This window comes from Marinobacterium mangrovicola (assembly GCF_004339595.1).
Lineage (GTDB): Bacteria > Pseudomonadota > Gammaproteobacteria > Pseudomonadales > Balneatricaceae > Marinobacterium_D > Marinobacterium_D mangrovicola.
In genome coordinates, this window is the sequence record NZ_SMFU01000007.1 from 1429471 (window position 1) to 1485965 (window position 56495).

Annotated in this window: 59 protein-coding genes and 4 tRNA genes (1 of these 63 running past the window's edge); 23 read left to right on the forward strand and 40 right to left on the reverse strand. The window is 55.6% G+C overall.

Annotated features, from left to right (window positions below; all coding sequences use genetic code 11):
* From aat to infA, 3 genes are all read left to right on the forward strand, one after another.
* Positions 1-58, forward strand: the 3' portion of a protein-coding gene (gene aat, locus CLV83_RS07355) for a leucyl/phenylalanyl-tRNA--protein transferase (RefSeq protein ID WP_132289588.1). 659 nt of this gene lie to the left of the window's left edge; the window shows 58 of its 717 coding nt (coding positions 660-717); the start codon falls outside the window, past its left edge; the stop codon is at positions 56-58.
* On the forward strand, positions 51-758 hold the full coding sequence (locus CLV83_RS07360; RefSeq protein WP_132289591.1) for an arginyltransferase: 708 nt from the start codon (positions 51-53) through the stop codon (positions 756-758). The genes aat and CLV83_RS07360 overlap by 8 nt, the downstream gene beginning before the upstream one ends.
* Before the next feature lie 129 nt (positions 759-887).
* Positions 888-1106, forward strand: a complete 219-nt coding sequence (gene infA / locus CLV83_RS07365; RefSeq protein ID WP_007019821.1) for a translation initiation factor IF-1 — start codon at positions 888-890, stop codon at positions 1104-1106.
* Between the two features lie 37 nt (positions 1107-1143).
* Here infA and clpA read toward each other — a convergent pair whose 3' ends face one another.
* The gene (gene clpA / locus CLV83_RS07370) at positions 1144-3402 is read right to left on the reverse strand and encodes an ATP-dependent Clp protease ATP-binding subunit ClpA (protein WP_132289594.1); all 2259 of its coding nucleotides are present in this window, start codon (positions 3400-3402) and stop codon (positions 1144-1146) included.
* A 15-nt stretch (positions 3403-3417) separates the two neighbouring features.
* Positions 3418-3750, reverse strand: coding sequence for an ATP-dependent Clp protease adapter ClpS (clpS, locus tag CLV83_RS07375; protein ID WP_243642340.1), 333 nt, complete (start codon positions 3748-3750; stop codon positions 3418-3420).
* A gap of 273 nt (positions 3751-4023) precedes the next feature.
* Between clpS and CLV83_RS07380 the strand changes: the two genes are divergently transcribed.
* Positions 4024-4230 (forward strand): cold shock domain-containing protein, encoded by a 207-nt coding sequence (locus CLV83_RS07380; protein ID WP_104001504.1) that lies wholly within the window; start codon positions 4024-4026, stop codon positions 4228-4230.
* Between the two features lie 263 nt (positions 4231-4493).
* A complete protein-coding gene (locus tag CLV83_RS07385) occupies positions 4494-5138 on the forward strand; it encodes a pseudouridine synthase (RefSeq protein ID WP_132289600.1) in 645 nt (214 codons plus the stop codon).
* On the opposite strand, the gene moaE is transcribed toward CLV83_RS07385, so the two are convergent.
* Positions 5089-5568: a molybdopterin synthase catalytic subunit MoaE gene (gene moaE, locus CLV83_RS07390; protein WP_132289603.1), complete on the reverse strand. Its 480-nt coding sequence runs from the start codon at positions 5566-5568 to the stop codon at positions 5089-5091. The two genes, CLV83_RS07385 and moaE, sit on opposite strands and share 50 nt — an antisense overlap.
* A 237-nt stretch (positions 5569-5805) precedes the next feature.
* Between moaE and CLV83_RS07395 the strand changes: the two genes are divergently transcribed.
* The 8 genes from CLV83_RS07395 to CLV83_RS07430 all read left to right on the forward strand — a co-directional run bounded on the left by CLV83_RS07395 (position 5806) and on the right by CLV83_RS07430 (position 14026).
* Positions 5806-6252 (forward strand): NUDIX hydrolase, encoded by a 447-nt coding sequence (locus CLV83_RS07395; RefSeq protein WP_132289606.1) that lies wholly within the window; start codon positions 5806-5808, stop codon positions 6250-6252.
* 19 nt (positions 6253-6271) lie between these two features.
* Complete coding sequence (gene mnmA, locus CLV83_RS07400) at positions 6272-7387, forward strand: tRNA 2-thiouridine(34) synthase MnmA (RefSeq protein ID WP_132289609.1); 1116 nt, start codon at positions 6272-6274, stop codon at positions 7385-7387.
* On the forward strand, positions 7387-8079 hold the full coding sequence (gene hflD / locus CLV83_RS07405; RefSeq protein WP_132289612.1) for a high frequency lysogenization protein HflD: 693 nt from the start codon (positions 7387-7389) through the stop codon (positions 8077-8079). The genes mnmA and hflD overlap by 1 nt, the downstream gene beginning before the upstream one ends.
* A gap of 97 nt (positions 8080-8176) precedes the next feature.
* A complete protein-coding gene (purB, locus tag CLV83_RS07410) occupies positions 8177-9541 on the forward strand; it encodes an adenylosuccinate lyase (RefSeq protein WP_132289615.1) in 1365 nt (454 codons plus the stop codon).
* Between the two features lie 119 nt (positions 9542-9660).
* Positions 9661-10389 carry an RNA methyltransferase gene (locus tag CLV83_RS07415; protein ID WP_132289618.1) on the forward strand — a complete coding sequence of 243 codons (729 nt, stop codon included), beginning with the start codon at positions 9661-9663 and terminating at the stop codon, positions 10387-10389.
* Positions 10390-10479: 90 nt separating this feature from the next.
* On the forward strand, positions 10480-10731 hold the full coding sequence (locus CLV83_RS07420; RefSeq protein WP_132289621.1) for a hypothetical protein: 252 nt from the start codon (positions 10480-10482) through the stop codon (positions 10729-10731).
* Entirely contained in the window at positions 10728-11897 is a 1170-nt protein-coding gene (locus tag CLV83_RS07425) for a cupin domain-containing protein (protein ID WP_243642307.1), read from the forward strand. Before CLV83_RS07420 ends, CLV83_RS07425 begins: the two co-directional genes overlap by 4 nt.
* A gap of 530 nt (positions 11898-12427) precedes the next feature.
* Positions 12428-14026 (forward strand): isocitrate lyase, encoded by a 1599-nt coding sequence (locus CLV83_RS07430; protein ID WP_132289624.1) that lies wholly within the window; start codon positions 12428-12430, stop codon positions 14024-14026.
* Between the two features lie 433 nt (positions 14027-14459).
* Here the strand turns inward: CLV83_RS07430 and CLV83_RS07435 are convergent, their stop codons facing one another.
* Entirely contained in the window at positions 14460-14660 is a 201-nt protein-coding gene (locus tag CLV83_RS07435) for a hypothetical protein (protein ID WP_132289627.1), read from the reverse strand.
* Between the two features lie 430 nt (positions 14661-15090).
* Between CLV83_RS07435 and CLV83_RS07440 the strand changes: the two genes are divergently transcribed.
* On the forward strand, positions 15091-15657 hold the full coding sequence (locus CLV83_RS07440) for a Crp/Fnr family transcriptional regulator (protein WP_207894767.1): 567 nt from the start codon (positions 15091-15093) through the stop codon (positions 15655-15657).
* 70 nt (positions 15658-15727) lie between these two features.
* Entirely contained in the window at positions 15728-15916 is a 189-nt protein-coding gene (locus CLV83_RS07445) for a YgaP family membrane protein (RefSeq protein ID WP_132289634.1), read from the forward strand.
* Between the two features lie 18 nt (positions 15917-15934).
* On the opposite strand, the gene CLV83_RS07450 is transcribed toward CLV83_RS07445, so the two are convergent.
* The 4 genes from CLV83_RS07450 to ylqF are packed head-to-tail and all read right to left on the reverse strand — an operon-like array spanning position 15935 to position 18269.
* Positions 15935-16741, reverse strand: a complete 807-nt coding sequence (locus tag CLV83_RS07450) for a TIGR01458 family HAD-type hydrolase (RefSeq protein ID WP_132289637.1) — start codon at positions 16739-16741, stop codon at positions 15935-15937.
* Positions 16742-17029 (reverse strand): CDGSH iron-sulfur domain-containing protein, encoded by a 288-nt coding sequence (locus tag CLV83_RS07455; RefSeq protein ID WP_132289640.1) that lies wholly within the window; start codon positions 17027-17029, stop codon positions 16742-16744. It lies immediately after the preceding gene.
* A gap of 56 nt (positions 17030-17085) precedes the next feature.
* Positions 17086-17373, reverse strand: coding sequence for a hypothetical protein (locus CLV83_RS07460; protein ID WP_132289643.1), 288 nt, complete (start codon positions 17371-17373; stop codon positions 17086-17088).
* The gene (gene ylqF, locus CLV83_RS07465) at positions 17370-18269 is read right to left on the reverse strand and encodes a ribosome biogenesis GTPase YlqF (RefSeq protein WP_132289646.1); all 900 of its coding nucleotides are present in this window, start codon (positions 18267-18269) and stop codon (positions 17370-17372) included. The genes CLV83_RS07460 and ylqF overlap by 4 nt, the downstream gene beginning before the upstream one ends.
* 135 nt (positions 18270-18404) lie before the next feature.
* On the opposite strand from ylqF, the gene CLV83_RS07470 reads away from it, so the two are divergent.
* The gene (locus CLV83_RS07470; RefSeq protein ID WP_132289649.1) at positions 18405-19625 is read left to right on the forward strand and encodes an EAL and HDOD domain-containing protein; all 1221 of its coding nucleotides are present in this window, start codon (positions 18405-18407) and stop codon (positions 19623-19625) included.
* 84 nt (positions 19626-19709) lie between these two features.
* On the opposite strand, the gene clpX is transcribed toward CLV83_RS07470, so the two are convergent.
* From clpX to CLV83_RS07520, 10 genes are all read right to left on the reverse strand, one after another.
* Positions 19710-20990: an ATP-dependent Clp protease ATP-binding subunit ClpX gene (gene clpX, locus CLV83_RS07475; RefSeq protein ID WP_132289652.1), complete on the reverse strand. Its 1281-nt coding sequence runs from the start codon at positions 20988-20990 to the stop codon at positions 19710-19712.
* An 85-nt stretch (positions 20991-21075) separates the two neighbouring features.
* Positions 21076-21711 (reverse strand): ATP-dependent Clp endopeptidase proteolytic subunit ClpP, encoded by a 636-nt coding sequence (gene clpP, locus CLV83_RS07480; RefSeq protein ID WP_132289655.1) that lies wholly within the window; start codon positions 21709-21711, stop codon positions 21076-21078.
* A 121-nt stretch (positions 21712-21832) separates the two neighbouring features.
* Positions 21833-23173: a trigger factor gene (gene tig / locus CLV83_RS07485; protein WP_132289658.1), complete on the reverse strand. Its 1341-nt coding sequence runs from the start codon at positions 23171-23173 to the stop codon at positions 21833-21835.
* Between the two features lie 259 nt (positions 23174-23432).
* Positions 23433-23508: transfer RNA gene (locus tag CLV83_RS07490), tRNA-His, on the reverse strand.
* Positions 23509-23524: 16 nt separating this feature from the next.
* Positions 23525-23609: transfer RNA gene (locus tag CLV83_RS07495), tRNA-Leu, on the reverse strand.
* A 35-nt stretch (positions 23610-23644) separates the two neighbouring features.
* Positions 23645-23720 (reverse strand) — tRNA-His (locus tag CLV83_RS07500).
* A gap of 47 nt (positions 23721-23767) precedes the next feature.
* Positions 23768-23844, reverse strand: a tRNA-Arg gene (locus CLV83_RS07505).
* Positions 23845-24077: 233 nt separating this feature from the next.
* A complete protein-coding gene (cysS, locus tag CLV83_RS07510) occupies positions 24078-25466 on the reverse strand; it encodes a cysteine--tRNA ligase (protein ID WP_132289661.1) in 1389 nt (462 codons plus the stop codon).
* Positions 25467-25512: 46 nt separating this feature from the next.
* The gene (locus tag CLV83_RS07515) at positions 25513-26406 is read right to left on the reverse strand and encodes a hypothetical protein (protein WP_132289664.1); all 894 of its coding nucleotides are present in this window, start codon (positions 26404-26406) and stop codon (positions 25513-25515) included.
* A gap of 1 nt (position 26407) precedes the next feature.
* Positions 26408-28087 (reverse strand): glutamine--tRNA ligase/YqeY domain fusion protein, encoded by a 1680-nt coding sequence (locus CLV83_RS07520; protein ID WP_132289667.1) that lies wholly within the window; start codon positions 28085-28087, stop codon positions 26408-26410.
* Positions 28088-28435: 348 nt separating this feature from the next.
* On the opposite strand from CLV83_RS07520, the gene CLV83_RS07525 reads away from it, so the two are divergent.
* Positions 28436-28942: a peptidylprolyl isomerase gene (locus CLV83_RS07525; protein WP_132289670.1), complete on the forward strand. Its 507-nt coding sequence runs from the start codon at positions 28436-28438 to the stop codon at positions 28940-28942.
* Between the two features lie 2 nt (positions 28943-28944).
* Positions 28945-29676, forward strand: coding sequence for a UDP-2,3-diacylglucosamine diphosphatase (locus CLV83_RS07530; RefSeq protein ID WP_132289673.1), 732 nt, complete (start codon positions 28945-28947; stop codon positions 29674-29676).
* A 46-nt stretch (positions 29677-29722) separates the two neighbouring features.
* Here CLV83_RS07530 and CLV83_RS07535 read toward each other — a convergent pair whose 3' ends face one another.
* From CLV83_RS07535 to CLV83_RS07565, 7 genes are all read right to left on the reverse strand, one after another.
* Positions 29723-30349, reverse strand: coding sequence for a MiaE family protein (locus tag CLV83_RS07535; RefSeq protein ID WP_132289676.1), 627 nt, complete (start codon positions 30347-30349; stop codon positions 29723-29725).
* 81 nt (positions 30350-30430) lie between these two features.
* Positions 30431-31177, reverse strand: a complete 747-nt coding sequence (locus tag CLV83_RS07540) for a phosphate/phosphite/phosphonate ABC transporter substrate-binding protein (RefSeq protein WP_132289679.1) — start codon at positions 31175-31177, stop codon at positions 30431-30433.
* A gap of 10 nt (positions 31178-31187) precedes the next feature.
* A complete protein-coding gene (locus tag CLV83_RS07545) occupies positions 31188-31649 on the reverse strand; it encodes a PAS domain-containing protein (RefSeq protein WP_132289682.1) in 462 nt (153 codons plus the stop codon).
* 71 nt (positions 31650-31720) lie between these two features.
* Positions 31721-32083 carry a roadblock/LC7 domain-containing protein gene (locus tag CLV83_RS07550; RefSeq protein ID WP_104001474.1) on the reverse strand — a complete coding sequence of 121 codons (363 nt, stop codon included), beginning with the start codon at positions 32081-32083 and terminating at the stop codon, positions 31721-31723.
* 27 nt (positions 32084-32110) lie between these two features.
* Positions 32111-32761: a hypothetical protein gene (locus CLV83_RS07555; protein WP_243642308.1), complete on the reverse strand. Its 651-nt coding sequence runs from the start codon at positions 32759-32761 to the stop codon at positions 32111-32113.
* A 12-nt stretch (positions 32762-32773) separates the two neighbouring features.
* Positions 32774-33889 (reverse strand): hypothetical protein, encoded by a 1116-nt coding sequence (locus CLV83_RS07560; RefSeq protein ID WP_132289685.1) that lies wholly within the window; start codon positions 33887-33889, stop codon positions 32774-32776.
* On the reverse strand, positions 33886-34341 hold the full coding sequence (locus tag CLV83_RS07565) for a hypothetical protein (protein ID WP_132289688.1): 456 nt from the start codon (positions 34339-34341) through the stop codon (positions 33886-33888). Before CLV83_RS07565 ends, CLV83_RS07560 begins: the two co-directional genes overlap by 4 nt.
* Before the next feature lie 297 nt (positions 34342-34638).
* Here CLV83_RS07565 and acnB point away from each other — a divergent pair, with 297 nt between their 5' ends.
* From acnB to CLV83_RS07580, 3 genes are all read left to right on the forward strand, one after another.
* Positions 34639-37239, forward strand: a complete 2601-nt coding sequence (acnB, locus tag CLV83_RS07570; RefSeq protein ID WP_132289691.1) for a bifunctional aconitate hydratase 2/2-methylisocitrate dehydratase — start codon at positions 34639-34641, stop codon at positions 37237-37239.
* A gap of 150 nt (positions 37240-37389) precedes the next feature.
* Positions 37390-37809, forward strand: coding sequence for an immunity protein Imm33 domain-containing protein (locus CLV83_RS07575; protein ID WP_132289694.1), 420 nt, complete (start codon positions 37390-37392; stop codon positions 37807-37809).
* A gap of 143 nt (positions 37810-37952) precedes the next feature.
* Positions 37953-38375 (forward strand): Hsp20 family protein, encoded by a 423-nt coding sequence (locus CLV83_RS07580; RefSeq protein WP_132289697.1) that lies wholly within the window; start codon positions 37953-37955, stop codon positions 38373-38375.
* A 49-nt stretch (positions 38376-38424) separates the two neighbouring features.
* Here the strand turns inward: CLV83_RS07580 and CLV83_RS07585 are convergent, their stop codons facing one another.
* The 3 genes from CLV83_RS07585 to amrB all read right to left on the reverse strand — a co-directional run bounded on the left by CLV83_RS07585 (position 38425) and on the right by amrB (position 40721).
* Positions 38425-39180, reverse strand: coding sequence for a fatty acid desaturase CarF family protein (locus tag CLV83_RS07585; RefSeq protein ID WP_132289700.1), 756 nt, complete (start codon positions 39178-39180; stop codon positions 38425-38427).
* Between the two features lie 184 nt (positions 39181-39364).
* Complete coding sequence (gene amrA / locus CLV83_RS07590) at positions 39365-39913, reverse strand: AmmeMemoRadiSam system protein A (protein WP_165900254.1); 549 nt, start codon at positions 39911-39913, stop codon at positions 39365-39367.
* 7 nt (positions 39914-39920) lie between these two features.
* On the reverse strand, positions 39921-40721 hold the full coding sequence (gene amrB, locus CLV83_RS07595; RefSeq protein ID WP_132289706.1) for an AmmeMemoRadiSam system protein B: 801 nt from the start codon (positions 40719-40721) through the stop codon (positions 39921-39923).
* Positions 40722-40816: 95 nt separating this feature from the next.
* Between amrB and amrS the strand changes: the two genes are divergently transcribed.
* Complete coding sequence (amrS, locus tag CLV83_RS07600) at positions 40817-41917, forward strand: AmmeMemoRadiSam system radical SAM enzyme (protein WP_132289709.1); 1101 nt, start codon at positions 40817-40819, stop codon at positions 41915-41917.
* On the opposite strand, the gene CLV83_RS07605 is transcribed toward amrS, so the two are convergent.
* The gene (locus tag CLV83_RS07605) at positions 41892-42878 is read right to left on the reverse strand and encodes a tRNA dihydrouridine synthase (protein ID WP_132289712.1); all 987 of its coding nucleotides are present in this window, start codon (positions 42876-42878) and stop codon (positions 41892-41894) included. The two genes, amrS and CLV83_RS07605, sit on opposite strands and share 26 nt — an antisense overlap.
* A 42-nt stretch (positions 42879-42920) precedes the next feature.
* Between CLV83_RS07605 and thpR the strand changes: the two genes are divergently transcribed.
* Positions 42921-43472 carry an RNA 2',3'-cyclic phosphodiesterase gene (thpR, locus tag CLV83_RS07610; RefSeq protein ID WP_132289715.1) on the forward strand — a complete coding sequence of 184 codons (552 nt, stop codon included), beginning with the start codon at positions 42921-42923 and terminating at the stop codon, positions 43470-43472.
* 12 nt (positions 43473-43484) lie between these two features.
* On the opposite strand, the gene CLV83_RS07615 is transcribed toward thpR, so the two are convergent.
* From CLV83_RS07615 to asd, 11 genes are all read right to left on the reverse strand, one after another.
* The gene (locus CLV83_RS07615) at positions 43485-44699 is read right to left on the reverse strand and encodes an O-succinylhomoserine sulfhydrylase (protein ID WP_132289718.1); all 1215 of its coding nucleotides are present in this window, start codon (positions 44697-44699) and stop codon (positions 43485-43487) included.
* A 10-nt stretch (positions 44700-44709) separates the two neighbouring features.
* Positions 44710-46233, reverse strand: a complete 1524-nt coding sequence (purF, locus tag CLV83_RS07620) for an amidophosphoribosyltransferase (protein ID WP_132289721.1) — start codon at positions 46231-46233, stop codon at positions 44710-44712.
* Between the two features lie 52 nt (positions 46234-46285).
* Positions 46286-46780, reverse strand: a complete 495-nt coding sequence (locus CLV83_RS07625; protein ID WP_132289724.1) for a CvpA family protein — start codon at positions 46778-46780, stop codon at positions 46286-46288.
* A 64-nt stretch (positions 46781-46844) separates the two neighbouring features.
* The gene (locus tag CLV83_RS07630) at positions 46845-47396 is read right to left on the reverse strand and encodes an SPOR domain-containing protein (RefSeq protein WP_132289727.1); all 552 of its coding nucleotides are present in this window, start codon (positions 47394-47396) and stop codon (positions 46845-46847) included.
* 4 nt (positions 47397-47400) lie between these two features.
* Positions 47401-48690 carry a bifunctional tetrahydrofolate synthase/dihydrofolate synthase gene (gene folC / locus CLV83_RS07635; protein ID WP_243642309.1) on the reverse strand — a complete coding sequence of 430 codons (1290 nt, stop codon included), beginning with the start codon at positions 48688-48690 and terminating at the stop codon, positions 47401-47403.
* A 33-nt stretch (positions 48691-48723) separates the two neighbouring features.
* Positions 48724-49584 (reverse strand): acetyl-CoA carboxylase, carboxyltransferase subunit beta, encoded by an 861-nt coding sequence (gene accD / locus CLV83_RS07640; RefSeq protein WP_132289733.1) that lies wholly within the window; start codon positions 49582-49584, stop codon positions 48724-48726.
* A gap of 64 nt (positions 49585-49648) precedes the next feature.
* On the reverse strand, positions 49649-50278 hold the full coding sequence (locus CLV83_RS07645; protein ID WP_132289736.1) for a phosphoribosylanthranilate isomerase: 630 nt from the start codon (positions 50276-50278) through the stop codon (positions 49649-49651).
* A 102-nt stretch (positions 50279-50380) separates the two neighbouring features.
* Positions 50381-51214: a tRNA pseudouridine(38-40) synthase TruA gene (gene truA, locus CLV83_RS07650; RefSeq protein WP_132289739.1), complete on the reverse strand. Its 834-nt coding sequence runs from the start codon at positions 51212-51214 to the stop codon at positions 50381-50383.
* Positions 51215-54034: a motility hub landmark protein FimV gene (locus tag CLV83_RS07655; RefSeq protein WP_132289742.1), complete on the reverse strand. Its 2820-nt coding sequence runs from the start codon at positions 54032-54034 to the stop codon at positions 51215-51217.
* Positions 54035-54214: 180 nt separating this feature from the next.
* Positions 54215-55216: an Asd/ArgC dimerization domain-containing protein gene (locus tag CLV83_RS07660; protein ID WP_132289745.1), complete on the reverse strand. Its 1002-nt coding sequence runs from the start codon at positions 55214-55216 to the stop codon at positions 54215-54217.
* A gap of 83 nt (positions 55217-55299) precedes the next feature.
* Positions 55300-56415: an aspartate-semialdehyde dehydrogenase gene (asd, locus tag CLV83_RS07665; protein ID WP_132289748.1), complete on the reverse strand. Its 1116-nt coding sequence runs from the start codon at positions 56413-56415 to the stop codon at positions 55300-55302.
* Between the last annotated feature and the right edge of the window lie 80 nt (positions 56416-56495).

Genomic DNA, 56495 nt, shown 5'->3' on the forward strand with positions numbered 1-56495 from the left:
TCCGCATGAGTGGAACGCCACCCAGATCTATCAGAATAAAGGCGGCGAACATGAGTGACCTGCAAACTTTGCGCTTCTACGCAACACCACCGCACGATTGCAGCTATCTGCCGGGGCGCAAGGCAAAAACTCTTTTTGTAGACCCGCAGGCCGAGGTAAATGGCCCGCTTTACAGCGAACTCAGCGACCTGGGATTTCGCCGCAGCGGCTCACATATCTATCGTCCTCACTGCGACAACTGTAACGCCTGCGTCTCGGTGCGCATTCCGGTGCGTAAATTCAGCCCTACGAAAACTCAACGCCGCATCTGGCGGCGCAATGCAGACCTGAAAGTGGTGTCCGTCGCGCCCCAACTCACCATCGAATATTACCGGCTTTACGATCGCTACATTACCGAGCGCCATGCCGATGGCGACATGTTCCCCCCCTCCCCCAGCCAATTCATGAGTTTTCTTGTCGAGGGAGACCAGCCCAGCAGTTTCTATGAATTCCGCGATCCGGATGATCACTTGGTGGCTATCGCCGTGACCGACGAACTGGAACAGGGACTTTCTGCGCTCTACACCTTCTTCGACCCTGACGAAGAACGTCGCAGCCTCGGCACTTACGGCATACTTTGGCAGATTGAGGCCGCCAAAAACGCGGGCCTCGATTACCTCTACCTGGGCTATTGGGTCAGGGATTGCCGGAAAATGAGCTACAAGACCGCCTACAAACCTCTGGATATGCTGGTCGCGGACCAGTGGATCCGTCTCTAAACGACCTCTTAAGGCAGGCTAAAACTGCAAATCTCTTTGATATAACAGAGGGATTCAGGCAAAATAATGCGCTTTCCGACCGGCGCGTATCCAGCCGGGTACAAAAAACAGCCCAGAGGTACCGATTGAATGGCCAAAGAAGACTCAATTGAAATGGAAGGCACCGTGATCGACACTCTGCCCAACACAATGTTCCGTGTTGAGCTGGAGAACGGTCATGTGGTTACTGCCCACATTTCAGGCAAGATGCGTAAGAACTACATCCGTATTCTTACGGGTGACAAGGTAAAAGTTGAACTGACTCCTTACGATCTGAGCAAAGGCCGCATCGTTTACCGCGCCCGTTAATTCACGAGCGCAATAAACGAAACGGTGAGCAGCGCCTCTACGCTGCCACCGCGGCCACCTCAAGCTCAATCTCCCCACTATCGCCGACGCGGATATCTACTTCACCGCCACCATCGGCCAGATCCCCGAACAGAATCATCTCAGCCAGCGGCTTCTTGATTTTCTCCTGTATCAGGCGTTGCATCGGGCGAGCCCCCATCTGCTCATCGTAGCCATGCTCGGCAAGCCAGGCGCGGGCATCCTCGTCCACATTCAACACAACACGCTTCTCATCCAGCTGCGCCTGCAGCTCGGTGAGGAACTTGTCGACAACACCCTTGACGATATCGGTGCTGAGCGGCTTGAACTGGATAATGGAATCCAGGCGGTTGCGGAACTCCGGCGTGAACAGACGCTTGATCGCTTCCATTCCGTCGGTGCTGTGATCCTGGTGCGTGAAACCAATGGAGGGCCGGCTCATCTGCTCGGCTCCGGCGTTGGTAGTCATCACCAGAATAACGTTGCGGAAGTCCGCCTTGCGACCGTTGTTGTCGGTCAGCGTGCCGTTGTCCATTACCTGCAGCAGCAGGTTAAAGACTTCCGGGTGCGCCTTCTCGATCTCATCAAGCAGCAACACACAGTGCGGCGACTTGGTGATCGCTTCGGTCAGCAAACCACCCTGATCGAAACCGACGTAGCCCGGAGGCGCACCGATCAGACGGGATACGGTATGCCGCTCCATGTACTCGGACATATCGAACCGAACCAGCTCGATACCCAGGACACGCGCCAGCTGAGAAGTCACCTCGGTCTTACCAACACCGGTCGGACCTGCAAACAGGAACGAACCCACTGGCTTATTGGGTGCCTTAAGGCCTGCACGGGACAGTTTGATCGCCGCAGAAAGCGTACCGATCGCCTCGTCCTGACCCAGAACCACCATCTTGAGGTTCGGCTCCAGCTTGGCAAGCTGCTCTTTGTCCGAGACAGTGACACTCTTCGGCGGAATCCGCGCAATCTTGGCGACAACGGTTTCGACTTCGGCCACATCGACAACGCTCTTACGCTTGTCTTCCGGCAACAGACGCTGATAGGCGCCCGCTTCGTCGATCACATCAATCGCCTTGTCCGGCATGTGTTTGTCGTTAATGTAACGATCAGCCAGCTCGGCAGCAGCCTGCAGCGCTTCATCGGTGTACTCAAGCTCGTGGTGCTCCTCGAAGCGGGACTTGAGACCGCGCAGAATCTGGTAGGTATCCTGTACGCTCGGCTCAAGCACATCGACCTTCTGGAAACGCCGTGCCAGAGCACGATCCTTCTCGAAGATGCCACGGAACTCCTGGAAGGTCGTTGAACCTATGCAACGGATTTCACCAGAGCTAAGCAACGGCTTGAGCAGGTTGGACGCATCCATGGAACCACCGGAGGCGGCGCCGGCACCAATAATGGTGTGGATCTCATCGATAAACAGAATGGCGTGCGGCTGCTTCTTGATCTCGGCCAGCAGGCCTTTTAGGCGTTTTTCAAAGTCACCGCGGTACTTGGTACCCGCCAGCAACGCACCGAGATCCAGGGAGTAGACCACGCTTTTAGAGATGATCTCGGGAACCTTGTCCTCGATAATCAGCTTGGCCAGACCTTCCGCGATAGCGGTTTTACCGACGCCTGCCTCACCCACCAGCAGCGGGTTGTTCTTGCGACGACGGGAAAGAATCTGCACCACACGCTCCACTTCGGAGTCGCGCCCCACCAGCGGGTCGATCAGCCCAAGAGCCGCCTGCTGGTTAAGGTTCACGGCAAACTGACTGAGCTGACTTTTACCAGCTTCAGCACCCTCTTCACTTTCGGTAACCGAGTCGTTTTCCTGACTCTCCTGCTCACCGACCTTGGAGATGCCGTGGGAGATAAAGTTAACCACGTCGATCCGTTCTATGCCCTGCTGCTGCAGCACGTAGGCCGCGTGGCTCTCCTGCTCGCTGTAGATAGCGACCAGCACGTTAGCGCCACTGACCTCCGATTTGCCGGAAGACTGGACATGGAAGACCGCCCGCTGAAGTACACGCTGAAAGCCCAGTGTTGGCTGGGTTTCCAGGTTGGGCACATTCTGGGGTAACAGTGGAGTGGTCTCATCAATGAATACGGACAACTGCTGACGCAGTCTTTCGAAGTCCGCGCCGCAGGCGAGCAGAACTTCCGCCGCCTGGCGGTTATCCAGCAGCGCGAGCAACAGATGTTCGACTGTCATAAATTCATGATGCTTGTCCCTGGCGGATTTAAATGCCGCACTGAGGGTTTCTTCAAGCTCGCGATTCAACATGGCTGCAGCCTCCTGTCAGACCGACTCTACTTCACAAAGCAGCGGATGCTTGTTCTCACGTGAATATTGATTCACCTGAGCCGCTTTGGTTTCAGCAACATCCTTGGTAAAAACGCCACACACCCCCTTCCCTTGAGTATGGACCGACAACATTACCTGTGTCGCCTTTTCCTGATTCATATTGAAAAAAATCATCAGAACTTCAACCACAAAATCCATGGGGGTGTAGTCATCGTTCATCAACACCACGCGGTACATCGGTGGTTTTTTCAGTTCCGGCTTGGCCTTTTCCGTGGCGATCGAGCCGCCGTGACCGTCATAATGCTCGCCATCGGAGTCCTCCGCCATCCCCTTGATACTGTTCCTATAAAACGACATAAGCAACTGATTTCTTTAACCTTATGTAGGTAGATCTATTTCCTGAACATTGGGTCTAGTGTCGCACTGACCAGATGTTATACTGCCGCGAAATGCAGGAGTGTTTCTCCAGTATCTGCAGTCCCTGCAATGATGTAAAGGAGTACCTTCTACGCCGCGCAGGACGTAGGGGTTCGCAAAGAGTACTGTCCATTGTTTTACATGGATGGGGCTTAAGTAGAGCGAAATCAACGGGAGTAGATTATGCAAACAGGGAAAGTGAAGTGGTTTAACAATGCCAAAGGTTATGGCTTTATCCTCTCCGAAGCTTACGAAGAGGAACTGTTTGCCCACTTTTCTGCGATCCTGGCTGAAGGCTATAAAAGCCTGAAGGCAGGGCAGACGGTTCAGTTTGATACCAAGGATGGCCCCAAAGGCATCCACGCAGTCAACATCCGCACGCTGGACTGAACCAGAACAAGACTCCGCACTGTTACACGGAGTTTTGTTTTAAAGTATCGAGCAGGCTCGGGATCGCCTACGTCGCCATCTCAGGGGCTCTTACATTCTCATGATCCGAGCCAATTGACGCCACTCCGCTGCCTGTGCACGCCCTGACAAGCAGCCCGCCGCGCAGATCTCCTTCGTTATAAAGCGCCGGGCGGCTTTGACCATCCGTCGCTCCGCTTTAGAATGCGCCCTCCTCCATTCGACTCAGAAACCAGACCGGGGCCATGTCACAGATTCTGTTATTCAATAAACCTTTTCAGGTGCTTAGCCAGTTCACCGACGCTGAAGGCCGTGCCACCCTGGCCGATTTCATCACGGAGAAGAACTGCTACGCCGCCGGTCGTCTGGATTATGACTCCGAGGGCTTGATGATTTTGACCGCGGATGGCGCACTGCAAAGTCGGATTGCGGATCCGAAATTTAAGCTTGAAAAAACCTACTGGGTACAGGTGGATGGAATTATTTCGGATGAAGCGCTGCAGCAGCTACGCCGCGGCGTTGAACTGAAGGATGGTCCAACCAAACCGGCCAAAGCAGAACGACTGAACGACCCAGTTGTGTGGGAGCGCCAGCCTCCGATCCGCCAGCGCGCCAACCAACCAACGTCCTGGCTGGAGTTAAAGATACGCGAAGGCAGAAACCGACAGGTACGTCGCATGACCGCAGCCGTTGGCTTTCCAACCCTGAGACTGATCCGCTATGCCATCGGCAGCTGGACACTGAATGGCCTTCTACCCGGCCAGTACCGACAGGATGAAATCCACCTGCCGGTCAGCACTGCGAAAACCAGCCGGGCCCGCAAGCCGGGCCCCAGAAACACTAACTCCCGGAACGGTCGTTCTCAGAGCCCCAGGCGTCGGCAGCCCTGAGGTCAGTTTCTTTCTGGTCGACCCAGTGCCCTTTGCCACCGGCAATCTCTTTTTTCCAGAACGGCGCATCGCGCTTCAGGTAGTCCATCAGAAACTGAGCCGCTTCGAACGCTTCACGGCGATGCGCGCTGGTCACACCGACAAACACGATCTCATCGCCGGGCTCCATGCGCCCGACACGATGTCGTACAACAATATTGCCCAGCGACCAGCGCTCACGTGCCTGCTCAACGATCCGTTGGAGGCTGCGCTCGGTCATACCCGGGTAGTGTTCAAGCTCCAGCGCCTGCAGCGAGCCATCAGCGAAATCACGCACCAGGCCGGAAAAAGTCACTACAGCTCCATACTCGGTGACACCCTGGCGCAACATCTGGTTGAAGGCAGAGAGATCGAAATCCGCCTGCTGTACCCCTATATCGTTTAACTGCACTTACTTCTCCCGCTTTCTCTCTTGCGATCCTCGAACATAACGAAAACCCAACTGACCGACCGAAACCGTGCCACTGAATCGTTTTCCTCTCTGCACTGGCGGCTATCGACTTATTCGTGGCCTGCTTTGCTGGTATTATCTGCCGAAAGCGGCGCATTCGAAAACTTTCGCGCGACTCTTAGCCGATAATTTTGCTGCGCCAAACAGTCGTTCCGAGCCAAAAGCACCTACTTGATCATGCGCTGGACCCCACACGCCACCGTTGCCACCATTACCGAACGCGAAGGTCGCTTCCTCCTTGTCGAAGAACTTTCCGCCGAGGGTGAGCTGGTAATCAACCAGCCTGCCGGACATCTGGAGGAGAACGAATCCTTCATCGACGCCGCGCGACGAGAGACGTTGGAGGAAACCGGCTGGCAGGTTGAACCGAGCCATTTTCTTGGTCTCTATGTTTACAAGGCGCCATCCAACGGTGTGACCTACCATCGCGCCTGCTTTATCGCCAATGCCCTGTCCCATGATCCGGAGCTGGAGCTCGACAGCGGCATACAGCGTGCGCTTTGGCTTACCCGCGACGAGATCGCCGCACGCAGCGCCATGCTGCGCAGCAAACTGGTGCTTGAATGCATCGACGACTATCTTGCGGGAACCCGTTATCCGCTTTCGCTGATCCACGAACCTTGAGAGAAAAGACATCCAATCCATGAGCGAACCCAGCGCCACCAAAGTGATCGTCGGCATGTCCGGCGGCGTCGATTCATCCGTCTCCGCACTGCTGTTGATGCAGCAGGGCTATCAGGTCGAAGGCCTGTTCATGAAAAACTGGGATGAGGATGACGGCACCGAATACTGCACTGCCAAGGACGACCTCGCCGATGCGCAATCCGTCTGCGACAAACTCGGTATCACTCTGCACACGGCCAACTTCGCCGCCGAGTACTGGGACAACGTATTTGAGCACTTCCTGGAGGAGTACAAGGCCGGTCGCACGCCGAACCCGGATATCCTTTGCAACCGGGAGATCAAGTTCAAAGCATTCCTCGAATACGCACAGATGCTTGGCGCCGATCTGATCGCCACCGGGCACTACGTACGTCGCGGTGATCGTGACGGTCACGCGGTTCTGCTCAAGGGACTCGATGCCAACAAGGATCAGAGTTACTTCCTGCACCAGGTAGGTGAAGCCGAACTGGCCTTGACGCTATTCCCTGTTGGCGAACTGGAAAAACCGGCGGTGCGCGCCCTGGCTGAAGAACACGGCCTGGTTACGCACAATAAGAAAGACAGCACCGGCATCTGCTTTATCGGCGAGCGCCGCTTCAGCGACTTCCTCAAGCAGTACCTGCCGGCCCAGCCAGGCAAGATCGAAACACCGGATGGCGATGTGATTGGCGACCACCAGGGTCTGATGTACTACACCATCGGTCAACGTCAGGGCCTAGGCATCGGCGGCCTTCACGACTACCCGGAAGAGCCCTGGTTTGTCGCCGGCAAAGACCTGAACCGCAACGTACTGATCGCGGTTCAGGGGACTAACCACCCGCTGCTGTTTTCAGACTGGCTCACCAGCGCTGATATTTTCTGGATCAACGGTGAAGCACCTAAAACGCCGCTACGCTGCAAGGCCAAAGTGCGCTACCGTCAGCCCGATCAGGACTGCGTCATTCATCGCGATAAAAATGGCTACCGGGTTGAATTTGACGAGCCGCAGCGCGCTGTGACACCGGGTCAGTCCGTGGTTTTTTACCTGGACGACCTCTGCCTCGGTGGCGGCGTTATCGAAACCACATCCCGCATCGTTTCCGAGGAGAGCGCCTGATGGCACGCGAACACGACGAACAGGCGATTGCGCTTGCCGGTCTGTTTCAGGCGGCCAGCCTGGTGGAACAGATCGCACGACGCGGCATGATCGCGCAAAACAGTTTTGAGACCTCCATCGCCAGCCTGTTTGTCTCCGACCCGAAGCTGACCGAAGATGTGTACGGCGGCCCCCATGATGTTCCCTTCAATCTGGGACTGGGCCTGAAGCAGATGCAGGAGCTGGTCGACAAACGTGCGGGCGGGATCAACCCGGACGTGATGAAGTATGCACTGACACTGATTCAGCTGGAGCGCAAACTGGCAGCCCGCCCCGATATGCTCGAGGAGATCGGCAAGCGCCTCGATCAGCTGGAGCAGAAAGCGCACTATTTCGACGACCAGCCGTCAGACGACGGCACCGCTGCAGACAGCGCCTTTGATCCGTCGATCTACACCCATTCCAATGTGATCGCCGGTATCGCCGCGCTCTACCAGGACACCATCAGCACCTTTACCATCCGCGTTCAGGTGGGTGGCGACCCCCGCCATCTGCAGAACAGCGAAAACGCCGCCCGCATCCGCGCCTTATTGCTCGCAGGAATCCGCGCCGTGATTCTCTGGCGCCAGGTGGGCGGCAAGCGCTGGCACCTGTTCTTTTTCCGCTCACGGGTGCGCGCATCGCTGCAGAAATTCCACACCGGCGGCCACTGAACCGCCGGTCCAAGATCCGACCTAACCTTTGGGGCGCAAATCCGCTATAATGTGCGCCCTTTTCTACTCAACCGCCAAATTAGTGAGACTGTTCGACATGGAGCTTTCTGCCCTCACCGCTGTTTCCCCGGTCGATGGACGTTACGGCAGCAAAACTGCCGACCTGCGCAACGTTTTCAGTGAATACGGCCTGATCCGTTTTCGCGTCGAAGTCGAAATCCGCTGGCTCCAGCAGCTTGCCGCACACCCTCAGATCACCGAAGTCCCGGCCCTGAGTGAAAACGCCAACGCTCGCCTGAACAGCATCGTCAGCGATTTCGGAATCGAAGATGCCGAGCGCATCAAAGAGATCGAGCGCACCACCAATCACGACGTGAAAGCGGTGGAGTACTTCATCAAGCAGGAGATCGCAGAGAACGACGAACTGCTCGCGATCAGCGAGTTCGTTCATTTCGCCTGCACCTCTGAAGACATCAACAACCTGTCTCACGCACTGATGCTGAAAAACGGCGTCGCGGTGATGAAACAGTCGATGCAGAAAGTCGCTGAAGAGATTGCCGAGCTGGGCCGCAAACACGCTGACCAACCGATGCTGTCACGCACCCACGGCCAGACCGCTTCTCCGTCTACCCTGGGTAAAGAGATGGCCAACGTGGCCTACCGCCTGCAGCGCCAGCTCAAACAGCTCGATCAGATCGAGTTCCTGGGCAAGATCAACGGTGCGGTTGGTAACTACAACGCTCACCTGTCTGCCTATCCGGAAGTTGACTGGGAAGCTAACGCCCAGGCGTTCATCCAGTCTCTGGGTCTGGACTGGAACCCGTACACCACTCAGATCGAGCCGCACGATTACATCGCCGAGCTGTTTGATTGTGTCTGCCGTTTCAACACCATCCTGATCGACTTTGACCGTGACGTCTGGGGTTACATCTCCATGGGCTACTTCAAGCAGCGCACCATCGCTGGCGAAGTCGGCTCCTCCACCATGCCGCACAAGGTCAACCCGATCGACTTCGAAAACTCCGAAGGCAACCTGGGTCTGGCTAACGCCATGATGCAGCACCTGGCGACCAAGCTGCCGATCTCCCGCTGGCAGCGCGACCTGACCGACTCCACCGTTCTGCGTAACATGGGTGTTGGTTTCGGCTACAGCCTGATCGCCTACCAGGCGAGCCTGAAAGGGATCAGCAAGCTGGAAATGAACGCCGACCGCCTCAACGCCGACCTGGATAACGCCTGGGAAGTGCTGGCCGAGCCGATCCAGACCGTAATGCGCCGCTACGGCATCGAAGCACCGTACGAGAAGCTGAAAGAGCTGACCCGCGGTAAAGCGATGACCAAAGATGTGCTGATGGAGTTCATCGACAAGCTGGATATCCCGGCCGAGCCGAAAGCGGCGCTGAAGGCAATGACCCCGGGGAGCTACATCGGTAACGCAGAGGCTCAGGCGCGTCGCATCTGATCCCTGCTGCTGCCAAGCAAAAGAGCCGGCCCGATAGCCGGCTCTTTTACGTTCAGGGCTACGAAGCCGACATCCAAAGACCCGACAGGGCTAAAAACAACTTCGACAGATCCACCATTATGCTGAGCAATATCCGAATCGTACTGGTTGAAACCTTCCACCCCGGCAATATCGGAGCAGCCGCCCGAGCCCTGAAAAACATGGGCCTGAGTCAGCTCTACCTGGTCAAACCGCGCCTGTTCCCTGATGCGGAGGCGGAATCCCGCGCCGCCGGCGCCAAGGACCTGCTCGACAGCGCGGTTGTCGTCGACAGCGTTGAAGAGGCGATCGCAGACTGCCAGCTGGTAATCGGCACCAGCGCCCGCGAACGCAGCTATGATCTACCTCTAATGGATCTCGAAAGCGCTGCCGGCCAGGTCATTGAAGAGTCCAGCGACGGACAGATCGCGATCCTGTTCGGCCGCGAAACCATGGGGCTGAACAACGCCGAGATGCTGCTGTGCAATCGCCACCTCTACATCGATGCCAACGAAGAGTATCCGGTGCTAAACGTTTCCCAGGCCATTCAGCTCGTTTGCTATGAGCTGCGTCGCGCGGAGAGGCAGGGCCAAAACAAGGCTTCCGAGCCGGCACCCTACCCACGGCAGCAGGAGATGGTCCTGTTTTATGAGCACCTGGAGCGCGTACTTCGGCTCACAAACTTCATCATTCCCCAGCATGAAGGCCGGGTGATGGACAAACTGCGCCGCTATTTCAACCGTTCCCGGCCGGAGAAAACCGAACTGGGAATGCTGCGCGGTATTCTAAATTCGGTGGAAGAAACCGCAGAACGGCTCAGCAAAGACTGATCTACAACGCTACAACGGCTCTTTCCGGCTGCTAAAGTTAAACGCTAACGGGTAAAACCAATTACCCAGCCTAAGCGATGGGAGAGCCCTATGAGCCAAAGCCTTCATCAACTGGTGCGCCAGGCCGACGAACTGCACAAGGCACTGGCAGACACCGCCGGGAGCATGGAACAGTTTCAGTACAACCTGACCGGCATACAGCGCTGCGCCGACCAAATCAGCAGCTGCCTGCGCAAGGTTGGTAATAACAAAACTGCAGCCCTATCCGCCCGGGATACACGCAAAGTAATGGAAGAGCTGGAACTGGCCGCAAACGAACTTCAGGAGCTTCTCAGCAAGTGATCGACCAATATCCCCTCGGCGAACTCTCCGCCGAACAGTTTCTTGCCGAATACTGGCAGAAAAAGCCGCTGCTAATCCGCCAGGCGATTGCCGATTTTGTACCACCGGTCAGCGCCGACGAACTGGCCGGCCTTGCCTGCGAAGAGGAAGTGGAATCCCGACTGGTGCAGTTCAATGCCGAACAGGACAGCTGGTCACTGGAGCATGGTCCCTTCCCTGAGGAGCGCTTCGCGAACCTGCCGGAAAGCCACTGGACTCTACTGGTACAGGCCGTGGACCACTGGTCACCCGAAGCCGCCGACCTGATGCAGCGCTTCAGCTTTATCCCCAACTGGCGTGTCGACGACCTGATGATCAGCTATGCCGCCGATCAGGGAGGCGTGGGCCCCCATTACGACAACTACGACGTATTTTTGCTCCAGGCCGAGGGTGTGCGACGCTGGGAGATCGGTGCGATCTGCGATGAAACCTCGCCACGCCGTGAAGATGCCCCGGTCATGATCCTGCCCGAATGGGTCGCTGAAGAGACTTTCGATCTGCAGCCCGGGGATATGCTTTACCTGCCGCCCCAGGTGGCACATAACGGCTACGCCCTGGGCGACGGCTGCATGACTTACTCCATCGGCTTCCGCGCCCCTGCCCACAATGAAATTCTGCGCAGCTTCAGCGACTTTATCGGTGAGCAACTGGGCCGCGAGATCCGCTACAGCGACAAGGACCTAGCGCTCCAGGCCAACCCCGGAGAGATCACACCGGCAGCGCTGGACCGCGTGGCCGAGACGCTGCACAACTATCTTCAGGACCGGGAGCAACTAAGCCGCTGGTTCGGCGAGTATATGACCGATCCCAAGTACCCGGAGCTTAAAGAAGAGGGCGAAACACTCAGCCCAGCCGAGCTTGCCGAATGCCTTGAGGAGGGTTACCTGCTGCGTCGGAACGAGGGTGCACGATTCGCTTTTGTCCGTAACACAGACAACTCAACCAGCGGCAGACTCTTTGCCGAGGGCAACAGCTATCCCGTTGACGGCGACACCCTCGCTCTGGCTGAACAGCTTTGCGGCGATCAACGCAGCCTGGCATTGAATGCTGATGAGATCACCAATACTCAGTCCAGCCTGCTCTGCACCCTGATTCAGACCGGCAGCCTCTATCTGAGCGAAGAATAACCCCTGCATATAACCGGCCGGCATCTATTCGGCCGGTTATATCGACCAATCCTTGTCATATTCATCCAGCCAACCCACCTTCTCATCTTCGACTTTCGTCAAAGCCCGCCTCAAAACAACGACAAAAAAGCAAGCGACTACAAATTTTGTAGTCAGATTTTTTTAGACTTTAAATGAATTTAAAACATTGCGCTTATTCTTTTTAGTTTATGTAAATGGCCGATTTTTTAGCCCCGACCAAAGTATTTACTACCAAAGAAATAGAGCCCCAAACCCCTGTTAAAACTGGGCATTTTGCGCTGCAGCAGAATTTCATCCGGGTAGTATTACTACACCTGCCTTTTTAATCCGCTTGTAGTCCTTGTACACACTTTGCTGCTGTGCACAAAAGCGCTTTGACACCCCTTCTCCAAGGTCACATTATTCGGGCCATGACAACGCGCCACCCCAACAGAGCGCAGTCGATAACCAAAGATTTTTTGCTCCAAATACTTGCTCCAAACAACAGGAAAAACTGTCGAGGAAAAGTCATGTCAGATTACAAAAAAGCAATTGACGCAGTAGCCAGCCTGAAAGCAGTAAACGGCGCCCCCTGGGAAGGTATCAACCCGGAATTTGCGGCCCGCATGAAGGTGCAGAACCGTTTTAAAACAGGTCTGGATATTGCGCGCTACACCGCCAAAATCATGCGCCAGGATATGGCTGAATACGACGCAGACTCCTCTCAGTACACTCAGTCTCTGGGCTGCTGGCACGGCTTTATCGGTCAGCAGAAGCTGATCTCCATCAAGAAGCATTTCGGCACCACCAAGAAGAGCTACCTCTACCTGTCCGGCTGGATGATCGCCGCACTGCGCTCTGAATTCGGTCCGCTGCCTGACCAGTCCATGCACGAGAAAACCTCTGTACCGGCGCTGATCGAAGAGCTTTACACCTTCCTGCGCCAGGCTGACGCCCGCGAAATGGGCGGCCTGTTCCGCGCCCTGGACGCCGCTCGCGAAGCTGGCGACGCCGCCGCAGAAGCAGAAGTACAGGCCAAGATCGACAACTTCCAGACCCATGTTGTGCCGATCATTGCAGACATCGACGCCGGTTTCGGTAACGAAGAAGCAACCTACCTGCTCGCCAAGAAGATGATCGAAGCCGGCGCCTGCGCTATCCAGATCGAAAACCAGGTATCCGACGAGAAGCAGTGCGGTCACCAGGACGGTAAGGTTACCGTTCCCCACGCTGACTTCCTCGCCAAGATCCGCGCGGTTCGCTACGCCTTCCTTGAGCTGGGTGTAGACGACGGTGTTATCGTTGCCCGTACCGACTCCCTGGGTGCAGGCCTGACGAAGCAGATCGCCGTAACCAACGAGCCGGGCGACCTGGGCGACCAGTACAACGCCTTCCTCGACGGTGATTACGTGGAAAGCGCCGACGACATCGCCAACGGTGATGTGGTTGTTAAGGCCAACGGTAAGCTGCTGCGTCCGAAGCGCCTCGCATCCGGCCTGTTCCAGTTCAAAAAAGGCTCAGGTGAAGACCGCTGCGTACTGGACTGCATCACCTCTCTGCAGAACGGCGCCGACCTGCTCTGGATTGAAACCGAGAAGCCGCACGTTGGCCAGATCGGTGGCATGGTAAACCGCATCCGTGAAGTGATCCCGAATGCCAAGCTGGTTTACAACAACAGCCCGTCCTTCAACTGGACGCTGAACTTCCGCCAGCAGGTATTCGATGCCATGGTCGAAGCGGGTCAGGACGTCTCTGCTTACGACCGCGCCAACCTGATGAGCGTTGAATACGACGATACCGAACTGGCGGCCACTGCTGATGAGAAGATCCGTACCTTCCAGCGCGATGCGTCCCGCGAAGCCGGCATCTTCCACCACCTGATCACGCTGCCAACTTACCACACCGCCGCCCTGTCTACCGACAACCTGGCGAAAGAGTACTTCGGTGAAGCCGGCATGCTGGGCTACGTAGCCAACGTACAGCGCAAGGAGATCCGCCAGAGCATCGCCTGCGTCAAGCACCAGAACATGGCCGGCTCCGATATGGGTGACGATCACAAGGAATACTTCTCCGGCGACGCCGCCCTGAAGGCTTCAGGTAAAGACAACACCATGAACCAGTTCGGTTGATAGTCTGATTTTTCAAAAGAATCAGATCGCTAAAACTTAACACTCTCTCGTGTGCCCGTTGTGCGTCTTTCTCCCCAGTGAGACGCCGACGGGTTTTTTCGTTATCCACCTCATTACTGAACTGTTAAGCACCTCATTACTGAACTGTTAAGCACCTCATTACTGAACTGTTAAGCACCTCATTACGAGTGAGGCATTCGGTTCACCCTTCCACTTTTCTAATTAGTGACTCGAACCAGCACCCTGCCCCAAACTTTACTTTGCGCTGGCTATCGCAGGCCCTGATATGACAGCCCACCTTTTACGACGATCCAGGATCCGCATAAGGCTTTCTAAACCAAGGGTAACCGGCTTTGTTGAGAGCAAAAATCAACCAGCCCCAAAAGCGAAAAAACCGCCCTGAGGCGGTTTTAAGAAAGCGGCGTGATCGGGTTCACTTACTTAGCTTGCGTAGCAGCGCATCCGCATACTCCACCGCTTTTTCTGCAGCGGCGTCGCTGTCACCGTGCCCATCAGTTTTGATGAAACTGCTCAGCGCCTGAGTTGCTATGTATTCACGCTTGGTGAGCCCCGATGAAAATTTAGAACCGAAAGCGGAAGCTCTCGTGTTTGACTCAAGTTCTTTACCGGCCATCGCGCATCTCCTTGCGTTCGACTGTCCTTGGCGGAAGTGTTGGTGGCTAGAATAAAACACGATCCCCGGAAAAATCAAAAGAGAAAGTGCTATATGTTGCATATTTTCACTGCAATTAAGGGTAGCCACCGAGATTTTGACCCCAGCGCCTTTTTTGACGGTTAAAGCAGCACCTAGCAACCGGCGCCAGCCTCCCGTTGAAAACTTAACGCACGAAAACCGAGCTCATGCGCCACCACCTCCGAGTTAAGATTTGTACAGGCTCGACTCCCTCATCAGGCGTCAGAACTACCCGGCCACATCTGTTACCGATAGACTCAGTGAAAACATATATGAGCAACCTACGATGTATAGCTGGCTTGAGCTTTTCCCCGCACTACAAGGTATAGATTCCCCCGGCTGGCACTCCGCGTGCGAACAAGCCCGGGAGATGACCCTGCCCGGCAATCAGCCGGTTTTTCACAGCGGTGACTCCTGTCATCAGTTTCTGTTGGTACTGGAAGGCTCCGTAAGGGTACAAAAGCTGTCCGAGTCCGGTCGCGAAATCGTGCTTTATCGCGTCGAATCCGGCCAATCCTGCATCCTCACCACGGCCTGTCTGCTCGGCAACAGCCCCTACCAGGCGGAAGCATTTACCGAAACAGAAGTGCGCGCTGTGGTGATTCCCGCGCAAGCTTTTGAGCAAGCCCTCGACGACAGCAAGGCGCTGCGTAATTTTGTCTTCGAGGGATACGGGCGCCGGTTAACCGAACTGCTGATGCTAATTGATGCGATCTCTTTCGGCAGGCTTGATTGTCGGCTCGCAGCACGACTGATCAAGACAGATACCGCAATCATCCGCTTAACACACCAGCAGCTGGCCAATGAACTCGGCACCGCCCGCGAGGTAATCAGCCGCACACTGAAAGAGTTCGAGCGGCACGACTGGGTCAAACTCGGGCGCGGCAGTATAGAAGTAACCGCACCGGGTGCCCTAAAGGAGTTGGCAGCTATGTGATTTAGTCACTGAGCGGCATCGGCAAGCGATCTACAATTAAGTTAGCTAATTTAGAAAAAGGAGTATCAAGATGAAAGCTAACGTAGGTGGTATAGATCGTGTACTGCGAATTCTGGTCGGTGTTGCACTGATCGCGGCGGCAGCTACCGGCGCACTCCCTGTATGGGCATGGATAGGCGTGATTCCGCTGGCTACTGGCCTGGTGAGTTTCTGCCCGCTCTACAGCCTCATCGGCATTTGCACCAAGAAAAACAACTAAAACCCTAAAGACGCTGAATTAATCCGCCGGAGCGGCAGCAAGCAGCTCCGGCAGCTTCGCTATGGAAACAATCTGAAAATCTGGCCGGACGCCGCTGCGCTTAACCAGTTCAGCCCGGTACTTTCCGGTTTCAACCAGAACACCGATGCAACCAGCCTCCTGAGCTCCACCGACATCCGCATCAATATCATCCCCGACGACTACAACCTCTTCCGGCGACAGGGACAGGCTGTCACAGGCCGCGTGGAAAAACGCCACTGAGGGCTTGCCGACGACAACCGCCTGGGTCTGCGCTGCATATTCAAGGACTACGACAAAGGCACCAATATCCAGAACCAACTTATTACCGCTGCGGCTGTAGCGATTATGATGGATCGCTACAAGCCTGGCGCCGTCTAAAAGCCACTCAAAGGCCTGCTGCAGCAATGCGTAATCCCAGGCATCACCAATATCGCCGATGATGACAGCCTCAGGCCTCTCCCTGTCGATCTGAAAGCCCTCAGAGAGCCTCTCAGCGACAGAGTTATTCACCAGGGGTGCGACACGGGTTATACCCTGATCGTTCAACCAGGCCTCTGTTGCCTGCACTGCGCTGAAGATAATCGACACATCCACGGGCAAACCGAGTTTTTCCAACCGAGACTGCAGCTGCTCGCGGGTTTGGGTGGATGTATTGGTGATATAGCGAAAAGGCAGACCCTGGGCTTGCAGCCAGTCGATACTGGCTACAGCCCCCTCAATCAGACTGTCGCCCGTGTACAGGACGCCATCCAGATCCAGCAGTACGCCACGTATGGAGCCACTGCGTTGAGGATCCTGCGACATTCAACCGCCCTGCTCATCGTCGCAGTGGCTGTCATTGCAGTGGCTCTCATTACAGTGACTGCCATCGCAGATCGGCGGTGTCGCGGTGAATTTACAGGTGCAAAGTTGGACTTCATCGTCCTTTTCCGCTTCGAACACCAGCGGATCCAACCCTGTACCCACATGACTGCCGTCGCAGAAAGGCTGATTGGCTGAACGTCCACAGGCGCACCAGGCGTAAACTTCGCCCTGTTTTAACTTGACTGTGACCGGCGTGCTGCCGGCCCGATGAACTGGTGAATGGCTCATTACCTACCCTCCCGTCCTGTCGCTAAAATTAGGCGAAGGCGGGAGGTCGGTCAAACTCAGGACTCTTCCGATTCCTCTCGCTGCTCATTCAGACGGCGAATCTTTTCAGCCAGCCGGCCTCCGTGACGGGTCCCGCGACGGCCCGCTTCCTCGTCCCTGGCGGCGCGAGTCTTGGTTGCCTGAGCCTTGGCATAAACAGACTCTTTTTTCTTCTCCTGCTGCTGCGCTTTCTTTCTGCGGCTCTCTTTACTGGTCGGATCCGCCAGGCGCTCCTGTTTCTTCGGCTTCTGATCCAGTACCGGCATGAATTTGCCCAGCCGACGCTCTTTTTTACGACGTGTCATGATTTTTTCTCTTCGTTGGCTGCTTCCATCTCGGCCTGCTCTGCCTCGATCCGTTTTCTTTCCCACTCTTCCGGGGTTTCAAAAGTAACCTTACCCAGCTTGCCTGCTCTCAATTCTGTCAGCAGGATATCGGCTGCCTTGTAGGTATCGACAACACCACCTGGCCGTAGACAGCCCCGTTTGCGACCTACCTGATCGATAAGGCTATCCGCGGACTCGGGCAGCGCTTTGAGCTTAAAGCGCTCCAGCAGATAACCCGGGTATTCCGCCAGTAGAAACTTCGCCGCGTACTCCGCGACCAGGTCATAATCGATGGCGGTGTCCTTGATTGCCCCACTCGCCGCCAGACGGTAACCGGAGTCTTCATCCTCTATCTTCGGCCAGAGAATCCCCGGCGTATCGGATAGCGCCATACCGTTATGAACACTGTACTTCTTCTGCCCCTTGGTCACTGCAGGCTCGTTACCAACCTTGGCAATCTTGCGGCCCAACAGTACATTGATCAGCGTCGATTTGCCGACGTTGGGAATACCCATAATCATCGCCCGTACCGGACGCCCCGCGCGGGTGCGCGCAGGAACGGCCTCTTTGCAAAAGGTCGGTATCTTCTGCACCAGCTTTTTATCACTGGTAGTCAACGCAATGGCGGTAATTCCTTCCTGGGCATTGAAATAGGCCAGCCACTCTTTTGTCCGCTGGGGGTCGGCCAGATCCTCCTTATTAAGGAGTTTGATCACCGGCTTGCCGCGGCGCAGCTGATCCACCAGGGGATTCTCGCTGGAACGCGGGAGCCGGGCGTCAAGCACCTCGATCACCACATCCACCTCATCCATCACCTCGGCGATCTCTTTTCGTGCCTTGTGCATATGGCCCGGAAACCAATTGATTCTCGTCATTATTCACCCAGCATTTTAATCGGCCGCACAGTATACTCTTCTTCGCGCTGACCAGCAGCCGCCAACAAAAGATGCCGCCCTGCCCGTTAGCCATTAAAATAAACCTTTTCGCAGCCCATGAAGGATTTCGCCTCCATGCCCCAACAGATCGACCCCAACCAGGCATTGGTCGCTCGCCACCCGATTTTTGACAGCCATCAGCGCGTTATCGCCTATGAACTGAGCTATCAGCGCGATACCGCGCTGGACGGAATGCTGGCCCCAGATCCTGATACCAGCTCCGGGTCTGAGGTGATTCTTTCTACCTACACCAGCATCTCGGACCAGGGCGAGATCAAACGCGTGCCGGCATTCCTGCCTGTCTCGGCAGAAACCATCGCGACGATGCCCGACCTGCCCGTAAAACAGGTGGTACTCACACTGACGCTGCCAGCCAAACCCGACAGAGCTTTTGCCCAGCTTTTACTCGACCTGGCCAAGAAAGGTTATCGACTGACACTGGCAATACGCGAGTACCGACCAGAGCTCGACCCGTTTATTAAACTGGTCAAGATCGTCAAACTCGATATTCAAAATATTCCAACGGAAAAGCTGGCGTCACAGGCGAACAGCCTGGCCCAGCTCAAGGTCACCGCCCTGGCCGCCAATATTAAGACTATCGAGCAACTGGAGCTTTGCGCCAGCTCCGGCTTCAAACTGTTTGAAGGCTCCTTCCTCAGCCGCCCCAAGGTGGTCAAGGGCAAGCGTATCGGCGCCAACCAGGTCGCACTGATGCAACTGATCCAGGAACTGCAGAAGCCCAACGTCAAGCCGGAAATTCTCGAAGAGATGATCATCCGCGACCCGGTGCTCACCTATAAACTACTGCGCATCGTGAACTCCGCCGCCTACTCGCTGGTTCGCAAGGTTGAATCGGTCGCTGAGGCGGTGGTTCTGCTCGGTATCGACCAGGTACGCAAATGGGCGACATTGATCTCCATGACCAGCAGCCAGGACAAACCAGAGGAGCTGTCTCGTACGCTACTGATCCGCGGTCGCATGTGCGAAATAGTTGCGGAAGGCGAGCAGCGTCCCAATCCGGGTTCCTACTTTATGGCGGGTATGATGTCGGGCCTGCACGTCATGCTCGATGTAGATCGTGACACCATGCTGGAGCAGGTACCTCTGGGCGAGGATATCAAAGACGCCATCTCCGGCTACAAAGGCGATATCGGCAGCACCCTGCAGCAGGCGCTGGCTTATGAGAGCGGCGACTGGGAAAAGCTACCCGCCGACTTCAACATCGCCCTGTTTGAAAGCGCGTATCGCAACAGCCTCAACTGGGCTCGAGACGCCATGCAGGCGATGCACGAGTAAACCGCTTTACTCGGTCACACCCAAGCAAGCAGACACAAAAAAAGCGACCCCAGGGTCGCTTTTTAAACGCGCTACTTTGCGTCATCAGTCCTGCGGCGCCGCCTTGGACTGTTCCTGGTTCTCGTAGATCAGGATCGGGTCAGACGTTCCCTCGATCACCCCTTCATCAATAACCACTTTGCTGACGCCATCCAGTGACGGCAGTTCATACATGGTTTCGAGCAGGGTTGCTTCGAGAATTGAACGCAGACCACGCGCACCGGTACGACGCTCCAGCGCATGACGGGCTACCGCCTGCAAAGCTTCGGTACGGAAGTCCACATCGACCCCTTCCATCTCGAACAGAGCCTGGTACTGCTTCACAAGACTATGCTTGGGTTCGGTGAGGATCTGGATCAGAGCCTCCTCGTCCAGTTCGGACAGGGTCGCAATCATCGGCAGACGACCGACAAACTCGGGAATCAGACCGAATTTAACCAGATCTTCCGCTTCAACATCGTGCAACACTTCAGCAAGACGGCTTTCATCTTTGCTCTTCACTGTCGCGCTGAAGCCGATGGAGCTGCGCTCGCTGCGATCACGGATGATCTTCTCGAGTCCAGCAAACGCACCGCCACAGATGAACAGGATGTTAGACGTATCAACCTGCAGGAACTCCTGCTGGGGATGTTTGCGCCCACCCTGGGGCGGCACCGATGCAACCGTACCCTCGATCAGTTTCAGCAGTGCCTGCTGAACACCTTCACCGGATACGTCACGGGTGATTGATGGGTTATCCGACTTGCGGGATACCTTATCGATCTCATCGATATAAACGATACCCAGCTGCGCCTTTTCTACGTCGTAGTCGCATTTCTGCAGCAACTTCTGAATGATGTTCTCTACATCTTCACCCACGTAACCCGCTTCCGTCAGCGTGGTTGCATCGGCAATGGTGAAGGGAACGTTCAGCAAGCGTGCCATGGTCTGGGCCAGCAGGGTTTTACCGCTACCGGTAGGGCCAATCAGCAGGATGTTGCTCTTACCGAGCTCAATATCCGCTTTGCCCTTGCCCTGAAAACGCAGACGCTTGTAGTGGTTGTATACGGCGACCGAAAGCACCTTCTTGGCACGTTCCTGGCCAATCACATAATCGTCCAGTGTGCCTTTTATCTCGGCGGGCGTCGGCAGCTTCTCGCTGGGCGCCTGCTCTTCGGTCTCCTGAATCTCTTCACTGATAATATCATTACAGAGATCGACACATTCATCACAGATAAAGACAGACGGGCCTGCGATCAGCTTTCGCACTTCGTCCTGGCTTTTGCCACAGAAAGAGCAGAACAGCTTGCTGCCATTTCCGCCTTTTCCGCTGATCTCATCCGACATTCTGATACCTCAAAAAAGCCTTTTAACTCGATATGCGGCCCCCGCCCCCGGTTTTCAACCCGGGACGGGAACAACAGAGCGTTCCTTACTCTGCCAGGGTACGACGCTCAAGCACCGAGTCGATCAGTCCGTACTCCACTGCCGCCCCCGGATCCATGAAGTTATCACGGTCGGTATCGCGGGAAATGGTTTCAACGTCCTGGCCGGTGTGATGCGCCAGTATTCCATTCAGTTTATTACGAATGGTGAGAATTTCACGGGTGTGGATCTCAATATCAGTTGCCTGACCCTGGTAACCACCCAGCGGCTGATGAATCATCATGCGCGAGTTCGGCAGCGCAAAACGCTTGCCCTCGGCACCGCCGGCGAGCAGCAGAGCGCCCATGGAAGCAGCCTGGCCAATGCACATGGTGCTGACATCAGGCTTGATGAACTGCATGGTGTCGTAGATCGCGAGACCCGCGGTCACGGAACCACCGGGTGAATTGATGTAAAGGTGAATATCCTTATCCGGATTTTCCGCTTCGAGAAACAGCAGCTGCGCAACGATAAGGTTCGCCATGTGGTCTTCCACCTGGCCAACCATGAAGATTACTCGCTCTTTCAGCAGTCGCGAGTAGATATCGTAAGCGCGTTCTCCACGAGAACTCTGTTCAACAACCATCGGCACCATGCCGCTGTTGGTGATGCCACTGGAACGCCCATTCAAGATGTCCGTCATATACACTTCTCCTTAAGAGCCTTTGAAAGCAAAAACGACAGCCAGCGTGAGCCAACTGCCGTTTTCGAGATTTCGGCGCCCCACCGGGGTGGACGTTTGAGCGCTTCTTTCGCGTTAGCGATTATTCCGCCGCTTCGGCCTCAGCTTCCTGAGCTACCTGCTGCGCCGGCTTGATCGCTTCTTCGTAGCTGACTTCAGTCTCCACGACTTTAGCAGATGCGAGAAGGTGATCAACCACTTGATCTTCAAGAACCATGCTGCGGATCTGGTTCAGAATCTGCTCATTGCTGTTGTAGTACTCGATAACCTGCGCAGGTTCCTGGTAGGTTTCGGCCATTTCAGCGATGGTTTCCTGAACGCGGCTGTCGTCAGCTTTGATCTCGTTGGACTGAACAACTTCCTGAACCAGCAGACCAACAACGACGCGACGCTTAGCCTGTTCTTCGAACATTTCCTTCGGCAGGGTGTTCGGATCGATCTGGGCGTTCGGGCCACCGAACTGCTGAACAGCCTGACGACGCAGGTTGTCGATCTCTTCGTCGACCAATGCAGCCGGAACATCGATGTTGTTCAGTTCAACCAGCTTGTTGAAAACCTGCTCTTTCAGCTTGGACTTCAGAGAGTTTTTCAGTTCACGCTCCATGTTCTTGCGAACTTCGGTGCGGAAACCGTCAACTTCAGTCTCTTCGATACCGAACTTGGCGAAGAACTCGGCGTTCAGTTCCGGCAGTTCAGAAGCGGAAACGCTCTGCACTTTGACCTTGAACTTGGCCGCTTTGCCCTTCAGGTTTTCGGCGTGGTATTCCTCAGGGAAGGTAACGTCCAGCTCCAGCTCGTCGCCGGCTTTAGCGCCGACCAGGCCGCTTTCGAAGCCAGGGATCATGGAGTTGGAACCCAGCACCAGGTCGTGACCTTCGGCTTTGCCACCCTCAAACGCTTCACCGTCGATGAAGCCTTCGAAATCGATCTTAACGCGGTCGCCGTCTTCAGCAGCACGCTCAACTTCAGCCCACTCAGCCTGCTGTTTCTGCAGGGTTTCGATCATCTGATCCAGATCAGCGTCCTGGATTTCAGCAGACTGCTTTTCGATTTCGGCAGCAGAGAAATCAGCCAGCGCAACTTCCGGGTAAACTTCGAAAGTAGCAACGAACTGCAGATCTTCGCCTTCTTTGTCGTTTTTCAGATCGATGCTCGGGCCGCCAGCAGGCTTAAGTTCTTCCTGCTGCACTGCCTGGTAGAAGCTTTCCTGAACAACGCGATTGAGGACGTCGTAGCGAATCGCATCGCCGTACATACGCTTGATCACTTTCGCCGGGATTTTACCTGGGCGGAAGCCATCCATGCGGCGAGTCCGGGCCTGCTGCATCACCTGTTTATCCACGTCCTGATCAATTCGGTCGGCGGGGACCGTTACGGTCATCTGACGCTCAAGGCCGGAAGTCGTTTCGACAGAAACTTGCATGAAATTCCTCACAAATAGATTGCAGCGTTTATAGCGACCTGTGCCGGCGCCTTCGATTCCGACCGTTTTCACCGCATGAAACCGGGCCAGAATACAGACATCCGATACACAGAGCCTGAAATTATAAAGCGCAAAATTGTCCGGCAACGGACCTGATTAGTCAAGCAAAACGCCCGCATATCGGGAGTTGCTTCGGGAAAGAAACGAGAAAATCGGCAACGCCGATGAGATATGAGGAGATGAAATTAAAGCAAGGAAATGGGGTGGATGATGGGGCTTGAACCCACGACCGCCGGAATCACAATCCGGAGCTCTGCCAACTGAGCTACATCCACCATAACGCGAAGGAAATGGTGCGGGAAGAGAGACTCGAACTCTCACGCCTTTCGGCACTGGTACCTAAAACCAGCGTGTATACCAATTTCACCATTCCCGCGACACTCGAAGTATTTTCATACTTCTATTAGGAAATGGGGTGGATGAAGGGGCTTGAACCCTCGACCGCCGGAATCACAATCCGGAGCTCTGCCAACTGAGCTACATCCACCATAACCTAATTTTTACTCACCGGACTGTCGCAAGAGCAATCACAAGTGGCGCGCCCGGCAGGGCTCGAACCTGCAACCTACGGCTTAGAAGGCCGTTGCTCTATCCGGTTGAGCTACGGGCGCCTCTTGCTGCCCGACATTCGCTGCCTGACCCTTGGGCCCCGCTGCGAAGTGGTGCGTATCCTAAGGGAGCGGACCGGAGGCGTCAATAGCGTTTTTACATTTTTTTCATAATAAACAAGGAGCTGTGTGATTTATGCACAACTCCCTGATTTACCGTCGGTTTCCCGGAGTAAGCCATGAACAAGCACCTGGCACGCTAAGATGCTGCAGACTTGATCCTAGCCTCCTTGATTTCAGCCCTCTCGGTACCAGGTGGTACCTTCACGACTATCCTTGAGAATAATCCCCTGCTCTGCCAGTGAATCACGGATGCGATCAGCCTCAGCAAAATCCTTGTCTTTCTTCGCCTGCTTGCGGGCTTCGATGGCCGACTCGATCTCATCGACGGACAACTCACCCTCACGGGCTTCACCCTGAAGGAACGCCTGGGGAGATTGCTGCAACAGCCCCAACACACCTCCGAGACGCTTGAGCAGCGCAGCCAAAGCTGCAGCCTGAGGCGCATTATCCCTGGTCGCCTTGTTCAACTCAGTCACGAGATCAAACAGGACCGCAAGGGCTCTGGGCGTACCAAAGTCATCATCCATCGCCTGCTGGAAACGCTCTTCGTAATCGCTTTCAAAGCCCTCTTCCGTGCCAACCGGCGCATCATTGAGCGCCTGGTAGAAGCGCTCCAGCGCCTGGCGCGCTTCGCGCAGACTATCTTCGGAGTAGTCGATATAGCTGCGGTAGTGAACCGAGGAGAGGAAGTAACGGACCACTTCCGGGTTATAACTTTCCAGCACATCACGAATGGTGAAGAAGTTGTTCAATGACTTGGACATCTTCTCCTGATTTACCCGCACAGGTCCGGCATGCATCCAGTAATTCACATAGGTGCAGTCGTTGGCCGCTTCTGACTGGGCGATTTCATTCTCGTGGTGGGGGAACGGGAGATCAGGCCCCCCACCATGAATATCAAAGGTTTCACCCAGGCAGCATTTGGACATGGCTGAACATTCAATATGCCAGCCCGGACGACCCGGCCCCCAGGGAGATTCCCAGCTCACTTCACCCGGCTTGGCCGCCTTCCATAGCACGAAGTCCACCGGGCTTTCCTTGGAGTCACCCACTTCAATCCGGGCACCGGCCTTGAGCTCATCGATCACCTTGTTGGTCAGGCGACCATAGGGCTCGAATTTCTCAACACGATAGTAAACGTCACCATTGGCCGCAGCATAGGCGTATCCCTTGTCTACCAGCGTCTGCACCAGGTCGATGATGTCAGAGATGTGCGCAGTAGCCCGCGGTTCCATATCCGGGCGCAACACCCCCAGGCGCCCTTCATCCTCATGCATAGCGGCGATCATACGTTCGGTCAGCGCATCGACCGCTTCGCCATTTTCGGCCGCACGCTTGATGATTTTGTCATCCACGTCGGTGATATTGCGCACATAGGTGACATCCCAGCCACGGTAACGCAGATAGCGGGTGATCAGATCAAAGCAGACCATCACCCGCGCATGCCCTATGTGACAGTAGTCATAGACGGTCACACCACAGACGTACATCCGGATTTTTCCCGGTTCCAGCGGAGTAAATGGGCCTTTGGAGTTCGTCAGTGTGTTATAGAGATGCAACATGTAAACTCGCCAATCAGTTCAAATTCAGTTTTGGTATGATTCAGTTTTAGCGTGAGAGCGGCGCCAGCTGGATTCGACCCAGTCGCGCTTCGCCAAGAATGCTTTTTTCACGTGTCAGCAGCAGTTCATCGCCACGCCAGGCGATACCTTCCCACTGCCCTGCAGGCCAAAGAGTGTGATGCTGCGCTGCCGGCCAGTCAGGCCGACCGTTAACAACCGGAACCCGCCATAAAAAAGTGTCGCTGGTAAAACGTCGCAGTGTGTAACCAAGCAGCGCCAACTCATGCCGCTCGGCACTGTAAGCCGCAGCGGTAATAAGCCCCTGAACAGGCCAGGTTTCACTACTGATCAGAGACTGATCCTCCTGATCAACACTCATTTTGTAGAGTCTGGTGGTGCCGGTCAGCCAACCCTTGGTAAAGAGCCAGAGCTCATCATCAACACGGGTGACCGCTTCACAGTCGTTGTCATGCTTGTGCAGACCCTTCACAGGGCCAGGATCAGCCAGGCTGAACTCTATATAGTCTGATGCAACCGGCTCAGATGCTTTGATATTGAGCAGCTGTTGCCAACCAATCCGATAGAGCTGAAGCCATCGACGTTTGCCGGAGTTGTTGCCACAGTCGGCGATATACAGATATCGCTCATCCTCCGCCATCGACTCCCAATCGATATTAACCGCATCGGCCACCCTTATTCGGTTAACCACCGCGCCTTGATACTCGTCGAGCTCATAAAGCCAAGGGCCGTTACCACTGTCGTTGATGGTCCAGATACGCTTCTTTCGAAGCGCCAGCCCCGAGGTTTCCACCACCTTGCTACTGAGAGACGTGACTGTCTCTATTTTCAGATAGCCCGCCTCGTTGACATCCGTAGACGACAACGAGGAGCAGCCCGCCAGAGAGAGCAATACCAACCCCAGCAGACCGCGCAGCATCATCTTACTTACTCTGCATCTTCGCCCAGGAATCTCTCAGACCGACGGTTCGGTTGAAGACCAGGGTCGTTTCACTGGAGTCCGGATCAACACAGAAGTAACCCTGACGCTCAAACTGGAAACGGCTTTCAACGGCAGACGTCTTCAGACCGATCTCCGCACGCGCGTGCGGATACACAACCAGAGACTCAGGGTTGATAAAGTCGTGGAAGTCACGCTCTTTATCGCCATCCGGATTCGGCTCGGTAAACAGCCGGTCGTAGGAACGGACTTCACAGGCAACGGAGTTCTCAGCCGACACCCAATGGATAACACCCTTGGGTTTGTAATCGGTCGGGTTGGCGCCCTTGGTGTCCGGGTCAAATGTGGCTTTAATTTCCACCACTTCGCCACTCTCGTCCTTGATCACCTCTTCACAGCGGATCACATAAGCACCACGTAGACGTACCGCCTCACCCGGAGACAAACGTTTCCACTTACGCGGCGGCACTTCGGCAAAATCCTCGCGCTCGATCAGCAGATTGCGTGTGAACGGCACCTTGCGAAGCCCCATGGATTCATCCTTGGGGTGTGCCGGCAGCTCAAACCACTCCTCTTCGCCTTCCGGCATGTTGGTCACGGTCAGTTTGATCGGCTCGAGGACACACATCGCTCGCGGCGCATTAGCATCCAAATCCTCACGCACCGCTGCTTCAAGCATCCCCATATCGACCACACCGTTAGAACGGGTCACACCGATCATGTCGCAGAAATTACGGATCGATGCGGGTGTATACCCGCGACGACGCAGACCTGAGATGGTCGGCATACGGGGATCGTTCCAGCCATTTACCTTGGCCTCATCCACCAAAAGCTTGAGCTTGCGCTTACTGGTAACGGTGTAGTTCAGGTTGAGGCGGGCGAACTCATACTGACGCGGCTCGACCGGCACCGGCAGGTTGGCGACGAACCATTCATACAGCGGACGATGATCTTCAAACTCCAGCGTACAGATGGAGTGAGTCACCCCCTCAAGCGCATCGGACTGGCCGTGCGTGAAGTCGTATGACGGATAGATGCACCATTTATCGCCACTCTGGTGATGGTGGGCCTTGCGGATACGGTAGATTACGGGGTCACGCATATTGATGTTCGGTGACGCCATATCGATCTTGGCACGGAGCACACACTCGCCTTCATCGAAGGCACCCTGGCGCATCTTTTCGAACAGCTCTAGATTTTCTTCAACGCTGCGGCTGCGGTAGGGGCTTGGCTTACCCGGCTCGGTCAACGTGCCACGGTACTCGCGCATTTCATGGGCGCTGAGGCTATCCACGTAAGCCTTGCCCTCGCGGATCAGGTGAAGCGCCCACTCGAACAGAGTGTCGAAATAATCGGAGCTGTAACGGATATCGCCAGCCCACTCAAAACCCAGCCAACGCACGTCAGCGATGATAGAGTCGATGTATTCCTGACTCTCTTTTTCCGGGTTTGTGTCATCAAAACGCAGGTTGCACTCACCGCCGTATTTCAGTGCAGTACCGAAGTTGAGGCAGATCGACTTCGCATGCCCGATGTGCAGGTAGCCATTGGGCTCTGGCGGGAAACGGGTGACGACTTTGCCATCATTGGCCCCGTTTTTCAGATCTTCCTCGATAATCTGATGGATAAAATTGGTCGGCTTGGTGCTTTCGTTTTTGGTCATATCCGCGTCTTGTCGAAACTGAATTGACGCAGCCGCTGGACGCCGTCCGGGCGACTGGAACCTGAGCGCGACATTATAACCGGAGATCGAATCGCAAAGCACTGCGAATACAGCCGACAAGGCTATCTGTTCACCAACTCATCTGCCATTCACCCCCAAGAATCTCCTTGTATGCACCTCGAACAGAACACCGGCAGCAAAGCGACCCCCTACTCCACACAACCTGCCCCAAAGTGGGAACCAGCCTTACAGCAAACCGACCTTCTCCAATTTGATGCACTCAATTGCGACTTGCGTATAATGGCGGGACACTAATAAGTATGAATTGCCAACACAGAGACCAGTACAATGATCACCCTGCAGACCAATTTTGGCGACATCACGCTTGAACTGAACCACGAGAAAGCCCCAAAAACCGCAGCCAACTTCGAACAGTATGTTCGCGAAGGCTTCTACGATGGCGTGATTTTCCACCGTGTAATCGATGGATTCATGATCCAGGGCGGTGGTTTCGAGCCGGGCATGAGCAACAAGAAGACCCGCGAGTCGATTGAGAACGAAGCCGATAACGGTCTGTCCAACAAGGCAGGCACTATCGCCATGGCACGCACCATGGACCCGCACTCTGCATCGGCACAGTTCTTCATCAACGTCTCCGACAACATTTTCCTGGATCACACCGCGAAAACCACAGAAGGCTGGGGCTACGCGGTATTTGGCGAAGTTGTGGACGGTATGGATGTGGTAAACCGTATCAAGAGCGTACGCACCACCATGCGTGCCGGCCATCAGGACGTACCTGCAGAAGACGTCATTATCGAGCGCGCCACCATCAGCGAAAAAGCCGACGCCTGAGCATGAAACGCTATTTCATTGCAGACCTTCATCTGCAACCTGAACGCCCGGAGATTACCCGGGCGTTTCTCTATTTCCTAGACGAGATTATCCAGCCTGGAGACAGCCTTTACCTGCTGGGCGATATTTTCGAATACTGGATTGGAGATGACGCCCCTCTAGAGGGCATGGAGCCCGCCCTCGACAAGCTCCAGCAACTCAGCGCAGGTGGGTCAGAAATCTTCTTTCAGCATGGCAACCGGGATTTCCTGGTCGGTGAGACATTTGCTCAACAGATCGGCGCAAGCCTGCTGCCCGAAGCTCTGGTGGTGCAATTAAATGCCGGCCCCGCGCTACTGATGCACGGCGACCAACTGTGTACTGACGATGAGCCCTATCAGCAATTCCGCGCCCAGGTTCGTGACACTGCCTGGCAGCAGCAATTCCTTTCCCAGCCTGTTACGCAACGACGAGCGATCGCCGAACAGATGCGAGCGCAAAGCAAGGCGCAGGGCGCGATGAAAGCGGATTCGATTATGGATGTGAACCCCGACGAAGTGCGCCAGCAGATGCGCCAACACGGGGTCCAAGTACTGATCCATGGGCACACACACCGTCCCGCCACACACTCAGATCAGATTGCACCGGGAACAGGTAAGCGTTTTGTACTCGGCGACTGGAACCACCGCGGCTGGTACTTGGTTGAGAAGGATGCCGACACCAGCCTGGAGCTGGTCCAGTTCACGCCGGAATAAGCAGAACCCTCCGGCACGAACTAACAACCCGGCTCAAAACCCCGAATCAAGCGGCCTGCTGGGCATCCGGCACGCCGCTATGAAAGCGAAAGTCCGGATCCGGGGCCTGAATAAGCCTCGCTTCCAGCTCGCGAAACTCCTGCACCCTCTCTTCAATTGACTCGCCAGCATAGGCCTCGGCCAGACCAAGATAATCCTGATAGTGGCGCCCCTCAGATTTCAGCAATGAGCGGTAAAACTTTGACAGCTCGTCATCAAGGTAAGGTGCCAATGCGGCAAAGCGCTCACAGGAACGCGCCTCAATAAAAGCGCCGATAATCAGCAGATCAACAAGACGTCCCGGCTCGCTTGTTCTCACCTTCTCGCGCAGTCCTCCAGCATAACGCGCCGGCGACATATGCCCGTACTCGATCCCGCGTGAATCCATCAACGACAGACACTGCTCGAAATGGATCAACTCCTCCCGCGCCAGCCGTGACATTTTATTTAGCAGATCGCTGCGATCCACATAACGAAACATCAAATTCATTGCGGTCGAGGCTGCTTTTTTTTCGCAGTGGGCGTGATCTATCAATAGTACGGGCAGAGATTCCGGCTTGGCCGCAACCTCAATCCAGGCCTGGGGCGTTGAGCATCCCAAAAATGCCTGAATCTCTTCAAGTGCATCGGTCATGAGGAATAGTTTTTAAAGCTGGGAATGGAATTAGGGGCGGCGAGTATAACCCAAAGCTGCCGCCCCTGACTCTATTAGAAGTTAAATCGTGAGAGTGTCGATCAGATCAATCATGAACTCGGTCTGCTCCATGGTCATCGGCTCAAATTCCTTGATGCCCATGCTCTCAAGCACACCTACGCCCTTTTCATCGTTATGCATCTGCGTGACCAGACCTTTCAGCTCAGCCATACGATCCTGCATTTGCGGACCCACCAGCAGCGCGTGGTGGACCACGCTGATCTGACTGCTAACAAGCACCCGCATCTGGTTCTTGATAAGGTCAGAGAGCTCATCAAACCCCTGCTTCAAGAAGAACCCAACATCGGCCTCGCCCCGCAACAGGGCTTTTGCGACCAGAATGTAGGTATCGTAATCTTTTTGCGAAATGTTCGATGCATCAAGATCCGCCGGCTCCAGCATAATCATACCGATGGTATGCACATCCGGATCATCGGTTGTCGCCAGCCGCACACCCGCCTGCAGATCTTCAACCGCCTCAGCACTACTCTGAGCCGGCACAACGATCACCGCCTCATCTTTTCTGCCGGCCGGCCGAGCCACCGCCTTGAACCCCATCTCGCGCACCAGCATCGAGGCATCGTAGGGATTGGCATAGATCAGATCGACCTGACCCGCCTTGATCGCTTCTCGCTGTGCATCAAAGCTATCATAGAGTTCAAGATGTATATCTGTGCCCAGGTTCCGCTGCAGCCAGGTATTGAAGTAAAACCAGCCCGACATATGGTCCGGCGCAAAATCCGGACTAACGGTAAAATTTAACGGCATTCCCTGCTCCTTACTGCAACGTCTCGTACAGTGCCTCGCTTTCGCGAATCTTGCTGCGGGAAGGCTTGCGGCGTACCGAGGTATAACCCACCAGCTTGCCTTGGCGAATATTGGGAATCACTGTCGCTTTAACCCAATAATATTTTCCGTCTTTGCGCAGGTTCTTTACATACCCCTGCCACTTTTCGCCATTCTCAACGGTATCCCAGAGCCCCTTGAATGCCACTGCAGGCATGTCAGGATGACGCAGGATATTGTGATTTGCCCCAACCAATTCCTCACGCGTGTACGCCGACATATCGACGAACGCCTGGTTAACATGGGTGATAATACCCTGAGGATCCGTGCGTGAGACGATCAGTTTACCGTCGGGATATGGCACTTCCTCGTCGACGATTTTGGCAACCCTTTCGGCGCCGCCATAATATTTGATCAGTACTTCATTGACTGATCCAGTATCCTTTTCTGACATAGAGCCACTCCTCAAACAGCCAACCCACGCGTTTCGGCACCGCCAAACAGGCGATGCCGATCCACAGCCGCTTAGAGCACCTTGCCGATGGCCTCAGCTGCACGTTTAACGTCCAGGAAGATCAGACCAAGGCGAGCATTAGGCTTGGCTACAACAGTCAATACTGACTCAGAGTTTGCGTGAGTCATCAGAATGTAGCCGTCGGCCCCTTTTACAAGAACCTGCTCCAGGTCGCCACGGGCAAGCTCACGGGCTGTGCGCTCGCCGAGGGACAGTATCGCAGCACTCATGGCACCAACGCGGTCTTCATCCATACCCGCCGGTAACAGCGAGTCGATAACAAGGCCGTCAGTCGAAATCACGGCACAGGCCTCGATCTCGGTTGAAGTGCCGTTCAGGTCACGCAAGATTGAACTCAATACTTCCGCGCGCATGAAAATCTCCTTATTCCACTGCAGGTCTTAGTGATCCAGGTAGCGCCGGATCAGAACTGATGTTAGGTCAACAAAGGACTGCCGGTTCAGATACGGCATCCCCTCAATGATCAATAGAAATTTTTCCCGGCCAATGGTGAGAACCCAAAAACCGAGATCGCTCTGCCCCACCGCGTTTACCAACGCCCAGGAACAGCCCAGCAGCCCAAGCTGGTTTGTGATCAGTGACTCATGACGCTCGTAGAGCATGATGACGTCAGCTGCAAGACCGGCAACGGCTTCCTCTTCCTCCCGCTCAAACCCCTTTTGAGCAAGCGCGAATCCCTGCTCATCAGCGAGCAAGACCTTACCTTCACCCAACGGACTGATGAGATCGGGCAGAATATCCTGCAAAGACCCACTGACAATTTCCAGCGGATCACTGACAAGCTCCAGGAAGTTACGGCCACTCATCGTCGTCAGAAGCTTATCTGCTTCTTCATTATTCAACCCAGTCAGCTTTCCGAGCAGTGCCGGTATATAAGGCACCGCCGTATCGGAACTAAGCAGCTGGAGCAGCAAAGCCCTCATATCATCGGGTTCAGCACTAAAGGTGGCGTAATACGCACCGGCCGGCAGAACCTGAAAGTAAAGCGTCTCATCGCCTTCTTCGATAGGCCTATTGGATTGAGCGCTCATGCGTGAATCTCCTTATTGACGCTCGAACAGACCGGCCGCATCAGCTGCGACCATGAATGAAAACACATATCGCTGCGGTATCTTGAGCGAATAAGCAATTGCCGTAGCACTCTGTTTTTCCGAATACCAGGCCCGCGCGATCCGTTCTGCGTGAGGCGTTAACAAAAAACGTGACAGATCGGGCATCTCCTTGAGAATCAACGGAGCGGCCGGATCAAGATAATCTGGAACTCGACCCGCTGCAGTAAACAGCGCCAGCACCCAGAGCAGCTCATCCCGCATCGCGGTTGGGCGATTAGGCGATTGCTCTGTCAGCTCTTCACAACCCAGCTCTCCAGGCCCAAAACGACTATTCGCCATCTGAATAAGCAGATCCGGGTCCAGGTCATAGCTGAACAGATCAAGTTCGGGGAAGTAGATCAGCTCACCGGGAATGCCGGTCACCTGCACGGGCACGCCATTATCACGACCACGTGCAACAACCTGGTTGATCTGATCAAGAAAACGCCCCTGAGCCGCTGCAGAGAAGGACAACCGCCTACGGTCAGAAGGATTGGAAAGATCAAGGTCGGGCAAAGTGCCACAGGCACTGCGCACGAGCGACTGCCACTCCGCATCGCTCCAGCGCAGAATAAGATTCTCTTTGCGACCGTCACGACCAACATCCTGGTCAGCGGTGCGCGGTTTCGCTTTTTTCGGCGCCACTCCGGAGGCTGCTATCAGAGCTTTTAACTCCTCCGGCGTCATTTTCAACAACGACTGCGTGTCCGCCTCGCCAGCACCAGATAAACCACTACTGGCCGACGCACTGGATTGCACCTCCCTGATAACCTCTCGCAACACCTTTTTCAGGCCCGCCAGGGTCATGGGACGCTTTAACGTATGCATACCGCCAGACACGGTCTGATCATCGACTACAGCAACAACCGGGCAATCCGCTCGCCCAGTGTACCAGCGCAGAAAACGTTTCTTGTCATCTGCAGAAGCCAGGTTTACCAACAGCGCATCTGCTTTTACAGGATCCGTTTCAACGAAACCTGGATTTTCAGAACTGTTGAGAAAAACTTCCAGCTGGTTCCTTTCTCGATCATCAAAACCGATCAGCCCAATAGAACCGGTTTTACTCATTGCATCCTGGCCACTGATGGCATCCCGCCGTTACTAAGCACCGATTCCCCAACAGGAATCGCACGGAGTCTGTCTGTTTGCCCTGTATCACAAACCTTTTTCATCAACTGGTGATGCTCGGGTTTCAGCATTGGACGAGACTGATCGAGCATACGCTCTACCAGATAACACCCCTTGCCTTTCAAGATAAGCATCAGATCAACGAGGGCACCTGTCAGGTGCGCAACCTCACGACTTTGAATCGCCAGGTATACGCGACGGATGTGATTACGCAGCTGAATCGGCCGCGCAGCAACCCGGCGCTGCAGATATCGCAGCACAATCAGGTGTTCCTGCCCTCGGTATATCAGATGAGGGTCTTCCTGAATACGGAACAGCTCTAACTGCCGTACAATTTGGTACTGGTGCGAGGCATCCACTCCGGACGACTGCACCGTCAATGGTAAGGTCACGGATTTACTCCAATTAACCGAACGGGCGTATGGACACTTTATACCGGTCTTTCAAAGGCCTGCGCAACCCCGAGGCCCACTTAGGTTGACCGGCATCAAGCCAAAGCACAGATGTAGATAGGCCAAAGTCTAACACCCAAGATTGTCGACAAACTTAACTTTGGCAACCCCTTCCTATAAAATTCGCGTCGCCAAACACTAATCGATACCTAATCGATAACCCACCGCAGAAGTATAGACATCCCTGCCGGGGTGTTCAGCTATCTGTGTGTGGTGACAACAGATGAGGGCCTTGTCGTGCTAGAAGCTTACCGTAAACATGTAGAAGAACGCGCCGCAGAAGGCGTGCCGCCGAAACCCCTGGAACCGGAACAGACCGCCGATCTGGTTGAGCTGCTGAAGAACCCGCCGGCCGGTGAAGAAGAGTTCCTGATGGAGCTTCTCACCAACCGCGTCCCCGCTGGTGTTGACCAGGCCGCTTATGTCAAAGCCGGCTTCCTGGCAGCGATCGCCAAGGGCGAGGCGTCTTCCCCGCTGATCGACAAGGTCAAGGCTGTCGAACTGCTCGGCACCATGCTCGGTGGTTACAACATCGCGCCGCTGGTCGAAGCACTGGACGATGCCGAACTGGCACCGACCGCTGCGAAAGCGCTGTCCCACACTCTGCTGATGTTCGATGCCTTCCATGACGTGAAGGAAAAAATGGACGCCGGCAACACCCACGCCAAACAGGTTGTAGAATCCTGGGCCAACGGCGAGTGGTTCACCAGCAAGCCGAAACTGGAAGACAAAATCACCGTTACCGTATTTAAGGTACCGGGTGAAACCAACACCGACGACCTGTCTCCGGCCCCGGACGCCTGGTCACGCCCCGACATTCCTCTGCACGCCAATGCGATGCTGAAGATGGAGCGCGAAGGCATCAACCCTGAAGAGCCGGGTGTAAAAGGCCCTCTCGCGCAGATCGAAGAAGTCAAAGCCAAAGGCTTCCCGGTTGCTTATGTCGGTGACGTAGTCGGTACCGGCTCTTCCCGTAAGTCTGCAACCAACTCCGTACTTTGGTTCTTCGGCGATGACATCCCGAACGTACCGAACAAGCGCGCTGGCGGCTACTGCTTCGGCGGCAAGATCGCGCCGATCTTCTATAACACCATGGAAGATGCCGGTGCCCTGCCGATCGAAATGCCGGTCGACGACCTGAACATGGGCGACGTCATCGACGTTTACCCGTATGAAGGCAAAGTCTGCAAACACGGTACCGATGAGGTGATCTGCAACTTCGGTCTGAAAACCCAGGTTCTGCTGGACGAAGTCCGCGCTGGCGGCCGTATCCCGCTGATCATTGGTCGCGGTCTCACCGACAAAGCCCGCGAAGCTCTGGGCCTGGAAGGCTCTGATCTGTTCCGTAAGCCGGAACAGCCGGCTGACACTGGTAAGGGCTACACCCTGGCACAGAAGATGGTCGGCAAGGCCTGCGGCATGGACGGCGTCCGTCCGGGCATGTACTGCGAGCCGAAGATGACCACCGTCGGCTCCCAGGATACCACCGGTCCCATGACCCGTGACGAGCTGAAAGACCTGGCCTGCCTCGGCTTCTCCGCCGACCTGACCATGCAGTCTTTCTGCCACACTGCAGCCTACCCGAAACCGGTTGACGTTCAGACTCATCACACCCTGCCGGACTTCATTATGAACCGCGGCGGTGTCGCTCTGCGCCCGGGCGACGGTATCATCCACTCCTGGCTGAACCGCATGCTGCTGCCAGATACCGTTGGTACCGGTGGTGACTCTCACACCCGCTTCCCGCTGGGCATCTCCTTCCCGGCCGGTTCCGGCCTGGTCGCCTTCGCGGCTGCCACCGGCGTTATGCCGCTGGATATGCCGGAGTCTGTACTGGTTCGCTTCAAAGGCAAGCGCAAGCCGGGCATCACCCTGCGCGACCTGGTCCACGCCATCCCGCTGTACGGTATCAAGCAGGGCCTGCTGACCGTTGAGAAAGCCGGTAAGAAAAACGCCTTCTCTGGTCGCGTTCTTGAGATCGAAGGCCTGGAAGACCTGACCGTTGAACAGGCATTCGAACTGTCCGACGCTTCCGCAGAGCGTTCAGCAGCAGGCTGTACCATCAACCTGTCTGAAGACTCCGTTGCCGAGTACCTGCGCTCCAACATCGTCATGTTGAAGTGGATGATCTCTGAAGGTTACGGCGATGTTCGTACCATCGAGCGCCGTATCAAGGGCATGGAAGAGTGGCTGGCAAACCCGAGCCTGATGCGCGCAGACGCCGATGCGGAATACGCTGAAGTGATCGAAATCGATCTGGGCGAAATTGACCAGCCGATCCTCTGCGCACCGAACGACCCGGACGATGCTCGTCTGCTGTCCGACGTGGCTGGCGACAAGATCGACGAAGTCTTCATCGGCTCCTGCATGACCAACATCGGCCACTTCCGCGCCGCGGGCAAACTGCTGGAAGCATCCGGCAAGACCATCCCGACTCGTCTGTGGGTGTCTCCGCCGACCAAGATGGACCAGGCTCAGCTTACTGAAGAAGGCTTCTACAGCATCTTCGGCAAGGCCGGTGCTCGCATGGAAATGCCGGGCTGCTCCCTGTGCATGGGTAACCAGGCACGCGTAGCGTCCAAGTCCACCGTGGTATCCACTTCTACCCGTAACTTCCCGAACCGTCTCGGCGACGGCGCCAACGTTTACCTGGCGTCTGCTGAGCTGGCGGCCGTTGCGGCACTGGAAGGCAAACTGCCGACTCCGGCAGAATACATGGAGTACGCCAGCAAGATCGACAGCATGTCCGGTGAGATCTACCGTTACATGAACTTCGATCAGATGGATACCTACGTCGAGAAAGCCTCCTCGGTCATCCCGACCGTTCAGGAAGCCTGATCCATACACCTGATCAGTCGATAAGGTAGAGACGAAAGCCCCGGCCCTGCGCCGGGGCTTTTCTTTGCCCGCTATTTGACCCAAGCCGCTTCGGTCAAATCAGCATAACCGTTACAATTACTGCCACAGACAAACCAAGCAGGAGTCCCCATGCGCAAACCCGACGTCGACCAGCCGACTACCGCAACCGACGAAACCAACCAGACCAAGAACGGCTTCCTCGCCCTCGTATCACGCCTGGTATTTGATGAGACCCTGCCCGTACGCTTCATGTACAAAACCGTTCCTGAGCACCTCAACGACACCGGTTGGCGCATGTTTACCGGCTACGAAACCGAGGAGTTTCTGGAAAACGAACAAATCAACCTGGTTCCGATGCCGGTTGAACGCATGGTCGAGCTGGACGCCTCGCTGGAAGAGCTGGTCACCTACAATGCCGGTACTGTCTGGGAGCGCACCCCGGAAGCCGAAGGCTGGGAGCGCGTTCACGACTTCCAGATCCCTTCACCGAAGGTCGATGTAGAGATCACCAATGATGTAGATATCTTCAAGAAAAATCGCGACGAGTAAGAAAAAATTCGAATTTCGGTATTGAAAACCCGCAAGGCAGCCACATAAAAGTGGATAGGCGGAGGCGCTCAATGGAGGCCCCGCCCACCGCCAGGCCGAATGGCTGGCAGATTAAATCCATATTGCTTTATGAGGATATGCACATGCGTAACTTTGATCTTTCCCCGCTTTACCGTTCCGCCATTGGTTTTGACCGCCTTGCCTCAATGCTGGATGCCGCAAACCGCAGCAACGAACAGCAACCGAGTTACCCGCCATACAACATCGAATTACTGGGCGAGAATGAATATCGCATCACTATGGCAGTGGCCGGCTTTAACAGCAGTGAGCTGGATATTCAGACCGAGAATGGCAATCTGACGATCACCGGACAGAAAGAACCGGACGAACAGGAGCACAAGTACCTGTACCAGGGCATTGCCGCTCGCAACTTTGAACGCCGCTTCCAGCTTGCAGACCATGTCCGTGTCGTGAAAGCCTCCGTCGAAAACGGGCTGCTGCACGTAGATCTGGTGCGTGAAATTCCAGAGGCGATGAAATCACGCCGCATTGAGATTCAGAGCTAAGCACTCTTCCACAGGATAAAAAAAGCCCCGCATCAAGCGGGGCTTTTTTCTAGCGCTCAACACGCTCTCCGAACCAATGCCTCTTCTCAATGACACCCATACGAAGCAGAAGCCTACAGATCGCATCGACCAGGAAGTTTGCGTGACCGATGATAAAGCAGAAACCACTCTCCCCCTCCTGGTGATGACGGATATGGGTTTTCATCGAATACATTAGACGCAACTTCTGCACGCGTCTGGCGATAGCAACACCCCAGGGCATAGTCTTGGAACCATGCACCCAGGCATGGATGTGATCGGTATGGAGCACGCCGATAGAGAATACCAGCAGTGCGAATGATAGATATGCCACCCCGGATAGAGCGATTCCTGAAATGGAAAGGCCGATCGACAGCAGGATAAACAAAGTGGCCGGCACACAGGTCATAAAGAAAAAGTCACGGTACGGTCGGTTTACGCAAGGCCCCGCATTACGGTGATGAATCTTGAAAAAATACACCTCACGATCAAACACGGTTGAGCTGGAGAACACGCGTTTCTTCTTGGTATTGAAATCATCGGAGTTTCGCTTGCCCTTATAGTCGTAAAGCTCACCATATCCTTTTGCGTAATTAAGTGGCTGATAATCGATAAAGAGGTGAACCAGGCCACTCACGAAATCTGCCAGAAAAAGCGCTACGTAGAAGGTGACCAAAGCAGACAGCCAGGTGAACTGAGACCAGTCAACCAGATAAAGCCCCCCAAAAAAGAGCGCAAAATAGCCAAAGATCAGCGGTGGGGCGAGTTTTTCTGACGAGATATTCATTTTGAAACTCTGCGGATGGTCGAGTGGGTGATCTGTTTGCCGAGTACTGATTATAAAAACATGTATCTACAGAAGCCACCCGCGAGCCCGCCCGCTTTGAACCTCTCGCTAAACCGGCCTCTGATACAGATCAACATTGGATACCATCGCACGCCAAATTCATGACTATGAGCCCCACATAGAATCAGCACTGGCCGTGTTCGCTCAATATCCCCTCAACCCTCTGAACCCCATAGCGATACCAGCGCATCCCCTCCGACCAGAAGTTCTCAGGCAGCCCCGCCTTACATTTTAACGCCTTGATAAACTCCTCAGGCTGCGGCAATTGCTCCCAGACCGATGGCAAAAATGTGGCTCTATGGTCGTCAAAACTCAACACGACACCATCGATCTCGGGCTCCAGCACAGAGATCAGATCTTCTTCACTTGAAACCTCTATCTCATGATGCGCGCCTAAAATCGACACCTCTAATTTAAGCTGCTCAAGCTCAGCGCCCGTTAGCGACGGAAAGCGAGGATCCGAGAACGCCGCATTGCGACTGTTTTCGATGATATCCCTGGCGAGAGAACGATGGGGTTCCAAAGAGCCGATACAGCCCCTCAGTCTGCCATTGATTGTCAGCGTCACAAAGCAACAGCCGGGAGCCGACAGCGCTTGCGGTTCCTCTGGCTCAGTCGCCCTGCCAAAGCTTGCCAGCAGACTTTGGCGGGCAAGCCTCAGAACCTCAGACATCAACGCCTCAGAAAATAGCATAGCTACCATACCCCACGACCTGATCACGGGGACCCGCTGTATCACCCGAATTACACAGCGCTACTCGCTCAATCGAAAGACAACGACGATGAGCCGCCAGCATCAGTCCGTTAAGCGCATGAGCACCACAAGCCTGATCCGGATGAATATCAGAACGCAGGGCAAGAATGGCATGCTCGGTGTCCCGGTCTATTTGCCTGGCCTCATCATAACTGTGGTAGTGACTCAGATCGGTACTGATAACCACCAGCACATCCTTCTCGTCCCAGGCCCATTCAATAAGGTCAGCAACGGGCGCGGGTGGTACCTGACCGACGACCAACGGCAACAACCTGGCAGACGGGAGAAGCTGCAGCAGAAACGGCAACTGAACCTCGAGGCAATGCTCAAGTTCGTGTACATCTGGACGCACCTGTATATCAAAACGCTGCTCCAGCTTCGCAAGACTGTGCTGATCAACAGCCATCGATCCAACCGGTGTAGCAAACATCTCGACATCCGGTGCCGCGATACCACGCAGCGGAACTCGGTGATTCGGACCCATCAACAATACCCGACGCCATCGTCGCGACCGCTCCAGGTCATCGCCCAACAGACTAAAACCTCTTGCGGCAACAGACCCGGAGTAGTCGTAACCCGCATGCGGAACCACCAACGCACAAATACCGGCTCGCTGAGCCCCCTCAACATGCTGCTCGCTAAGGAGAGACGCAACCTTTTGGCGCAAGGTCGACGCCTGCCCAGGATAGAACAGCCCAGCAACAGCAGCCGGACGCACATGATTCATGACATCCACCCTTTAGTTGGTTCACCCAATCGCCACAAAGGCCATCTAAGGATCAACTAAAATTATAGTCATCATGAAAGCATTCGGAGACGAGCATGCACGATTCCAGCCCCCTCACTGGTGGCGTCAGCACGCGATGGTGGCACCGTATCAGCAAGGATAAAATCCAATGCGATATCTGCCCCCGACAATGCCATCTGAGCGACGGACAAAGAGGCCTCTGCTTTGTTCGCGGCGCAGAGGGTGGTGAAGTCCGGCTATATAGCTACGGCCGCTCCAGCGGCTTTTGTATCGATCCGATTGAGAAAAAGCCCCTGAACCACTTTTTGCCAGGCACCCCAGTCCTCTCTTTCGGTACCGCCGGCTGCAACCTGGCGTGCAAATTCTGCCAGAACTGGGATATGAGCAAATCGCGAGAAATGGACACGCTCAGCCAGAGCGCATCGCCGGAACTGCTGGCGACAACGGCAGAAAAACTGGGCTGCCGTAGCATCGCCTTTACCTATAACGACCCGGTGATCTTTCATGAATACGCCATCGACTGCGCCATCGCCGCTCACCAGCACGGTATCAAGAGCGTTGCCGTGTCCGCCGGTTATGTTTGCCGCGGGCCTCGGGAAGAGTTTTATCAGCACATGGACGCGGCCAACATCGACCTGAAAGCGTTTACCGAGCGGTTCTACCAGCGCATCTGTGGCGGCCAGCTGAGCGCGGTACTGGAAACACTCGAATACATCCGACACGAAACCAACGTCTGGCTTGAAATAACCACCCTGCTCATTCCAGGTCAGAACGACTCCGATACGGAACTCACACAATTATCACACTGGATCGCTGAGCACCTGGGTAAGGACGTTCCCCTGCATTTCAGCGCCTTTCATCCTGACTGGAAAATGGCAGATACACCGCCAACACCGCCAGCCACGCTTACCCGGGCACGCAATATCGCACGCGACGCAGGGCTTGAATACGTTTACACCGGTAACGTCCACGACCGGGGCGGTAGCTCAACCTGGTGCCCTGAATGCGGCCATTTACTGATCGAACGGGACTGGTATCAACTGGGAAGCTGGGGGCTAGATGAAAAAGGATGCTGCCAACAATGCGGTGATCCAGTCCCGGGCCTGTTCGAAGCAAGGCCCGGCCACTGGGGATCACGACGAGAGCCGGTCAGACTGTACCAACCAACGAATTAGCGACCGTCGGATCGAGACGCACAGCTCTCGCCTCGAGCAGATGCTCAAGCAGACGCTCCGGAGCCTTTTCGGTACGAATGCGCGCAAAGAGATCTTTGGCTTCAGGCATCTGCCAGGAGAGCATATGCAACCACTGCTTAAGACGACCGTGCACGTGCTTCTCGGCAATGTTGCACATCGCTTCACGATGGAAGCGCTCAAGCAGGAGCAACACCTGCGCCCAGGGATCTTCCGGGCGAGCAGATGAACCCTTGATAGCCAGCGCCAGAAAGGGGTTCGCCACCAGACCGCGACCGATCATGACATCATCGCAGCCACTGACCTCTCTGCAACGATGATAATCGTCGACACTCCAAACCTCACCATTGGCTATCACCGGAAGGCTCACCGACTCCCGAATTCGCGCGATCCACTCCCAATGGGCTGGCGGCTTGTAGCCCTCTACCTTGGTGCGAGCGTGTACTGCAAGAGACGCAGCACCGGCGCTCTCAATGCCTGCGGCATTATCCAGCGCCAGCGCTTTGTCACGAAACCCGAGGCGCATCTTGGCACTGACGGGAATGTCAGAGGGTACCGCACGACGTACTTCCGCCACGATACGGTGAATCAACTCCGGCTCATCCAGCAATATTGCACCACCCCGGCTTTTATTCACCGTCTTGGCCGGACAGCCAAAGTTCAGATCGATACCGGGCGCTCCCAGCTCCACCGCCCGACATGCATTGTCAGCGAGTGCCGCGGGATCGCTTCCCAGCAACTGCAACAGCACAACCGTGCCCGACTCCGTTCGACCCTGCTGGCGCAGCTCAGGTGCCAGCCGATGAAATACCACCGGTGGCAGCAGTCGATCAGTTACGCGAACAAACTCGGTAACACACTGATCGATGCCACCGACATCAGTCAGTAACTTGCGCAGCGTATAATCTACAACGCCCTCCATCGGGGCCAGAATAATTCGCATAACGGGGTTTTAACTGCCTCGATCCGCCACTAGGCTGTAAATATGAGTGAAACCAGCGCACCTACACAACGACTCTTTATCGCCATCGACCTTGCCGAACCGCTACAGGAGGCGGTCGCCCAACGCGAAACAGCAATCAGAGGTTTGAACTGGAGCATCCCGGAACAGCTTCACCTGACCCTGGCATTTATCGGCAAATTGCCTCAGGAAAAGATGATAGCCCTGGATGATGCATTGAGAAGTATCGAATTTACGCCCTTTGAACTCAGCATGGATCGCCTGGGCACGTTCGCCAAGCGTACGCTCTGGCTGGGCTGCGACCCCAGTGAGCCGCTAAGCCAATTGCATAATCAGGTCAGCGCGAGACTGAAACACTCGGGTATCAATATCGCTGTGCGCGACTTTCGCCCCCACATCACCCTGGCCCGCAGTAAAGAACCGATCTCTGACGCCTCGATACGCCAGCTGGAAAACCAACTGCTACCGGAGCCAATGAGCATGACCGTAGACCGCTTTGCGCTGAAAAACAGCGTGCTTACCGCCGCCGCGCCACTACACCAGACCATCCGGCTTTATGACGGCAGCAGCTGTTAACGCCGCTATGGCTTACAGCGCAGCCAGCCCCAGCTGAAGATCTTTCTTCAGATCCTCGATATCTTCCAGCCCCACGGAGAAGCGAATCAGGTTATCGCGAATCCCGGCCCGAGCGCGGTCTTCCGGCGTCATACGACCGTGAGTCGTGGTCGCCGGATGGGTAATAGTGGTTTTTACATCACCCAGATTACCGGTGATGGAAACCATTCTGGTCGCATCAATAAAACGCCAGGACGCCTCTTTGTCGCCCTTCACCTCAAAGGAGAGCACGCCACCAAAGCCTTGCTGCTGACGACAGGCCAGTTCATGCTGCGGATGGCTTTTCAGACCGGTGTAATAGACACGCTCGATACCCGACTGCTGCTCCAGCCACTCGGCCAGCTCTGAAGCTGCGTCGTTATGCGCACGCATTCTCAACGGCAGCGTTTCCAGCCCCTTGAGGAAGACCCAGGCGTTAAATGGGCTCATGCAGGTACCACCGGTGCGGATAAAGCCGAACACCTGCTCCATTTCCGCTTCACGGCCGACAACAACACCACCGACGCAACGCCCCTGGCCGTCGATATACTTGGTGGCCGAATGCATCACGATATCGGCGCCCAGCTCCAGCGGTTTCTGCAATGCAGGAGTCAGGAAACAGTTATCGACCACCAGCAGCGCATCGTGCTTGTGCGCCACATCCGCCAGGGCTGCGATATCGCTCATCTCACCCAGCGGGTTTGACGGTGTTTCCAGAAACAGCATCTTGGTTTCCGGACGGATAGCACGCTCCCAGTCCTCAAGATCGGTAGGGTCGACGTACGTCGTCAGGATACCCGCACGGCTGAGGTATTTATCGAACAGCGACACGGTAGAACCGAAAACACTGCGCGAGCAGACCACATGATCGCCCTGCTGCATCAGCGACAAACCAAGGCTCAGGATCGCCGCCATACCGGATGAGGTCGCTACGGCACGCTCACCGCCTTCCATCGCTGCGATGCGGCGCTCGAACGCATGCACGGTCGGGTTGGTGAAACGGGAATAGATCATCCCCTCCTCTTCACCACCAAAACGTGCCGCCGCCTCACGGGCAGAGGAGAAAACGAAGCTGGAGGTCGGGTAGATCGGGTCTGAATGCTCGCCTACCGCCGTGCGCTCCTGACCCGCGCGCACCGCACGGGTATCGGTCGCATAACCCTCTGCGTCAAACTGGACGCGCTCCGGGTGCTCAAATCCTGTTGTCATCGGTCTTTCCTTACTCAATTCTGCTCAGCAAATCGGCAGATTCGTTATCGCCGATCTTGGTGCCTTCAGCGCTCGCCTTAGCGTCATCGTTACGACGCTCCTCAAGACGGCGAAGATAACTTGGCGATACTGTACCGGTCACGTACAGGCCATCGAACACACAGGTGTCAAACTCGGAAATTTCCGGGTTGTACTTGGTGACAGACGCCTTCAGATCATCCAGATCCTGGTACAGCATCCAGTCGCAACCGATATATTTACCGATCTCTTCAGCGGTACGGCCGTGAGCAACCAGCTCACTGGCGGACGGCATATCGATACCGTAAACGTTGGGGTAACGCACTTCAGGAGCCGCAGAAGCCACGTAAACCTTACGCGCGCCCGCTTCACGAGCCATCTGCACGATCTGCTTGGAGGTGGTACCACGCACGATGGAGTCATCCACCAGCATCACGACCTTATCCTTGAACTCACCGCCGATCGGGTTCAGCTTCTGGCGCACAGACTTCTTGCGCTGAGTCTGACCCGGCATGATGAAGGTGCGGCCTATATAGCGGTTCTTGATAAAGCCTTCGCGGAATTTAACGCCCAGGGTATTGGCCATCTCCAGTGCCGAGGTACGGCTGGTATCCGGAATCGGGATCACAACGTCGATATCGTGATCAGGCACGTCGCGCAGGACCTTCTCGGCCAGCTTAACGCCCATTTCCATGCGCGCCTCATGCACGGAGATACCATCGAGAATAGAGTCCGGGCGCGCCAGATAAACATACTCAAACAGGCAAGGTGCCAGTTTGGTCTGCTTGGCACAGTTCTGGGTAAATACCTGGCCGTGGGTATCGATAAAGATCGCTTCGCCCGGCTCCAGATCACGCTCAAGCACGAAGCCTGAGGTATCCAATGCCACACTCTCGGAGGCGACCATGTACTCGCTGCCCGCTTCGGTTTCACGCTTACCGTAAACCAGCGGACGGATGCCACAGGGATCGCGGAAGGCAACGATACCGTAACCGGTGATAATCGCGACCACGGCGTAACCGCCCTGGCAGCGCTCGTGAACCCGCTCCACTGCCTTGAAAATATCCTCGGCGCCCGGACGCAGTTTGCCCAGGGACTGAAGCTCATGGGCGAAAACGTTCAACAGCACTTCAGAGTCGGAAGTGGTGTTGATGTGACGCAGGTCGGCACGGAAGATCTCGTCCGCCAGCTGCTCGGTATTGGTCAGGTTACCGTTGTGGGCCAGTGCAATACCGTAGGGCGAGTTGACATAGAACGGCTGCGCTTCTGCGGAGCTGGAACTGCCGGCGGTGGGATAACGCACATGGCCGATACCCATTTTGCCTTCGAGGCGCTTCATGTGACGGGTGCGGAACACCTCATTCACCAGGCCGTTATCCTTACGCAGAAAGAAGCGGTTTCCTTCACAAGTCACCATTCCTGCCGCATCCTGGCCACGATGCTGCAGCACCGTCAACGCGTCGAAAATGGTTTGGTTAACATAGGATTTGGCAACGATGCCAACGATACCGCACATTCAGATCACCTCAGAAGGAATGTCTAGTAGCTGTGGATGCAGCAAGGAACTTTTAACGCCCGATATCCCAGATCACCTGGCCAACATCGGATGCGACGGCACGGGTCCAGTCCTCAAGCAAAACAAAATGGGGAATCAGGCTGGACTCCAGCCACCATGAATCCTGCACCGCCGGCGTCATACCGAGCAGCGCGACAATCACGACGATGACCAGCGCTCCGCGCACGGCCCCGAAGCCGATACCCAGCACCCTGTCCGTAGCGCTGAGCCCTGTCGCCGACACCAGCGCCCCGATCAGCATACCGACCAGCGCGCCGACAATCAGCGTAATTACAAAGAGGATAGCAAAGGCAGCGAGCAGCCGTAGAGACGGCGTATCGATGTAATCCTGCAGTACGACAGCCAGTGACGTGGCAAACAGACGTGCGACAATAAATGCCACCACCCAGGTCGCCAGCGAGACCGCTTCGCGGACGAAACCACGACGCAGACTCATCAAGCTCGAAATCGCGATGATCGCGAGGATCACCCAGTCAGCCCAGTTCATTCGATACTACCCTGTGAAACAGCGCGCATTCTAGCAGAGCAGATGTGCGAACCCAATGGCTCGATCACTGGGTTGTGAAACGCACAATAATGCCATCCAGCGCGTACTCCTGCTTCAGTTTTTCCTGCAGTGCTTCCAACCTGGAGCGCTGCACTTCCGGTCCGACAAACACTTTTACCAGCCCTGCCATATGGCGCATATAGACCTTATGGCCGCCATCGAGCAACTCGGAACGCAACGCCTTTGCATTGGCCTCATCCCGAAAGCTCGCCAATTGAAGCGTCCAGCCAACAGGCACGCCCTGCTGATCCAGCTGAGGTGTATCTTCTATGGGATCCAGGTCGGGCTTTGCCTGCTCAACCGCTTTCTGCACACTTTCCACCGGCACGCTGACTGTTGCCGGTTCGACTGGCGGTGCCGGTTCGCGAGTCTCCGGCAACGCCTGCATCTCCTGTTCAACCTCCACCCTGGCCACCGGCTCGGGCGCTGCCGGGATACGACTCTCCAGATGACGCTCCTTGTAGCCAGCGCCATCAAGGAGCAAAGGGATCAACGCAGCACCGACCACCAGCACCGCGCAGGCGCCCAATATGCGTTTTTTGACCTCTCGTTCCATGCCTTCAACCTTCCAGTTTCAGTGCAGCCAGCGCATCACTCACGGTAAAGAACGAGCCGGCAACTACCAGCCTGTCGCCCGGGTGCATCCGCTTCTGTGCCGCCTCTAACGCAGCAGCCACATCATCGTAACAGGCAGAACTCTGACCTTCGGGAAGCAGTGCTTGTAATTGAACTGACGAAGCCGCACGCGGCCCGATCAGACTGGCCAGATACCAGTGATCCACCTGGGGCGCCAGAAGCGCCATCACCGCCGCAATATCTTTGTCTGCAAGCATACCGAGCACAACGTGAGTGTCCCCGCCTGCCGGATGTCCCTCAAGCCAGGTTGCCAGATAACCGGCCGCCTCAGGGTTATGGGCTACGTCGAGCACACAGGCACAACCGTTACCCGCAAGCTGCAGGCGCTGCATACGCCCAGTCATTTTCGCAGCTCCAAGCCCGGCATTAATCTGCTCGCGGGTCAGGTTAACATCCAGCAGCGCGAGTACCTGGAGCACTGTGGCCGCGTTGGTTAGTGGCAGCTCAGGCACCGTCAGATCCCGGTAATCCAGGGAACTGCCGCTGCGATCAACGCCCCGCCATGACCAGGCTGCATCGGTGCCACTGAAGCCAAACTCTTCGCCTTTCACCAGTAAACGTGCGCCACCGGCATCTGCCGACTCTCGCACACTGGCCGGCGGATTGGGGTCACCACACACCAGCGGTTTACCGGCGCGCAAGACACCCGCCTTCTCACGCCCGATCTGAACACGATCATTGCCCAGCCAGTCGGCGTGATCGATGGCGATACTGGTAATAACAGCCACGTCACTATCGACAATATTTACCGCGTCAAGACGCCCACCGAGGCCGACCTCAAGCAGCAGCACATCGGGCGACGCCTTTTCAAAACAGAGCAACGCAGCGAGGGTGCCGTATTCAAAATAGGTCAGCGATATGTCGCCTCGAGCCTGCTCGATACGCACGAAGGCTTCACAGATACTGGCATCTGATGCTTCTTCACCCTCAATACGGATGCGTTCGTTATATCGCAAAAAATGCGGCGATGTATAAACGCCGGTGGTATAACCTGCCTGACGCAGAATTGAATCCAGCAAAGTAACCGTTGACCCTTTGCCATTGGTCCCTGCGACGGTCACCACCTTGCTACTACCGAGATCCAATTCCAGCCGTTCAGCAACCTGCCTGATGCGATCCAGGCCAAGATCGATTTCCGAGGGGTGACAGGCTTCGATACGTGCGAGCCATGCATCCAGTGTGTCAGGAAAATCCGCGTACATCGTTGTTCCCATCAAAAAGGTCACCCGAAGGTGACCCTGTTTCCATCAGGCGGCTGGCAGATGCAGCAACTTGCGCAGAATCGACGCCAGACGCGGTCGCATTTCACCACGCTGGATGATCATATCGACCTGACCATGTTCCAGCAGGAACTCGCTGCGCTGGAAACCTTCCGGCAGTTTCTCGCGTACGGTCTGCTCGATAACACGCGGACCGGCGAAACCGACCAGTGCACGCGGCTCTGCCACGTTCAGGTCACCCAGCATGGCAAGACTTGCAGATACACCACCGTAAACCGGATCTGTCAGAACAGAAATAAAGGGCACCCCCGCCCGACGCATGCGCTCCAGCGCCGCGCTGGTCTTGGCCATCTGCATCAGGGAGATCAAGGCTTCCTGCATGCGCGCACCGCCAGAAGCCGCAAAACAGATCAGCGGCATGCGCTGCTCAAGCGCCATTTCCGCGGCCTGAACAAAGCGCTCACCCACTACTGCACCCATGGAACCACCCATAAAGCGGAACTCAAAGGCAACAGCAGCCACAGGAATCCCTTCCAGCTCACCACGCATGGCGATCAGTGCGTCTTTCTCACCGGTATCACGCTGAGCGGCGGCCAGGCGATCTTTGTACTTTTTAGAGTCACGGAATTTAAGGCGATCCACTGGCTCCACATCGGCGGCGATCTCAACGCCGGTACCTTCATCCAGAAACAGCTCCAGACGACGGCGCGCCTTCAGGCGCATGTGGTGATCACACTTAGGGCAAACGTTCAGGTTCTTTTCAAGCTCAGGACGATAAAGCACCGCCTCGCACTTGGGGCATTTGTCCCAAAGCCCCTCAGGAATATTGCTGCGCTTCTTTTCACTGCGCACAAGAGAGGGCACGATCTTTTCAAGCCAGTTGCTCATAGTTACCTAATTCCCGATCTTTGTATTCAGCCTGCCTATAGAAGGACGGCTGCGTTTTTCTACTTTATCGGCCGCCATCCGCACTACGGACGGCCGCGACGAAATTCCGTACCAGCGCTGGATCCTTGATCCCTTTGCTGGCCTCAACACCACCACTCACGTCGACAGCATAGGGCCGCACCGCAGCGATGGCATTTGCGACATTCTCAACGTCCAATCCACCAGCCAATGTAATCTTCGGAGCGATATCAGCCGGAATAAGTTCCCAATCGAAGGTTTCACCCGTACCGCCGGGTACACCTGGACGATACGCATCCAGCAGAATACCCCGGCCACTGGCATAGCGCTCGCATTCAGAAACCAGATCCATGCCCGGCTTCATTCTCAGGGCTTTAATCCAGGGGCGCCCGAAGCGCTCACAGAAATCTGGATCCTCATCGCCATGAAACTGCAACAGATCCACACCAGTGACAGCAACCGCCTCGCGCACCAGATCCGGCTCAGGATTCACAAAAAGAGCAGTCGTCGTCACAAAGGGCGGCAGCTGAGCAATAATCGCGCGCGCCTGTTCGGGGACGACGGCCCTGGGGCTGGACGCATAGAATACAAACCCCAGCGCATCCGCTCCAGCGACTACCGCGACAAGGGCATCCTCCACGCGGGTGATACCGCAGATTTTGACTCGCGTCGGCATAGACTCTCCGTTACAAGAGTGAAAATTCTACCAGAGCACGACTGACCCGTCAGGCCGCCCCCTTACAAAAAGCTCAGCAAAAAAGCGCTCAACCTAAAACGCTCAACCCAAAAAATAGGGTCCAGGCTGCGCCGCGGGGATATCAAACTCTTCAGGATAACCCACGTCGACGAAATAGAGCCCCCAGGGAGGCGCGGTTACCCCACCCTGGCGCCGATCGCGTGCTTCAAGCACCTCTTTTGACCAACCAGGCTCCGCCTCACCCGCGCCGATTTTCATCAACACCCCAGCCACGTTACGCACCATATGGTGCAAAAAAGCATTGGCGCGGATATCGATCACTATCAGATTGCCGGCATGAAACACCTGCAGGGATTTAACCTCACGCACCGGGCTATGGGCCTGACAGGCCACCGCACGATAAGAGGTGAAATCATGCTCACCGACCAGGTGACTCGCCGCTAGCTGCATCCTGGCGATGTCCAGCTGCTTATAGGTCCAGGTTACACCGCGACCCAACAGGGCCGGCTTGACCGGCGCACTGTAAATCAGATAGCGGTAACGCCGCTCCCGGGCCGAAAAACGCGCATGAAAATCATCGCTGACCGGTTTGACCCAGCGAATTGCGATATCGTCGGGCAGATAGGTGTTGCTACCCATCACCCAGGCTCGTTCGGCCCGCTCTACCGGCGAGTCGAAGTGAATCACCTGATGAGAGGCACTGACCCCCGCATCGGTTCTGCCCGCGCACACGACAGCCAGCGGGTGATTAGCCACGCGCGACAGCGCTTTCTCAACTTCGGTCTGCACGCAGGTGACATTATCGCCGCTCTGCGTCTGCCAGCCATTGTATTGAGCGCCCGCGTATTCTACTGCGGCCGCATAACGAAAAAGGGCGACTTCAGTCGCCCTCTGGTCCTGATCACTTGTGCTCATTTATCCGTTCAGGGAGTCCAACAAGCGCTGCGCTTCACGACGCTGGAAGTGGTTTCCTTCACCCAGGATCTCATTAAGAATATCCTTGGCTCCGTCACGATCTTCCATCTCGATGTAAGCACGCGCCAAATCAAGTTTGGTTTCGTTTTCATCCGCCCCTTCGAGCAGATTCAACGAATCTAGAGGATCATCAGCGTCATCCAGAGACTCGGCAGCATTTTCCTCCTCAAGGGCGATCTCGTCATCGGTGGAGTCAAGCAGCTCGTCCAGCTCGGCATCCAGATCAGTTTCCAGATCATGAGCAATGTTGGCGGTCAGCTCTTCCTCTACTCGCTCACCCGGACGCTGCTGAGGTTTGAACTCCTCTTCCTCTTCCGGCTCGAAAGAAGCCAACAGCGCATCAAGGTCATCCTCATCGACAGACTCATCGCCTGGCTCTTCGGTTGACTCTGATGTCTCATCCTCTTCTTCATCGCCATAGGAATTCAGCAGCATCTCGTCCAGCGCATCGTCCACCGCAGAGTCATCCGGCTCGGCCAGCGGCTCGACAGTCTCCAGACTGAAACTATCCTCGGGTGTTTCCACTTCAACCGTATCATCGGTCAGCGGCGTCACGTCTTCTTCACTGGTTTCGTTCAGCGCGGAGAACTCATCCTTGGACTCGATCTCATCGTCAAAGAAACCATCCAGCAGATCATCCTCTCCGCCTGCAGCATCCCCGGACTCTGCGCCGGCGCTATTGTCCACGGCGAAGTCCAGCCCCGCAAGCTCATCCTCTTCAGACTCGGCGACATCCGCCTCAACGGAATCTTCAGACGGCTGGGTGACAGCAAACTCAAGATCGTCCGGCAGATCGAGAAGATCATCTTCATCGCTGCTTTCCTCTTCACCGAAGCCATTCACGGCGAAGTCGAGTTCATCCGATTCAGCCTCAGGCTCAGCTATCGACTCTTCTGCGGTCAGATCCAGGTCGCTCAGATCATCATCCAGGGCACCCGGGAGTTCGTCGCTATCGCTATCATTCTCTGCCAACAGATCATCAAGACCGGTATCAAGAGAATCCTCTTCAGCGATCTGCGCCGAGTCTTCGAGTTCGTCAACACCAAGATCGAACTCATCATCGCTGATGCTCTCGACAGGTTCAGATTCGGCAGCCGCCTCATCGAGGTCCAGATCCATATCCAGATCCAGGTCGCTCAGATCATCATCGGCCAGATCAGTCGCCGCAGCAGCCTCGGACTCCTGCTCTGCATCGTTTTCATCCGCCGCCGCACTGGCAGCTACCGCTGCACCTGCTGCACCAGCAGCCGCAGCAATGGCCATATCGGGAATAGTATCGGAATCGGCAGTATCGTCAGCCGGCGTCTTGGCCTGAGGAGTTTCGCGCTCTTCAACGCTATCTTCCTCTTTATCCTTTTTCCCTCTACGGGCCAGCAGAAGCCCAAGCAGAAATGCCAGCGCAACTGCGCCGCCGGCACCGGCCAGATAGGCTGGATTCTTCAACATCTGATCGAGAAGACCTGCCGCCTCTTCATCGGCAGCATCACGCTGATCCAGTTGCTGCTGCATCATCGCCAGCTCACGATCTTTTAACTCGATAAGCTGCTGCATCTTGTCGAGCTGAGACACAATGGAATCGAGTTTATCGTTGAGCTCGGAGTTCTCCAGTTCCACCTTCGCTACGGACTCCTGAGTCAGCAGCAGGCGATTCTCCAGCTCTTCATTTCTGCCCGCCAGGTCCTGCACTTCAGCAACACCTTCAGCAGCAGCCTCACCCTCTTCTGTAGCGGATTCTGATACCGCTTCTTCAGACTGAGTGTCATCACTGCTTGCCGCGGAGGCCTGATCACTGTCAGAGACATCTTCAGGCGCAACAACCTTCAGCTGACTCTCAGTTTCCTGAGACCCTGCACTCGATCCCGTACTCTGGGTGTCGGAAGTTTCATCGACAGAAGACTCTGCAGCTGTCTCTTCAGGTTCCGGAGTCGGAGCTGCAGAGGTAGTACCGCGATTACGCCAGACATCGGTCTGACGACGAGCTTCAGCAGTCGCTTCCGCCGCGGTCAACTGTTTGATCTCTTCCAGGGTCGGCAGGCGCATCACTGTGCCCGCTTTCATCATATTGATATTGCCGCCCGGGAAAGACTGGGGATTTTTGCGCTGCAGCGCGAGCATCATCTGCTCAGGAGTCACCGACCTGTTGGGACGATGCTCAAGCGCCAACTCCCACAGCGTGTCGTCTACATCGACGTAAACTTCCGTATTGGGGTTGGTGCGGGTTTGGATATTTGAAGTTGTTGCAGCAGGCTGGGACGGCGCAGCAAAACTGCTGCCCGGCGCCGACTGACTGGTCGAAGGCGCAGGTGCAGGCGCCGCTGTTTGAGCAGGCCTTACGACCTGAGTCCCTGGAGCAGGCGTGGGATCAAATAGCGGTGGATCAAGCAGCAGGGTGTATTCACGTACCAGACGACCGCTCGGCCAGTTCACTTCAACCAGAAAGTTGAGGAAAGGCTCCTTGATCGGAGTACTGGAATTCAGACTGATTACACCGGTGCCATCCGGCAGCACCTTCACGTCGAACTTAACATCACTGAGGAAACGCGACTTGCTGATGCCAGCCAGCGAAAACTCGTCGATATCGGCCATACGCGGCTGAATCTGAAGCGGCGACAGGTCCCTGACCTGCAGCAACTTTATTTCGGCTTTCAGAGGTTCATTCAGCGCCGAATTTACCTGGATCGCTCCAAGGCCCAAGGCATTCGCCTGAGTTGCGCTGAGGGCCCCGGCAACCGCGAGGCTTAAGGCGAGTTTGCGCAGCATCGATTACTTCCTTCTCTATTTCGCGCGCTCTCCGACGAATATGCCACCAAAATCAGAGAGTTGCACTTCCAGCGTCAGAGCCAAGTATTATTGATTAAGTCTGTATCGGTCAAGGCAGCTTTTAAACAGACGTTTGCTCGTGATCAGTTCCTTCTAACGAACGCTGTGCCTGCACCCGTTTCAGCTATGCAGCCTGTGCCAGTGCTCAGCAATATGAACAGCATTCAGGGCGCTGCCTTTACGCAGGTTATCGGTAACGGCACAGAGGCCAACACAGCTATCGCTATCCGCTTCGAGACGAAGACGGCTGACATACACCTGATCATTACCGACCGCGCTACCCACCGGAGTTACCGGTTTCTGCCCCCGGTTGAGTATCACACTGTCTGCAGCTGACAGCAATCGTTCAGCCTGTTCCAAATCAACGGGCCTGGCTGTTTCTGCCTGAAGCATCAAGGAAACACCATAAAATGCAGGTACCAGAGCCACCTGCATCACGACCTCGAGCTCCTCATCCGCGAGTAGCTCCTTAAGCTCCGCAACAAAACGACGCTCAGTCTGAGAAATACCATCCGAATCGACCTCTTCACCCGGAGTCAGCACATTGAACGCATACTGAACAGGGAACAGACTGGGATCCGCATCACGGGCGTTCAACAAACGGGCAGTTTCCGAGGCCAGCGCTTCAATACCAGGACGGCCAAGCTCGGCCGCAGAATGCATGGCAAAAGCATTGAGTTTCAACAGCTGATATTCGGACTGCAGCGGCGCCAGGGATAGAGCAGCCGCGATGGCTGCAGACCCCGGGCTGGCGATGATATCGCCCTGCTTAACATCTGCCAGCGCAGCACCGTTAACCTCAGGCACAAACACCGGTGCATTCTGCTGCCTTGCCGGGAATAGATCGATAATCAGCGCACCGCTGCCGGCGACCAACTCAAGCTGCTCTTCGTTTAACTCAGAGTCACAGAGAAAAACAATATCCAGACCCGCCTCTACGTTAGCGGCTTCCAGCGCCTTCACACGGACAGAGCGCCCCTTGTACATCAGCGCCCGCCCCGCTTCATCGGGCTGATCAAACAGTTTCAGGCTGTCGATCTGAAATTCCCGTGCATCCAGAATCTCAAGCAGGTTTTCGCCAGTCAGGGTGCTGACGCCGATAATCGCTACATTCACAGTCATATAATCCGCAAGCTATAGAAACAAAAACAGCCCGGCCAGTTAAAAACCAGGCCGGGCTGTTAGTTTAGTCAATCGAGATTGATTCAGTCTTCGATCAGGATGCGCAGCATACGGCGCAGCGGCTCGGCCGCGCCCCAGAGTAGCTGGTCACCCACACTGAATGCATTCAGGAAGTCCGGCCCCATGCGCATCTTGCGCAGACGACCCACCGGCACGTTCAGAGTACCTGTGATCTTCGCCGGAGACAGATCAGTCATGGTGGCATCACGCTCGTTAGGTACAACGCTCGCCCAGTCATTCGCTTCAGCGATCATCGCTTCGATCTCGTCCATCGGCACGTCGCGCTTCAGCTTGACGGTGAATGCCTGGCTGTGACAACGCATGGCGCCGATACGCACACAAGTGCCGTCGATCGGAACCGGGTTATCGCCGAGACCGAGGATTTTGTTGGTTTCAACAAAGCCCTTCCACTCTTCCTTGCTCTGCCCCATTTCGACCGCTTTGTCGATCCAGGGGATCAGAGAGCCGGCCAGCGGCACACCGAAGTTATCGGTAGCAAACTCGGCGGAACGCATGGTTTCAGACACCTGACGATCGATATCGAGAATCGCCGATGATGGATTCGCCAGCATCGCTTCGGAACCGGCGTGGATCTGACCCATCTGCTTGATCAGCTCACGCATGTTCTGCGCGCCGGCACCGGATGCCGCCTGGTAGGTCATCGAGCTAACCCACTCAACCAGATCCTGTTTAAACAGGCCACCCAGACCCATCAGCATCAAGGATACTGTGCAGTTACCGCCGACGTAGTTTTTGACACCCTTGCTCAGGCCATCCTTGATCACATCCAGGTTAACCGGATCCAGCACGATGAGGCTGTCATCGGCCATACGCAGCGTGGACGCCGCATCGATCCAGTAGCCGTCCCAACCGGACGCACGCAGTTTGGCGAACACCTCGGTTGTGTAGTCACCACCCTGGCAGGAGACAATTGCGTCCATCTGCTTGAGCTCATCAATGTCGCGAGCGTCTTTCAGTGCCGGAATATCCTTGCCGATATTCGGACCGGCTGCGCCGACCTGAGAGGTGGTAAAAAATACCGGCTCAGCAATGTGTTCGAAATCCTTCTCTTCCAGCATACGCTGCATCAGGACCGAGCCGACCATGCCACGCCAGCCTACAAAACCTACACGCTTCATTCGTGCCCCCAAAAATATTGAGTTTCTTTTATTTGCTCAGCTGTTTCCCAACAGCTATCACCCGCGACCAGCGGCCAGAT

Coding starts and splice junctions, on each gene's coding strand:
- CLV83_RS07360 (WP_132289591.1), top strand. CDS start 51: ATGAGTGACCTGCAAACTTTGCGCTTCTACGCAACACCACCGCACGAT.
- infA (WP_007019821.1), top strand. CDS start 888: ATGGCCAAAGAAGACTCAATTGAAATGGAAGGCACCGTGATCGACACT.
- clpA (WP_132289594.1), bottom strand. CDS start 3,402: ATGTTGAATCGCGAGCTTGAAGAAACCCTCAGTGCGGCATTTAAATCC.
- clpS (WP_243642340.1), bottom strand. CDS start 3,750: ATGGCGGAGGACTCCGATGGCGAGCATTATGACGGTCACGGCGGCTCG.
- CLV83_RS07380 (WP_104001504.1), top strand. CDS start 4,024: ATGCAAACAGGGAAAGTGAAGTGGTTTAACAATGCCAAAGGTTATGGC.
- CLV83_RS07385 (WP_132289600.1), top strand. CDS start 4,494: ATGTCACAGATTCTGTTATTCAATAAACCTTTTCAGGTGCTTAGCCAG.
- CLV83_RS07395 (WP_132289606.1), top strand. CDS start 5,806: ATGCGCTGGACCCCACACGCCACCGTTGCCACCATTACCGAACGCGAA.
- mnmA (WP_132289609.1), top strand. CDS start 6,272: ATGAGCGAACCCAGCGCCACCAAAGTGATCGTCGGCATGTCCGGCGGC.
- hflD (WP_132289612.1), top strand. CDS start 7,387: ATGGCACGCGAACACGACGAACAGGCGATTGCGCTTGCCGGTCTGTTT.
- purB (WP_132289615.1), top strand. CDS start 8,177: ATGGAGCTTTCTGCCCTCACCGCTGTTTCCCCGGTCGATGGACGTTAC.
- CLV83_RS07415 (WP_132289618.1), top strand. CDS start 9,661: ATGCTGAGCAATATCCGAATCGTACTGGTTGAAACCTTCCACCCCGGC.
- CLV83_RS07420 (WP_132289621.1), top strand. CDS start 10,480: ATGAGCCAAAGCCTTCATCAACTGGTGCGCCAGGCCGACGAACTGCAC.
- CLV83_RS07430 (WP_132289624.1), top strand. CDS start 12,428: ATGTCAGATTACAAAAAAGCAATTGACGCAGTAGCCAGCCTGAAAGCA.
- CLV83_RS07435 (WP_132289627.1), bottom strand. CDS start 14,660: ATGGCCGGTAAAGAACTTGAGTCAAACACGAGAGCTTCCGCTTTCGGT.
- CLV83_RS07440 (WP_207894767.1), top strand. CDS start 15,091: ATGACCCTGCCCGGCAATCAGCCGGTTTTTCACAGCGGTGACTCCTGT.
- CLV83_RS07445 (WP_132289634.1), top strand. CDS start 15,728: ATGAAAGCTAACGTAGGTGGTATAGATCGTGTACTGCGAATTCTGGTC.
- CLV83_RS07450 (WP_132289637.1), bottom strand. CDS start 16,741: ATGTCGCAGGATCCTCAACGCAGTGGCTCCATACGTGGCGTACTGCTG.
- CLV83_RS07455 (WP_132289640.1), bottom strand. CDS start 17,029: ATGAGCCATTCACCAGTTCATCGGGCCGGCAGCACGCCGGTCACAGTC.
- CLV83_RS07460 (WP_132289643.1), bottom strand. CDS start 17,373: ATGACACGTCGTAAAAAAGAGCGTCGGCTGGGCAAATTCATGCCGGTA.
- ylqF (WP_132289646.1), bottom strand. CDS start 18,269: ATGACGAGAATCAATTGGTTTCCGGGCCATATGCACAAGGCACGAAAA.
- CLV83_RS07470 (WP_132289649.1), top strand. CDS start 18,405: ATGCCCCAACAGATCGACCCCAACCAGGCATTGGTCGCTCGCCACCCG.
- clpX (WP_132289652.1), bottom strand. CDS start 20,990: ATGTCGGATGAGATCAGCGGAAAAGGCGGAAATGGCAGCAAGCTGTTC.
- clpP (WP_132289655.1), bottom strand. CDS start 21,711: ATGACGGACATCTTGAATGGGCGTTCCAGTGGCATCACCAACAGCGGC.
- tig (WP_132289658.1), bottom strand. CDS start 23,173: ATGCAAGTTTCTGTCGAAACGACTTCCGGCCTTGAGCGTCAGATGACC.
- cysS (WP_132289661.1), bottom strand. CDS start 25,466: ATGTTGCATCTCTATAACACACTGACGAACTCCAAAGGCCCATTTACT.
- CLV83_RS07515 (WP_132289664.1), bottom strand. CDS start 26,406: ATGATGCTGCGCGGTCTGCTGGGGTTGGTATTGCTCTCTCTGGCGGGC.
- CLV83_RS07520 (WP_132289667.1), bottom strand. CDS start 28,087: ATGACCAAAAACGAAAGCACCAAGCCGACCAATTTTATCCATCAGATT.
- CLV83_RS07525 (WP_132289670.1), top strand. CDS start 28,436: ATGATCACCCTGCAGACCAATTTTGGCGACATCACGCTTGAACTGAAC.
- CLV83_RS07530 (WP_132289673.1), top strand. CDS start 28,945: ATGAAACGCTATTTCATTGCAGACCTTCATCTGCAACCTGAACGCCCG.
- CLV83_RS07535 (WP_132289676.1), bottom strand. CDS start 30,349: ATGACCGATGCACTTGAAGAGATTCAGGCATTTTTGGGATGCTCAACG.
- CLV83_RS07540 (WP_132289679.1), bottom strand. CDS start 31,177: ATGCCGTTAAATTTTACCGTTAGTCCGGATTTTGCGCCGGACCATATG.
- CLV83_RS07545 (WP_132289682.1), bottom strand. CDS start 31,649: ATGTCAGAAAAGGATACTGGATCAGTCAATGAAGTACTGATCAAATAT.
- CLV83_RS07550 (WP_104001474.1), bottom strand. CDS start 32,083: ATGCGCGCGGAAGTATTGAGTTCAATCTTGCGTGACCTGAACGGCACT.
- CLV83_RS07555 (WP_243642308.1), bottom strand. CDS start 32,761: ATGAGCGCTCAATCCAATAGGCCTATCGAAGAAGGCGATGAGACGCTT.
- CLV83_RS07560 (WP_132289685.1), bottom strand. CDS start 33,889: ATGAGTAAAACCGGTTCTATTGGGCTGATCGGTTTTGATGATCGAGAA.
- CLV83_RS07575 (WP_132289694.1), top strand. CDS start 37,390: ATGCGCAAACCCGACGTCGACCAGCCGACTACCGCAACCGACGAAACC.
- CLV83_RS07580 (WP_132289697.1), top strand. CDS start 37,953: ATGCGTAACTTTGATCTTTCCCCGCTTTACCGTTCCGCCATTGGTTTT.
- CLV83_RS07585 (WP_132289700.1), bottom strand. CDS start 39,180: ATGAATATCTCGTCAGAAAAACTCGCCCCACCGCTGATCTTTGGCTAT.
- amrA (WP_165900254.1), bottom strand. CDS start 39,913: ATGTCTGAGGTTCTGAGGCTTGCCCGCCAAAGTCTGCTGGCAAGCTTT.
- amrB (WP_132289706.1), bottom strand. CDS start 40,721: ATGAATCATGTGCGTCCGGCTGCTGTTGCTGGGCTGTTCTATCCTGGG.
- amrS (WP_132289709.1), top strand. CDS start 40,817: ATGCACGATTCCAGCCCCCTCACTGGTGGCGTCAGCACGCGATGGTGG.
- CLV83_RS07605 (WP_132289712.1), bottom strand. CDS start 42,878: ATGCGAATTATTCTGGCCCCGATGGAGGGCGTTGTAGATTATACGCTG.
- thpR (WP_132289715.1), top strand. CDS start 42,921: ATGAGTGAAACCAGCGCACCTACACAACGACTCTTTATCGCCATCGAC.
- CLV83_RS07615 (WP_132289718.1), bottom strand. CDS start 44,699: ATGACAACAGGATTTGAGCACCCGGAGCGCGTCCAGTTTGACGCAGAG.
- purF (WP_132289721.1), bottom strand. CDS start 46,233: ATGTGCGGTATCGTTGGCATCGTTGCCAAATCCTATGTTAACCAAACC.
- CLV83_RS07625 (WP_132289724.1), bottom strand. CDS start 46,780: ATGAACTGGGCTGACTGGGTGATCCTCGCGATCATCGCGATTTCGAGC.
- CLV83_RS07630 (WP_132289727.1), bottom strand. CDS start 47,396: ATGGAACGAGAGGTCAAAAAACGCATATTGGGCGCCTGCGCGGTGCTG.
- folC (WP_243642309.1), bottom strand. CDS start 48,690: ATGGGAACAACGATGTACGCGGATTTTCCTGACACACTGGATGCATGG.
- accD (WP_132289733.1), bottom strand. CDS start 49,584: ATGAGCAACTGGCTTGAAAAGATCGTGCCCTCTCTTGTGCGCAGTGAA.
- CLV83_RS07645 (WP_132289736.1), bottom strand. CDS start 50,278: ATGCCGACGCGAGTCAAAATCTGCGGTATCACCCGCGTGGAGGATGCC.
- truA (WP_132289739.1), bottom strand. CDS start 51,214: ATGAGCACAAGTGATCAGGACCAGAGGGCGACTGAAGTCGCCCTTTTT.
- CLV83_RS07655 (WP_132289742.1), bottom strand. CDS start 54,034: ATGCTGCGCAAACTCGCCTTAAGCCTCGCGGTTGCCGGGGCCCTCAGC.
- CLV83_RS07660 (WP_132289745.1), bottom strand. CDS start 55,216: ATGACTGTGAATGTAGCGATTATCGGCGTCAGCACCCTGACTGGCGAA.
- asd (WP_132289748.1), bottom strand. CDS start 56,415: ATGAAGCGTGTAGGTTTTGTAGGCTGGCGTGGCATGGTCGGCTCGGTC.